This window comes from Dendronalium phyllosphericum CENA369, from assembly GCF_016056275.1.
Lineage (GTDB): Bacteria > Cyanobacteriota > Cyanobacteriia > Cyanobacteriales > Nostocaceae > Dendronalium > Dendronalium phyllosphericum.
This window is the reverse complement of the sequence record NZ_JAECZA010000282.1, coordinates 1-47994: the sequence shown is the minus strand read 5'-3', so window position 1 is coordinate 47994 and position 47994 is coordinate 1. Positions and strand designations below refer to the sequence as shown.

Genomic DNA, 47994 nt, shown 5'->3' with positions numbered 1-47994 from the left:
ATAAAATGCTTGGGAGATAAAGGTTATCAAGGTATTCAAAAACTACATAGCAATAGTCAGATTCCTAAGAAAAAACCTAGAGGAGGTAAGTTAACTTGTGAGGATAAAAAGAGCAATCAAGAATTAGCTAAAATCAGAGTTTTAGGTGAGCATGTAAATCGGAAGCTGAAGGTATTTAAAATTTTGTCCTTCACTTATAGAAATCGTCGAAAAAGATTTAGTTTGAGGTTTAATCTGATTGCTGCTCTCTACAATTACGAGCTTCGTCTTCCCCAAACCGAATTTGCTTAAGCGACTTTTGCAAGAGGTCTCTTATAATGTTCGCACTTGCCGATTTCGCACGCGTTCGGGGCTACCAGTAGGAATTGAAGCTATTAACTTTTGTGTGTATTCTTCTTTGGGTTCGCGGTAGATGCTTTCGGCTGTGCCTTGTTCGACAATTTGACCGCGATTCATAACCAAAATGCGATCGCTCATAAATTTTACGACGCTTAAATCGTGGGAAATAAATATATAGGTAAGTTGAAAATCTTCCTGTAATTCTTTCAGCAAATTCAATACTTGCGCTTGTACTGATACATCCAGTGCTGAAACTGATTCATCGCAGATGATGAATTTGGGATTTAGCGCTAGGGAACGGGCTATACAAACTCGCTGCCGTTGTCCTCCAGAAAACTGATGCGGATAGCGGTTCATGGCATCTGCATTCAACCCCACCCGTTCTAGAAGTTCGGCTGCACGTTCTCGCCGTTGTCGTTTTGTCTTACCAACCGAGTGAATTAACAACGGTTCCATCACTGCTTCCCCAATCTTCATGCGCGGATCGAGGGAACTAAAAGGATTCTGGAAAACTATTTGCATTTCCCGCCGCAGTTTTTGCAACGGTTCTCCTTTGAGGGTTGTAATATCTTGCCCATCAAAGACGATCTGACCACTCATTGGCTCGATTAATCGCAGCAAAGTTCTGCCTAAAGTAGTTTTACCGCAACCAGATTCTCCTACTAACCCCAATGTTTCCCCTGGTTTAACATCAAAGGAAACGCCATTCACTGCCATAGTGTAGCGTTTTGTTCCACCAAATACGCCCCGCACTGGGAAACCAACCTTAAGTTCGCGGATTTGTAACAGAGGGGACTTTTCACTAAGGGTTGCCCATCTTGCAGATATTTCCTCAGTTGTAACTTCCGGTGGTTGTTGGGGTTCTTTCTCCTGAATTATTAGCTGTCCTGTTGCCGTTTCTTCTGCAATCATGTAATCAGAAACAGTAAGTAATTTGTTTGGACGGCGGTTAAGCGTGGGACGACAAGCTACCAAGCCCTTAGTATATGGATGCTGGGGATTGCTAAAGATTTGCTCAGATACACCGTATTCCACAACTTTGCCTTTATACATTACCGCTACTTTGTCAGCGATTTCTGAAATCAGTCCTAAGTCGTGGGTGATGAAAATCAATGCCATGTCACGACTTTGTTGCAATTCCCTCAACAAATCAATAATTGTTGCTTGTACCGTTACATCTAAAGCTGTAGTTGGTTCGTCAGCAATCAATAGCAATGGGTTGCAAGAAATAGCCATAGCAATCATCACCCGTTGCAACTGACCCCCAGAAAGTTGATGAGGATAACGTTCCAGCATGGCATCTTTGTACTGCTTCACCAATTGTGCCAATTTTGACTCGTTTGGTTTAGATGAATTTGGGTCAGTTTGATGCCAAGTTTCGAGATACTGTTGTTTAATCAGCTCGTCGCTAGGTAAGAGTTTAACTTCTTGCAAGCCCGCGATCGCAAGTCTTTGTGCTTCAGCAACTGACACATTCTGATGGCGCATAATCGCTTCAGTCAGCTGAAACCCAATAGTGTAAACCGGATTGAGGGAACTCATCGGTTCTTGAAAAATCATAGCGATATCGCCACCTCGGTATAGTTGCATTTGCTCGGCAGGCAACTTCACCAAATTAATCGGATTAGAATTTGCTTGTGGATGAAACCAGATTTCACCACCGCTAACCCTACCAGGAGTTTGTAATAAACCCATTACAGCTAGTGATGTTACTGATTTACCGCTTCCCGATTCTCCTACTATCCCTAAAGTTTCACCTCGATTTAGTGTAAAGGAAATACCATCCACGGCTTTAACAATGCTGCCATCACCGGAAAATTCAACTTGTAGATTGCGAACCTCTAGGATAGTTTCTCTCATAGGAGTCGAGTCAGAATATTTACTTAAAATTATTTAGATGTTAACAGTAGTTTTAATGCTACCTGGGTAAATATAGCTTTTTTACCCGATCGCAGTGATTTTTATGAATTTTTACACTTGTGTTTTGCTTTTTTTGCATCACAGGCAATAACTACAACTGATAACCTATAACTATAACGGATGTAGACGATGCAGATACGGTTTTGTTCGCAAAAGCCACTTGGCGATTGCTAAGTCAAGTAAAGGAAATAAACTTTTTCTCCTTTCTCTTTACCCAACCAAGTTAACTTAGCGAACTGCTAGTCCACCACCAAAACAGCCGAGCCATCAATTTTGCCACTACGAAGCGCATCGAGAGCCTCATTTGCTTGAATGAGGGGAAAAAGGTTCACCTCTGTGCGGATGCGAACTTGGGAAGCTAGGCTCAGAAACTTTTCTCCATCTTGACGAGTAAGATTGGCAACAGATCGCAATACTCTTTCTTCCCAAAGAATATCGTAGGGAAAAGAGGGAATATCGCTCATATGAATGCCAGCACAAACTACTACACCGCCTTTAGCAACTGCACGCAAAGCAGTAGGTACTAACTTGCCAACAGGAGCAAAAATAATCGCCGCATCCAAGGGTTCTCGAGGTAATTCGTCTGAGCCACCTGCCCAAGTTGCACCTAGTTGACGGGCAAACTCTTGTCCCTTAATATCGCTAGAACGGGTAAAAGCAAAGACTTGACGACCTTGATAACTAGCTAATTGAATTAATATGTGAGCTGCTGAACCAAAGCCATAAAAACCGAGTTTTTCAGCATCACCTGTCATTGTGTAAGCCCGATAGCCAATTAAGCCACCGCATAATAGCGGTGCAGCTTGTAAATCAGGAAAACTGGGATCTAAGGGAAAGCAAAAACGATAATCGGCGACAGTGTACTCTGCAAAGCCGCCATCAAAGTTATATCCTGTAAACTCGGCATAATCGCAAAGATTTTCACGACCAGAGAGACAGTAAGGACAGCGATCGCCGCAAGTATAACCCAACCAAGGAACACCAACTCGTTGACCAATACTAAATTTATCAACGCGATCGCCAATCGCTTCAATCGTACCGACAATTTGATGCCCAAGTACCAACGGTAATTTGGGGTGTGTCAATTCTCCATCAACTATATGCAAATCTGTGCGGCACAGAGCACAAGCACGAACGCGAATCAGTACTTGTTGAGGATTGGGTTTTGGCACTGGTAATTCAGCTAACCGTAGGGGTTGACGTTGTGCCTCCAAAATCATCGCACGCATAAGCAATAGAAAATGATGATAAAGATATTTTTATTCTGCATTGTGAATGCAGATCGTGCCTGTATTTAGCAAAAGATAATTTTTTTATTTAAAAACTTAAATTTCTTGGCTTTTCTAAATTTTAACTCTTGAACCAACATCATACTAGGTGTGATTTAAAAAAATATAAAATAGTATTTTTTTAGCCTCATAACTAGTAAATCACTCGTTTTAGATAATTACTTCTGAAAATAGAGGAAAAAGCTTCCAGTTAGGCTAAATAGGATAATATTTGGCTGTAGCACAATAACCACAAGATAAAAATAGTAACGCTGATACACTGCTGACTACTGTCATCTTTATTTTAATACAACTATTTAGCTGAGTCACGGCACTACATCTACTAGATTTTTAAACAAATCAAATAATAGTCCTATATATTTATTTCCCAAAAATTTTTACATAATTATTCTTCTATCGATAGATAGATATAGAACTTACTCCCAACTATAGAGTATTTTACTTATTAAATAGTTAAATTTAATTTAAAAGCCAGCTCGCTTAGTCAATAAAGTCAAAAATTCAAAATTCAGGAAAACATCAAAATCAAGCGATTTTATCATCTATCTAGAAAATGAGTTGTTTAGAAGAGATTTATATAGTTATAAATCTTCTAATTGAGAGATTAGTGATAGCTAGTTTTCAACGAGCATCAGATTTTTTCTAAAAAATAATATTGGATTCAAATATGACATTTACACACCCTATTTTGCCCGAACCTATAAGCCTTGATGACTGGGTATGTCACATCATAGACATTCATTTTCATCCGACACATGGTTCACCGTTTTGGAGAGAGCGATCGCAGGAATTAAAAATCGATCCACATAAAGATATTCGTGGATATGAGGATTTAGCACTGCTGGGTTTTTTTGAAATTAACGAGTTGAGAAAAACAGACGTGCGTCAGTTTATGCCAGCTAAAGTCGCTAAGGAGCGTAGCAGGTTACGCGTATACGAAACAGGGGGAACCACTGGTTTGCCTGCACGAATCGCTTACCGAGATTACAGTTTATTGATGACAAATTGGATGGACTGGTACTACAACAATATAGTTAAGTTTCCACAAGAAGCTAACTGGTTGTGGATTGGGCCTACCGGGCCGCACGCTGTTGGAGATATGGTTCAGGATTTTGCAAATCATCGCGGCGGAATGTGCTACCGCATCGACCTAGATCCACGTTTTGTGAAGTTACTGTACCAGAAGAATGATACCCAGACTCTAGAATTGTACATGAACCACATTCGACGGCAATCCTATGCAATTCTAGATACGCAAGAGATAGAGGTTTTAGGAACAACACCAGCACTTTTACAAATTTTGGCTCCAGAACTCAATGAGCGCGGTTATCAGTTTGCTGGACTGTTCTACGGTGGAACTCATCTTTCCCAAGACCTTTATCAGCTTTTATGTACAGAGTTCTTTCCTAATGCTGTTAACACTGCGGTTTATGGAAACACACTTATGGGTGTTGCACCATTGCGTCCGGCTCAACCCGACGACCCTAACATTGTTTATTATCCCCTTGAACCATTTTTCAAGATTGAAATTGTAGATTTCGACGAGCCAAATAAGGTGTTGGGCTATCACCAAACAGGACGGGTCTGTATTTCTTTATTAGCGGAAGAACTATTTTTACCACGAGTATTAGAAAGAGATCGAGCTGAACGTTGGGAAGCGCTTCCGGCTTTGGGTTGGGATGGAGTGGCAAATGTACGTCCCTTGCAGAATAATCAAGCTACTGCGATCGAAGGAGTTTATTAGATCATGATGATTCCAGCGATTACTGGCAGACGCAAAGGCTACACCAGCGTAGAGACAAAGAAGTTAGTTGGATTCGAGGGGTCATTAGTGGGAGAGGCTACCATCACTCCACCATTGTTAATCAATACAGCAGCACGCCGTCAGGTAGAAGCTCTCAAGTCATGCTCAATACGTCAGTTGCTCGATATATTTCATCGAGCGGGTAAGCTATTTTGCGAAGGACAACCAGATGGTTTAGCGCCAGAAGACTATGTAAGGTCAGCATCATTGACATCTGGGCTACCGATTTCTATTGTGCGTCGTCGCACCTTGGGTTTTTTCCCCCAAATATTCCAAGATATGGAAAAATTTTTACTGATTCAAAGTCCAGGAGGCTTAGATGTTTTTGATACGCACCTCTACCAAGTTCAAGAAATTTTGGTGGGATTAGTGCCTCGTGGTAACAATGTCGGCTTTATTATGCCTGGGAACCATCCATCAACTAACTATATGTGGCTGTCCGCACTAGCGATGAAAATGCCACTGATCCTACGCCCATCTTATGACGATGTTTTCACGCCCTATCGGTTGCTGATGTCATTGCTTGAAGCTGGTTTGCCTGAAGAGTCCGTCGCATTTGTGCCAGGGACTCATGAATTAGTCGATACTATTGCTCAGGCTGCATCTTTGTCAGTTATCTTTGGCGGACAGCAATTACAAGAGCGTTATGCTAAGGATTGCAATATTAAAGTCTATGGGCCGGGGCGCTCAAAAGTTGTTGTTCCAGCAAATGCTGATTTCGATCGCTCTGTAGATACTATTTGTCGTTTAATTATGGATGATGGTGGGCGAGGCTGTATCAACTGTAGTGCGGTGATTGTTGAAGGTAACGCCGAGAAGTTGGCTGCTGCTGTGTCTGAAAAATTGAAGCAAGTGCCAGTACTTTATCCATTGGAAGAGGGAGCTAAGTTAGGGGCATTAGCAAGCATTGCCTCAGCAGAGCCGTATAGTGCGTTAATTGATGCTCGTTTGCATGATGGAGCTAAAGAGTGGACTGACGGAAAAACCAATAGAGTAGCACAGATCGATCGCGTTGCAATTATGCTACCAACTGTGGTGGAAGTACCTGACTTTCAACATCCACTATTTGGTGTTGAACTGCCGTTTCCATTTGCAGTCTTTACTTCGGTAGGTTCCCGCCAAGAAGCGATTCAGGCGGCTCGTAATTCACTTGCAGTTGTTGTGTCTGGAGAAGACAAAGAATTGGCCCAAGAACTATTGCTTGAGCCTGACATCGACAAAGTTTTCATGGGCGGTGCGCTGAGTACGGAATTCGATCCTAGAGAGCCACATGAAGGATTTTTGTTAGATTTTCTCTTCCAAAAAAAGGCGTTCCAAGCGGGGAAAGCGGCATCATACCAAACTACAATCTAGAAAACCGAGCGAATTCAGAGAGTATCTGTTTTTGGATAAGCTCAAGTCAATGCTCAAAAATAATCACCGTTTAATTCCCTTAAATCGTTCTTTTGCTGTCTGAAACGCCTCTTGCATGACAGACTGAATTTTTTGGGGATCTGGTTTCTTCCCTCCCATCAAGTCACCAAAGTAAACGCAGGCTCCTTCACCCAATGCCCAAGTGTAGGCAGCTGCCCATGAAGCTGCAATTACACTGCCGAAACCTGGTAGGAACTTTATTAACTCTCGTGCAACCGCCTGTGCCAAAAAACCACCAGCGATCGCACTTACAATACCCCCAGCTTGGGATGGAGTCAATGTCTGTCCATACAACTTACCCAACAGACTCACCATCGAGACTTGCAAGGCAGTCAGCACAGGCATTGTGGCAAATGGCAATGGCACAGCCGCTAAGGTAGCAGACATAATCGCAAATGGCAAAATGTAACGGCGACCAACATCTCGGTAGAGGTTGCCAATTTGCTTGCCAACTTCTTCTCGTTCCAATAATTGATAAATTGCTTGGGCTTCTGCTTCTGGAAGTAACTCGGCAAGGGTATCTCGCAGTGCTTCTAAACCATAAAATACAGGAGTGTAGCCGTCTTCTTCTAAAGTAAAGTCGATCAGAGCCGTGCGATCGCAAATTCCTGCAAAAGCTTCTATAATGCCAGCCGACGCACGATTGACTTGCTCATAATCTGGTGGATAGTCAGGATGATCGGCTATATCGGCAGGATAAACTTCATGCAAGCAGGTAATTGCTAGTAGACACGGAATATCTGGATATTTTTGACGCAAATTTTGAGCAATTTGTCGCAAGCTGTCAGTTGCAAAATCGTTAATTTTAACAGTTAGAATTAGGATTCGAGCGCGATCGCTTTTGTGTTGTAAATCGCCAACTAACTCTTGAATAATTGCTGAAGTATCCTGATTGACATCTCCCAGTCCTACGGTATCTGTAAAAACCAGCAATGGTAGTTCATCAGAAGGATACGCATAGCGCTGAGTATGTTGCGTATGGGGACGAAATCCTTGACCAACGATTTCGGCAGTTACTCCTGTCAATCCGCGAACAATGGAACTTTTGCCAGCTTGAGGCTTACCAATCAGTAAAGCTTCTGTAGTTGGCAGTTCTGCTTGAACCGCCTTTAGAATATCTGCAACTTCAGCATCGCTGACATTAAACCAATGAATAACCGTCTGTGCAACTTGCTCAACGGGTAGGCGTTGCATTAAAGTTGCTGTTGCCTTATTCCAGACACCAGCAATACGGTTTGTCCAGGAGACATCAGCCGACTTAGCGATCGCACTATCACTTGGTTCACTGACAGTTGGTTCACTGAACTGCTCAGATTCAGCTGATGGCAAGCTAGCATCATGTTGTTCAGTCATGGGCATCACAATGGTAAATAGCTTTTAAGACGCTTACCTGGGCTTACCATGTGGGATTTTTAGACCCAGAAAACCCTATTAGTAATTTTAGCTTTGTCAGTGATGTCTAATGACAAGCTAATTTGCGTCTACTTAGTTGCCTCCAGACAAGTTCCTAAATTCACGCCAAAAATTTATTTGTGGAGTTCCCTAAACCCTTCCTTGTTTGGGATGAAATTGCCCAGTGTGTAATATTACTTTCCCATAGTCTGGAATCCAGGCTAGCCATTTATCCGCTGAAATCGGACACAATAACAGTGCTTCGTCAAAACTAAAAGAGCTGGGTAGTTCCAGAAGTTCTACCCACGTCGAGATTAAAAAATCCTGCACTGACTCTTTGGCATAACACTTGCTCAACCAATCAAGATTCTGCTTTCTTGCCGATATAGCAAAATCTGGTTTATCAGAATCTAGTTTCATAGCTTTTTATTAGCCTTAACCAATGGGTTAATCTAAAATTATTTCTGTAACCAAGACTACAAAATAACAGTACTTTTGAAAAGCAACTGTTTTATAACTTTACGTCAGCTAGTGGAAGCAGGCAGAAGGGCAAAGGAGGTGGGGAGCTGAGGGGGATGAGGGAGACAAGGAAGACAAGGAAGTAAGGGTGAATAACTTGCGACTTCTGCCTTCTGCCTTCTGCCTTCTGACAACTGACAACTGACTCAGCACTCACTCTAAGTGTTTGCATATATTGCAAGCCAGACCAGAAGTGGCGCAGCTGGCTGTAGACTGGCAAATAGATAGCATTTTCAATGAGAACATGTCATTTACTTCCATCCCCTCACTGCGAGAGCAACAACATCCTTTAGTTCGTCAGTTAGCTGATTGTATTGAGACAACTTGGCATAAGCACCTGGATCTGTCGCCTTACCATTTGCCGACTGAGTTGGGGTATGTGGAAGGTAGACTAGAAGGCGAGAAACTAACAATTGAAAATCGCTGCTATCAAACACCCCAGTTTCGGAAAATGCACTTGGAACTGGCAAGGATCGGAAATATGCTGGATATTTTGCACTGCGTGATGTTTCCTCGTCCAGAATACGATCTGCCGATGTTTGGTTGTGATTTAGTTGGGGGTAGAGGTCAAATTAGCGCTGCGATCGCCGATTTATCTCCTGTCAATTTAGACCGTATCTTACCAGAATCTTATAAAGCTGAACTGATGGCGCTAGGAAAGCTGAACTTTTCTCAACCCCGCGAATTACCTGAATGGGGGCATATTTTCTCAGATTTTTGCATTTTTGTGCGTCCCATTTCCCCCCAAGAAGAAAAGATGTTTCTCACTCGCGTGCAGGATTTTTTAGAAATTCACTGTACGCAAGCGATCGCCTCTAGTCCTGTTTCACACGAACAGACGCTACAAATTCTCGCAGGACAACGCAACTACTGCACCAAACAGCAGCAAAACGATAAAACTCGCCGAGTGCTAGAAAAAGCCTTTGGTCAAGACTGGGCAGAAAACTACATGACCACAGTATTATTCGACCTGCCAGATTAAAGAAGTTAGTGCTGAGTGCTGAGTGCTGAGTGCTGAGTTATGAGTACAGACGCGATTAATCGCGTCTGTAAGTGATATTTTTCTCCCCTAGCTTCCCCTGCTCCCCTGCCCCCTCTGCCCTCTTATCCCCATCTGTAGGCTCCGCTACGTTTTCCCGTAACTGATAAATGTAGAATTCATTCAGCGAGAGTTTAATGGAGTAAGACAAAAACACAAGGTTTTGGGAGCAAGTATCTTACTAGATATAAGCAACTAATGCTAACAATTTAACCATAAACTTAAGGAAAATTTAATGTTAGAAATGCTCGATTTGATAGATATTTTTTAGTGAGTTGTTGATTGATGGAAAACTCACGTCCACAGCTAGATTGCGTTCAAATATGGCAACAGCTAATTTTCATATTCTTTTCGCTTTTGTAATTAACTGTAGCCTCCATTCATACATCTGTGGAAATAGGTCTGTCGTAGCAATATCAACTTCATCCTAAAAAACTTGCCGATGATACTCTAAGTCAAGTTGCGAAAGTTTAGGTATGTATATTTGGATGCAGCTTGAAACTTAAAATAATAAGCAACAAATTTCTGGCATCAACCAATATAACTATCAAAAACTTAATTAGAGTTAGTGTTACATTTTTTGACTAACTCTCATTATAGTTATATCACCAAAAATGTAGCGTGAGCTTTGCGCTTGCTCTGTTTACTATGTCTCTTGCAAAAGTATTTTTTGTAAGTAGTGAAAGGAAAAAGATTTGCAAGAATTTTATTGAATAGCCAGCGACCAATCGGCGCTATTTTAGAAAGCTGTAGCATCGAGCATTGATTGGACATTGGATTTAAAGTGGAATCCTACCACTTTAAACCAATGTTATTTGTCCTCAGCTGGCTGTTTACTAAAACCCTTTTTGACTAATTTGACTAGGCCTAATTCACTTTTTTACTACCATCAGCACAATTTAGATAAACAGGCAACATACTATGTCAAGGGTGACTGAGACAAAGTCAAGACAGCAGCCACTTGAGCAGGAACAATCTAAGGTTTGGTGGGGTATTGCTGTAGCCTTACCAATAGCGATCGCCGCTGGGCTACTAACTACAGCCAAAGTCGAGCAACTCAAAAAACTAAATCCCGCTGTACCCGTGAAACCAGTTGCTAACACCACTAGTGCTGTGGGGCGTTTGGAACCACAGGGAGAAGTGATTAAACTTTCTGCCCCAACTACAGGCGCACAAGCAGCATCACGAGTTCAGCAAATCTTTGTCAGAGAAGGAGAAAAGGTTAGGAAAGGTCAAATAATTGCGATTTTAGACAACCACGACACTCAAATAGCGGCATTAGAAGAAGCAAAAGCAAAACTGCAAGAATCTCGTGCTAATTTTTCCCAGGTAAAAGTTGGCTCACCAAGAGACATTCAAGCCCAAACAGCAGTGATTGCTCGCCTGCAAGCTCAGTTGCGCGGTGAAAGAGATGCTCAACAAGCAACGGTGACTCGGATTGCATCTGAGTTAAGTGCGGAAAAAGTTGCTCAACAAGCAACAGTCGATCGCCTAGAAGCTGAATTCAGCGGTCAAAAAGATACTTTAAGAGCAACGATCGCGCGCGTACAAGCCCAACAACGCAATGCTCAAGTCGATGCTGGACGCTACGATTACTTATACCGTGAAGGTGCAATTTCTCAGCAAGAACGGGACAATAGACGCTTAAATGCAGTCACTACTAGTCAGCAGGTTACAGAAAGCCAAGCAACTTTGAAGCAGACATTGGCCACTTTGCGCCAGCAAGTTGCCGAGGCTAGAGCTAACCAAGTGAAAACTTTAACAACTTTGCAACAGCAGTTGATTGAAGCTAAAGTTACCCGCGATAAAACTATAGCAACTTTGCAAAGACAAATAGACGAAGAAACAGCCAAACTCAATAGGCTAGTAGATATCCGTCCTACTGATGTGCAAATCGCCCAAGCTCAAGTTACTAATGCGATCGCTAATGTCAGACAAGCCGAAGCACAACTGAAATTAACCTACGTCCAAGCACCAAGCGCTGGAGAAATTTTAACTATTCATACCAAATCAGGAGAAGCTATCAGTCCCAATGGCATAGCTGAAATCGGACAAACCGATCAAATGATGGTTATTGCCGAAGTTCCTGAAGATAGTATTGGTAAAGTGCGTATTGGTCAAAATGCTACAGTCACTAGCGATAATGGAGCTTTTAATGGCGAATTAAAAGGTGTCGTTACTGAAATTGGTAGAAAAATTGGCAAAAAAGATGTGTTGAATACAGATCCAGCAGCAGATGTAGATGCCAGAGTAGTAGAAGTAAAAATTGCCTTATCAGCAGAAGATAGCCCAAAAGTTTCAGGCTTAACCAACGCCAAAGTTCTTGTTGAAATTAATAACTAAAGAAAGGCTCAAAATTCATCTTTATCACTTCCCACTTCATCAATGAGTCGTAAAATACCTTTATCTTGGCTACAACTCACGCGAGAAAGAACTCGTCTTGCTGTGGCTCTGGCAGGAATTGCCTTTGCTGATATTTTGATGTTTATGCAACTTGGCTTCCGAGATGCTCTGTATTATAGTAACGTTCGCTTACATACTAGTTTGGAAGGCGATATTGTTTTAATTAATAGTCAATCTAATGCTGTGCTGTCGATGAAAAGTTTTTCTCAACGGCGGTTATATAAAGCTTTAGAATTATCGACAGTGCAATCGGTACATCCTATTTATTTGGATTATACAAGTTGGAAAAATCCGATAACAGGTCGTACTCGTAACTTGCTTGTATTTGGAATTAATCCAGAAGTTAACATATTTAATTTGCCGGGAGTTCAGGAAAATTTAAATAAAATAAAACTACCTGATGTAGTTTTATTTGACCGCTCTTCTCGGCAGGAATATGGCCCTATAGCTGCTGAGTTTGAGCAGGGTAAAACTGTGACAGCAGAAGTGCGAAGGCGGAAAGTCAAAGTAGCAGGACTATTTACTTTAGGTGCGTCTTTTGGTGCAGATGGTAATTTAATTACTAGTGATGTCAACTTTCTGCGCTTATTCAATAACCGTCAGCAAGGATTGATTGATATTGGTCTAATCAGATTAAAACCAGGAGCAGATGCAACCGTTGTTGCTCAAGAATTACGAAATTATTTACCTACAGATATCCATGTTTTAACTAAACAAGAATTTATCGACTTTGAGCGTAATTATTGGGCTAGTAGTACAGCTATTGGATTTATTTTTACTCTAGGGACAATTATGGGTTTCATTGTCGGAACTGTAATTGTTTATCAAATCCTTTATACAGAAGTTTCCGATCACTTATCTGAGTATGCAACTTTAAAAGCAATAGGATATACACAAAAATATTTATTAATTATCATTCTTCAAGAAGCATTATTACTAGCTTGTTTGGGTTATATGCCTGGATGGGTTTTTACAATGTTGATGTACCAAAAAGCCAGAGATGCTACACTTTTACCTGTTTTCATGAGTTTTGATCGTGCTATTTTAGTGCTAATTTTAACTATTGTCATGTGCTTTTTTTCTGGTACAATCGCTGTCCGGAAATTACGCTCTGCCGATCCAGCAGATATATTTTAAGTAAAAGGGACTGGGGATTAGGGAGCCAAATGTTAGTAATTAACATTTGTTATTCGGAAGTAATTTATGATTAAAACATAAGAAATTATCACTTCTTACAGGCACTAAACTTCCGTCTCGGAACTATTAACTCACAGCGAAAAAATTTATGATGAGACAAGAACCTGTAATCGCCATTAAGAATCTTAATCACTACTATGGCAAAGGCACATTAAAAAAACAAATTTTATTTGACATTAACCTAGAAATTTATCCTGGAGAAATTGTCATTATGACCGGGCCATCTGGGTCAGGTAAAACAACATTACTGAGCTTGATTGGCGGTTTGCGGTCTGTCCAAGAGGGAAGTCTCAAGTTTTTAGGCGTAGAACTATTTGGTGCTAGTCAAAATAAATTAGTACAAATCCGGCGTAATATTGGTTATATTTTTCAGGCTCACAATTTGCTAGGGTTCTTAACCGCTACGCAGAATGTGCAGATGGCAGTAGAATTGAATGATAATATTTCTCAAAGCGAAGCAATTGCCAAGTCAGAAGCTATGCTTGGGGCTGTTGGTTTACAAGAACGAATTAATTACTACCCAGATAACCTTTCTGGCGGACAAAAACAAAGAATAGCGATCGCCCGCGCCCTAGTAAATAGCCCCCCATTGGTTCTAGCAGACGAACCAACAGCAGCTTTGGACAAACAATCAGGACGCGACGTTGTAGAAATCATGCAGAGTCTAGCCAAAGAACAAGGAACTTCTATCCTGCTAGTGACACACGACAACCGCATTCTGGACATAGCCGATCGCATTGTAGAAATGGAAGATGGTCTTTTAGCACGTGATTCCCAAAGTGTAGTCACCAGTTACGATACGACCTCTTGAGTGCTGAATGCTAAGTGCTAAGTTCTGAGTGCTGAGTGCTGAGTAAGAAGTTCTCCCTCATCTCCTTCATCTCCCTCATCCCCCTTAATCAATAGCTGCACCCTCAAACCGCAATTATTTCTTAGCACCAGACTGCTTCTGCTGTGGCGCAGCATTAGGTTGGCGACTAGTACGAAAAGTTACATTCACGCCTTCATTAGATTGCTCTAGTACCAACAAAGGCGTAGGTTTGGCCTTTTGATCCCAATGCATGGTGGCAATTCGGCCTTGAATCGTCGGTTGCCAAGTATCTTCATCTTCAATTGGACTCAGATAAGTTTCAAGACAATCAATAATTTGGCTAATAGTGGCAGAAGTTGCTTGCGTAGGTAACTTCATCAATCGAATTTGAATGCGAAACAGTACTCGCTTGGCTGAGTTTTGTGGAGTTCCTGTCTCATATTCGACATCAAAAATTTCATCTACTTGCCGTCCGGCGCTATTGGCAATTCCTACCGTTCCTTGTTGGGCTTGACTGGGACGTAGGGCTTGAGAAATTTTATCTTTGACCTTAATTTTAATTTGATTAACGATCGCAAAATGAAAAACTTCTTCTGACATCCGCATTCGCAGATAATCTAAATTAAAGTCCCGTGAGTTAACCAAATCGGGATTAGTTTCCATTTTACGGATTGTTTCCAGTGCCAGTTTAAACTTCTTCTCTAGTTCTCGCGCTCGGAATTGCTCAAACTTGAGTTTTTTCTCAAATTTATTCATTTGTAGTTTGCAAAACACAATTAAAGCAATCACCGCTACCGCTAGTCCTCCAGAGGTTATCAGCAAAAATGGAGGTATTTGAGGCTCGCTTGCTGGTACTTGCTGGGTAACTTTTTTCGGTTTTGACCCCAAAGACTGGGCAAGAAACATCGAATTTAGCATAATTGGCAAACAGAAATACTTAACTTATTATTTTTAAGATGCCCAAATCCTGGATGCCATCTTGCTGTATTATGTGTATTTTTTACAGCTTTCGTTAAACCACATATGTACAGAGACTCAAACGTTACTCCCAGGCATTTTAGCAATCCGCAACAACTATCTCAGGCTTTACCTACTTGCTGGAGCAATATTCGTCTCGTTGCTACAGATATGGATGGTACTTTGACAACGAAAGGAAAATTTTCTGCTGCGTTATTGCAGACTTTGGAAGATTTAACAGCAGTTGGCATTAAAGTACTAATTGTAACCGGACGTTCGGCAGGGTGGGTAAATGGGCTGAGTAGTTTGCTACCAGTTGCAGGTGCTTTAGCAGAAAACGGCGGTTTGTTTTATCCATCTGGAAGCGAACAAGCGATCGCCTTAACGCCTATTGCAGACCTAACAGTTCATCGCCAGCATCTAGCTTTAGTTTTTGAGCAATTGAAAATTAAATTTCCTCATATCCAGGAATCAAGTGATAATCGTTTTCGGATCACCGATTGGACATTTGATGTAGCTTCTTTAAGTCCAGACGATCTACAAGTTTTGGGTAATCTCTGTCAACAAATGGGTTGGGGATTTACCTACAGCAACGTTCAGTGTCATATTAAACCGCTAGGACAAGATAAAGCTGTTGGATTATTACAAGTATTGCAACAATACTTACCTAACTATTCACCAGAACAAATTGTTACCGTTGGTGATAGTCCCAATGATGAAAGTTTATTTAATCAACTTTATTTTCCTGTTTCTGTAGGTGTAGCAAATGTGCTGCAATATGCCAATCAGTTGCAACATCAGCCTACTTACATTACTGCTGCGACTGAAGGAGAAGGATTTTGTGAATTATCTAGTTATATTTTGAAAAGCTTAGAAAGAAAGAAAGAGTAATAGCTATAACAATTCTCAATAATATCGGACTTACGTATAGGTCACGGAAGAACACTTCAGTTAAAGGTTATTGGCGTAGAAAATTGGTCTTTCAGACGCGATTCATCGCGTCTCTACATGAGGATTTGGGGCTTAACTGAACTGTACTGTTACTTATTGGGCTTGATTTTCTCAACGGTTTCTCTCAGACCTTCTCGTTTGCTGGCGGGACAATACCAAACTTATTTAAACCTGCATCAATGTCTCTCAATAGTTTAAAGTCTTCCTCTGGCAAAAGATAACTATTGCTGAAACCTGCCACAGGCTGTTTTTCCAGAAAGGAAAATGCTTGACGAAACTGTTGCGGTGATGCTTGTATTGGTGAGTCAAAGTGGCAGGGAATAATTTGCTGAAAGTTCCAACTTGCTACTTTATTTGCCCAGTCAAGAGTTTCCCTTGGTGCGCGATTGAGAATAAGAGTTTGTAAAATGGGTGCTACAAATAAACGTCCGTTCCCGCGTAGGGCATCAAACGATCGCTTCCAGTCGGGATGCCATTTGAAGGGAAACAACCCAAAGTAAGCTTTTTTCGAGCGTTCCGGTGCTTTCAAAGCATCGCGAAATACCTGACTCCAAGCAATTACCTCCAGTACGCTTGGTTGAAAATACAAAGCAAACAGTGAGATGCGCTGCCATCCCTGACGGCGATTTTCTCGATTGTCGGCGACGATATCAGAGGCTTTATCTTTGGCATGGAACATCAAGGGGTATGGATCTAACTGCGCGATCGCTGGCGGATCTTCGGGGATGGAAATTACGGAATCTGTGACTAAAAGAGTATGCGATCGCTTGTGAAAAAATGCAACTTCCGCAAACCGCCCAGGGCCAAGTTCTATCGGGCCGAGGATTGCATAGTCAAACTCATCGGCAAACGGTACTTTGCTATTGTCTTCTGGGAGGAAGTGAGTACGTTTGGAAGGTAAGCCCAGCCAGCTAAGTGGCAGGTTCAACGGAAAACTCCACTGTTTGGGAGCAACAAATACCTGTGCATTGGCAAAGAATCTAGCAAAGGGGCCAACAAATACTTTGTGTTCTAGTCCGGAGATAGTGGGTAGAATGATGTACTTGACATCGCCGTGTTCTGCTACTAACTCATTCACCAGCCGGATACACTCGATTGTTGGTGCTACAGGGGCATAGACGAGAAGTCCGCCGCTTTCTAGCTTAGCTACAGTCATGCGAATCGGCACGACAACGTAAAAGATACCTTGCAACTGGTCAAAAGTCCAGATGGTATCCTTAACTACTTCTTTGCGAATTGTCCGCCGCTTCCCGTATGGGTAGAGTGGCACAACGGGCCAAAACTTCCATGAAAAGTCCCTTGGATGAATCTGTTCTATATTTTTCACACCTTCATCATCAGCCACTCTGCAACACCCTCCCGATTCCCGACGCTTAGACTATTTTTATTTGAACTCCAAAAGTTGGAGTTTAGCAAATTGTTGAGCCAATAAAATAACTCTTGTTAAAACTTTAGTTTTAAGGGTAAACGTCATGCGATCGCTGGCGGGGGTGTCAATGCGATTGCTTGGGGTGTCCGAAGAACATTGACTCATCTTTCTCAAATAGATAAGGTAAATGCGATCAACTCGAAAGTTACACTTCGGAACACAAATTGTCGAGTTAAAAGGGCGATCGCTCGACTTCAAAGCTTCATCATTGAGCTTCAGAACTCAAAGCTTGCACCTTGGAACACGAATTGTCGAGCAAAAAAGGCGATCGCTCGACTTCAAAGCCTCATCATTGAGCTTCAGAACTCGAAGCTTGCACCTTGGAACACAAATTGTCGAGTTAAAAGGGCAATCGCACCACCTCTAAACCTCATCAATAGTTTATTTTCACTCATTTAAACGGTCTGCGATCGCATTCACCAATCTCTCAAATTCTGATTCGCTGTGAATATCTTCAGTCTGAGTATTCATGTCTCTCAGTAGGTCGGTAAGTTTGGCGATCGTGTTGCGGATATCAGTGTATTGGTCAATTTCTTCTCGAAATCCCTGCAAATTAGCTGCGGAAACTCCTTTCATAGCTTCATCTAACTCTTTAATTTGCTCTTCCCAATACTTAATATATTTAATTCTTTCAATAGGTTTAAAAATATTGGCATTTGCTAAAATAATCGGAAATATTCGTTTATAAAATTCTTTATCTTCAGCGATTTCAACCAGTTCATACATACAATTTTCTGACTTTAAATACTGGTCGCTGATTACTAAAATTATGCATTTACCACGGCTTAAACGCTGCATGAATTCTTTAAATCTTTCTTTATAGCCAATTGCATTGGTATCGCGAATAATTTTGATGCCTTTAGCTTGAAATACTTGCTCTATCTTTGCTACAAGTGGTTTACTTTGTTGATCCCGCCAAGTGTAAGAGATAAAAACTTCCTTTTGATTGCTATTTCTTAGCCCATATGTCAATGATTCCTCTCTTTTTTGCTCCAGTTCGCTTTGCAACTGTGCAATTTCGAGGTTGAGTTGCCCATCTGTGCTAATGGATAGGAGTTTGATATCATCAATTAACCTGCGGACATCTACCATTTGATAGCTGTTTTCACACTCAATTTGGTAACGATTGGCGTTCAAGCGCTTGTAGAGTGCGTCCAGAGAATAGGCATGAGGTGTTTGACTGTTTTTGCAAAATTGGCAGTTACAGGGAACTAGAGTTTGATATTGCAAACGTTCATAATAGTTGTGGATTTTATCGAGTTCATGGGTGACGACTGCCATTAATTCTTTTTTGCGGTTTCCTGTGACACAAACTTTAATTTCCCGTTGATTGTAGTTTTCAATGACTTCCGCACGAGTTTGATCTTTGTTGAGAACAACACCGCTTTTCCAAACAAGTTTTTGCTGTTCAATCCAAGGGTGTGTTTCGACAATAAAGCGGGTGAGGATGCCTTTAGGCATGAATGTATAGGTATAGCGCAAGATGAGGTTGTGGCGACCGTCCCAAGTATAATCAGCTTTTTCAATAGGCAGCAATTGAGGGGCAATATAGGTGGCAGGACAACCGGGAATTTTGTAGCAAAGCTTGAACCGCATCATTAATTGCAGGAGTTCATCTCGCATGTCAGCATATTCGCCGCTTTTCCAAATATCTTCTAAATCGTCCTTAGTAAAACAACCTAACTTTTTTTTAACATTGTCATTGTCTAAAACTTTGTAGACGGCAGTAGTTCCCCATTCCGGTTTGAGGATGACGTAGTGTTTCAGCGTAGAATCGTCCTGAAAGTGGAGGCAAACACCGAGGTCGTGCAGATAGCTGCTCAAGCGGAGCATGTCTTTACGGTCAGTTAAATTATTAAGTCGGCAAAGGGTACAGTATTCTTCAAGGCTGATGTAATTGCGAGAATAGTTTTCTAAAGCTGCTCTGACTCTTACCCAAAGTTTTGGTAGAGGTGTACCAACGTGGTCAAGTCTGCTAATGTATTGCTGAATAGCGTCTTTAATCTCCGCTAAACCACGATTAGTATCCAAATTGGTTGCCAGAATTTTTTCTAGGTTGTCAAATTCTCCTCGTAATTGACCTCCGTCGACTTCGCACTGACGGTCTTGTTTTTCGTTTTTGATGATAAGAACTGGACTCTTGTCGCTCAAGAGTTCGACAACCTTTAACCACCAGTAAAAATCAGTGTTTTCTTTGCGAGTATCAGCAACTAAAGCATAGAGAGAACGCTTACTGAGGAAAAACTGATGGGTTTGGTGGTAGATTGCCTGACCGCCAAAGTCCCAAATATTGACGCGAAAGTCTTTGCCGTTGGGCTGTGTAAAGTGCCAGTGGATAACTTCAATACCTTTGGTTGATTCTTCATTTGGTTGGAGTTTGTAGGTTTCATCTGCTATTTTTTTGGCTAAAGAAGTTTTACCTGCTCCTCCTTCGCCAACAATTAGTAATTTTGCCTCGTAGAAAAGTTCAGTTTCGGCTAGATCTTGCACCCGGAAATAGAAATCGAGAATTTCATTCACATCGCCAGGATCTTGCGATAAATCCTTCGTTCCCAAAATCTCAGGTGGAATAGGGACTGGGTTTCTGCGAAGATCCAGCTTGTTCAAGTTTGGCAGTTGCCTAATTTCTGGTGGCAAACTGCTTAGTTGATTTCTGCTGAGGTTGAGTGATTGCAGGTTGGTGAGTTGAACTACTGCCGATGGCAGATTGCTCAGTCTATTAACACTGAGGTTGAGTGATTGCAGTTTAGTGAGTTGGACTACTTCCGGCGGCAGACTGCTCAATCTATTAACACTGAGGATGAGCGATTGCAAGTTGGTGAGTTGAACTAGTTCCGGTGGCAGACTGCTCAGTTGATTTCTGCTGAGGTTGAGTGATTGCAGGTTGGTGAGTTGGACTACTTCCGGTGGCAGACTGCTCAGTTGATTTCTGCTGAGGATGAGCGATTGTAGGTTGGTGAGTTGGACTACTTCCGGCGGCAGACTATTCAGTTGATTTCTGCTGAGAGAGAGTGTTTGCAGGTTGGTGAGTTGAACAATTTCCGGCGGCAGACTGCTCAGTTGATTATTGCTGAGGATAAGCGATTGCAGGTTAGTGAGTTGGACTACTTCCAGTGGCAGACTGCTCAGTTGATTACTGCTAAGGGAAAGCGTTTGCAAGTTGGTGAGTTGGACTATTTCCGGCGTTAGCGTTGTTAAGCTGTTGCCTGAAAGGTCTAATGTTATCACGTTGTCTCTGGCAGCTTTTTCAATAATTTGCAGCAGTTCTTCGTTAGTCATTTCGGGTTTTACAGAGGCGATGCCTGATAACGAGTTGCTGCTTGGACGCGCAGCAGAGAAATTCAGCTAATTAATAATGTAGCTTTTATCAAGGATTGCATAAGAACAATCGCCCACTTCCTACATCGGGATATTGAGCGATCGCTATACCTGCGTTCAGTATATTGTGTTGTAGGCGTTGTGTTTTTACGGAATGATTACGCCAAAAATCTTTCTCCCTGTTTTCCTGCTTCTCTAAGCGCTGAGACACTCTATCATTAAAACACCAATTGTCGAGCAGAAAAGGCGATCGCTCTACCTCTAAGCTTCATCATTCAAGTTCTGAACTCGAAGATTGAACATTGGAAGGGAAATTGTCGAGTTAAAAGGGCGAAAGTTTGACCTTTAATCCTCGAAGTTGCACCTTTAACCCTCGAAATTGCACCTTTAATCCTCAAACTTGCGGCTTTAACCCTCATTATTCGAGCTCGGAACTTGAAACTTGCACCTGAAAACTTAAATTGTCGAGTTAAAAGAGCGATCGCTCATACTGTATTCTTTAATTTCATTCAATGCTTGCAAAAGGCGATCAATCTCTTCAACGGTGTTGTAATGCACCATTCCAATTCGTACTAAGCCGCCAGTTGCTTCCACACCTAATTTCTCCGTCAAATTCAGCGCATAGAAATTACCGTGCCAAGCAAAAATACTGCGATCGCCTAACATTTTAGCTGTGGTTGCAGGCGTTTGCCCCGCCAGTCGAAATGCAACTGTTGGTGTCCGCCAAGCAAAACGACTCGCATCGCTGATACCATAAAAGCTCAAGCCAGGAATCTCCAACAATCCAGAAATCAGCTTGTGGCTTAATTCTCTTTCGTATTGCTGGATTGCTGACATTGCTGCTACTAAGGCAGCCCGGCGACTGTGATAGGCAGATGCTAACTCATGGTTAGGCCGATCCGCTGAAGTAAGGAAGCGGGGACAACTGAATGTTTCCAAGCCCTCCTTGTCAGCTTCTGCCAAGGCTGAAACTAACTCGCTGTCAACTGCGGGTGAGACATGACAACCAAGTTTTGCCAAATAGTTAACCGCGGCCACCATACCTGCCAAACCCTCGTGATTCAGCGTTCCCGTTTCCCAGCGCGATGGTACTTCTTCTGGGGCTGGTTTGACTTTGTATGGAGTGAATCGGGCAAGATGTTCCCGCTTGGCATACAAAATACCAACGTGGGGGCCAAAAAATTTGTAGGCAGAACAAGCGAGAAAGTCACAGCCCAGCGCATGTACGTTAATCGGAGCGTGAGGGGTATAGTGAACTGCATCGACAAAAACCAAAGCACCAACGGCATGAGCAAGGCTTACCACCCCTGCCACATCGTTGATTGTCCCTACAGCGTTGGAAGCATAACTCACCGCCACCAACCGCGTCCGCTGATTAATCTGCTGTGCTAAATCGCTCATATCTAAGGTGCAGTCCTTGACGTTGATATCAACAACGCGGACAATTACACCTCGTTCCTCTAACGCATACCACGGGGAAATATTAGCAGAATGGTCTAGTCGGGTAACAATAATTTCATCGCCCGATCGCAGTTCCCGACCAATAGCTCGACTCACAGCGAAAGCGAGCGTAGTCATATTAGCACCGAATACTACTTCATCGCTATTGCACCCTAAAAAATCAGCGATCGCAGCGCGAGCCGAGGTGATGAGCGCATCTGTACGTACACTTGTGGCAAAAGCCCCATGAGCGTTAGCGTTTGACCTTACCAGATAGTCACTCATTGCATCCAATACCGCTCCCGGTACTTGAGTGCCACCCGGCCCGTCAAAGAAAATAGCAGATTGACCGTTGATTTTTTGTGTCAGCGCTGGAAACTGAGCGCGTATCCATTTCAGGTCAAGAGGCTCCATAGCAAACTCCTCTTTTAATCGTATTTTTCTATGTTTTTAGCTGAAATAACACATTATGACTACTAGTTCACCACGCAAATATGGGGAAGGGGAAAAGGAATCAAACAAACTTTTTCCCCCTTTAACCTTTCTCCTTTTCCCAATCCCCAATCCCTTTTTCCACCATAACTCTGATTTATATTAGTTTATCTAAACCTTTTTACCTTCCATTAAACCCGACTTACTAAATTGTTAACTTTCACACTGATAAATTTAGGTTGAGACGTACAGGTATTTAGGTATCCAGAATGGTGCTTTCAGCACAAGAGCATTTGACTGATAGCTCGGCATTCAAGCCAGCTTCTAGTCAGTCTCTCAATTCAGATGCAGTGCCATCAAACGAGGTTAAGCAAAAAGTCCAAACTCTATGGACTGCTCTAGTGTTATTAAGCACTTTTTTTTGTGTGGAATTAAGTGCAGGAATTTGGAGTCATAGCTTATCCCTTTTAGCAGATGCACAGCATATTCTTTCGGATGTAGCTGCTTTGGGTCTGGCACTATTGGCAATCTGGCTATCTAATTCTATGTCCCAGCGGACTGTGTTTGGGCGCTATCGATTAGAAGTTTTAGCAGCTTTGGTTAACGGCATTGGTTTAGCTTTTATTGCTGCTTGGATCGTCAAAGAAGCTTTGGTACGGCTGCAATCTCCAGATACAGAGATTCTTGGTTTACCAATGTTAGCAACTGCATTGATTGGACTGGCAGTTAACAGCCTTAACGCTCTGTGTCTACACAGTTGTAGCCATCATGACCTAAATCTCAGGGGTGCATTTCTGCATCTGTTGGCAGATTTAGTCAGTTCCGTAGGAGCCGTACTGGCTGCGATCGCAGTTATCTGGCTGAATTGGACTTGGGCTGATGGAGTCATCAGCTTGGTAGTGGCAGGGATGATAGCGCTTTTTGCTGCTTATCTGGTGATTCAGAGCGTTAATTGTCTGCGCGGTCAAGTCGCCGATATTAGCAATACTTCTTGCCTGTGTAACTTACAAACAGAGATGTGTAGCGATCGCTCTTCAGCACAAAAGCTATTATTTCCAACTTTACAGGAGCTGATTCGATGATTTCATTACTAAAACAGTACAAACGTTCATTGGTTTGGTTAATATCAGGTTTGGTTTTTGCAGTCTTGTTATCTTTAGCAACACCAGATCGACAAACAGCTACTGCCTTTAACCAAGTTAAAACCACAACGGTCTCTAGACAACCACAACAGATTCCATCTTCCGACTTTGCGGCTACACATCTAGAACCCAACTTTTATCAGTATTAACCGCTAACAATTGCTCGATTAGGTATAAGAGGGGCACTGTAATGATTTCACTTTTGCGAAAGTACAAGCGATTTCTAGCTTTAACGATGGCTGGATTGCTTTGTACCGTTTTACTGGTATTCGGGAATTCTGTTTTTCAGCCGACCTTAGCGGCTGGCAATGGGATTAACGTGATTATCATGATCGGCGATGGTATGGGTTGGAATATGGCGCGGGCCGGGGCACTTGCCAAGGGCGCTCCTTTTTATACCAGCGGTAAAGGCTCTGGTTTGAGCTTTCAAAATCTGACTGGATATGGACTAGTAACCACCTACGGGACAACCATTCAGGGAAATACACCAGAAAATCCCAAAGACCAGCCTCATTTAACAGGTAACTCTGCTCTTGATGGCTCCGATCCTCTCACAGGTGCAAGTCCTGTTCGCCCGAACTTCTCATTTAAGCCTACTCCTTTTAATCCTGGCGATCGCCTAGATGGCAATAGCCTAGCAGATGGTAACTTAACGGGTTATGACCCAAATAAAGGCGGCCCCGTTCCCTGGATTCCTCTCACCCCAGCCAATCCCGGTTCCTACGACAAAGAATACATCAAACATAGTTATCCCGACTCTGCTAACACCGCTACAACTCTTTATACAGGTGTAAAGAGCTATAACAATGCGATGGGAGTAGACATTTACGAGAAAAAGTTGAAAACCGTCCTGGAAATTGCCAAGGAAAAAGGCAAGTCTACAGGTTTAGTAACTTCCGTACCTGTTAGCCACGCTACACCTGGTGCTGCTGCTTCTTTCGTAAATCGTCGTAGTAAGTACGACAGTAAATACGATCCCAGCAAGACCAACCAAGACAGCATTTTGCAACAGACATTACTAAACTTCCAGCCTAATGTTTTGTTGGGTGGCGGTCATCCTAAAGACTTTGACAATAAAGATAGTACAAGTTCAGCAGAAGGTGTCTTTAACTATGTGTATATTACAGAAGACACTTACACGCATTTGAAAAATAACCCTACTTCCAATCGTTACGGCTACACCTTTTTAGAACGCGGCCCGAATGCAACTCAGAAACTATTAAATACTGCTGCTAAAATCGACCCGAATAAGGGAGGCAAGTTATTTGGTCTATACGGTGCTCGCGGACAAGAAGGCAACCTTCCTACTAGCTCTTCTAAGGGAGACTACAGTCTCACAGGTCTAAACAACGCCTCGCTCTATAGCTCGGTTGTGAAAGCAGCAACTCCCTGTCCATCAGGTCAGATAATTCCTGGCACAGCTGCGGATTGTGTTCCTGTAATTGATGCAGCAGGTAATCCGACTTCTGGCCCGACACCTGATACTGTGCGTCCTTTAGCTCCTGGTGAAACCGACGCTAGCTTTATCGCTAGAGAAGTTAACGAAAATCCGACTTTAGCTGATTTGACCAAAGCTGCCTTAACTGTTCTGGGTAAAGACAAAGATGGTTTCTGGCTGATGGTTGAAGGAGGCGACATTGATTGGTCTGCTCATGATGACAACATGGATAACCTGATTGGTACCATGAATGATTTTGATAAAGCAGTCCAACAAGTCATTACCTGGATTAACAATAACGGTGGTTGGAGCAAGAACTTGCTACTCGTTACAGCTGACCACGACCACTATCTAACCTTAAATGATGACTTTGTATCAAAGCTGACTCCCAATCCTGACCCCAGTAAAGCCAGAGGCTTGAAATATAACGCTAAAGATATCACTTTCAACAAGCACAATCCTAAAGATGCCGGTCACTTTTGGGGGGCAGATCCCAAGTACAAGTACCTCTGGGGTAGCCACAGCCGACGGATTGTACCTGTGTACTATCAGGGTGCTTATTCATCAACTCTAACTCGATATCTAGGACAAAATGTGCAATTTACCGATAGTTCTGGTACTTACACTGCACCTGGCGTTCGGGGAGTGGTCGATCAAAGTCATCTTTTTCAGACTATGAAAACAGCCCTTACAGGGTCGCCACTTTCATAAATCACTTCACTGAATACTGGCGTAAAAGCTTCAAGAGACGTGTTTTACCACGTCTCTGCGCCATCAAACTTTTCGGTACTTTTGCACTGTTCTTTAATTAAGGGAAAAAATGACTGACTCCATCTTCAAGAAATTAGCAGTTGCAACAGTGGGAACTGTTCTGGTTTTTTCGGTAGGGGAGACTTTGCCTGCCCAAGCTGCAAACCTCACTTATAGTTTCGCTAACGTTGATAAAACTCTCACAGGCACTTTTTCGTTCGATGAAGCGGCCGCAGCAGACCAACAAGTAACAATTTCAGAGGGTTTAAAGATTATTGCTACTTACAATGGTCAGTCCTACACCGAAGCGAATGATTCTTCAGCGTTAGTGTTGACGAACTTCTCAGGCAAAATTCCCCAAGGACAAGGATTAGGATTGCAATTTGTAGTGCCTGATGCCTTCACAGTTTACAGTGGCAATTTTATCAACCCGAAAGATCCAACTGATGCAGGTGTTCAATCAATTACTTATACTCCTGTTCCAGAACCAAACTCTATACTTGGGTTGTCTGTGCTGGGACTGGGTTTATTCTTAGGTAAAAAAATTGCATCTAAATCATCCAGTACAAAGGCTTGAACTGACCTAATTCTTCAGTGGCGATTTGAAATAGAAGAATTTTCAAGTAAAAATACTCAAAAATCAAGGGAGTGGAGATTTTACCACTCCTTTACTTTGATACTGCAACATTTCTCAGAATGGTCATTGGACCTTGGTTTTTCAGAAGCTGCATTTCTGGCTCGTTCCGCACCAACAAAGCACCCGCGAATCCTAATGAATTTACAGAGATAGACTGAAAATGCTCCTGCGATCGCGGTACGATTAACATCCATTCTCGTGTAGCTAAAAGATTGTAAGCTCCAGATTGTTTATTGTCTGCAACTGCATCTAAACCTACAGCAGACAACAAAGCACGATAACACTTGAGCAACGCTTCTGCTGCTATTAACGGAGACTGTACCCAATCGGGATCTAGTCTTGCAAAAGCTTGCACAAAAGGAAATCCAGGTATAGTTGCAATAGAATCGTGAAATTGTGCTAGTGCTAGCAGCGGTTCAATAGGTATTTGCGAACCCGAAGGCACAAGTGGTAAAGGTACGAGTTGCAAGTGTTTGTGTGGCTGACTAGCACCTGCAATTTTGCCACCATTATAGAACGCTAAACCATCAAAGTCAGCTAGACATGCCCATAAGGCTGCAAAATCTGACAGCGTGAGTAAGCTTTCCTGTTCCTCAAAAGCACGAGTGATAATCAGCAAGTGATAGTCAACAACGTTGAATTTATTTAAGATACACACATGAGTATCAGAAATATCCGCAACAAATAAATCTTCTTCATAGGGAAGGAAGGGATTGAAATCCTTACCAGAGTTAGCAGTTTGTTTGTCTTGTTTTTCTTTGGCTGCTTTTTTGCGGTTCAGGTTAGACAAAATTCGCACCAGAAATAGCAGACCATCCTGTTCTACAAATTCAAAATCTGTTGGTATTGGCAGCAACGCCCCACATTGCAAAGCGCGTTCAGTCGTTTCTTTGACACTTGTCCATAAAGCGCCAGGATTAAGCAATATTTTCCCTTGTGCTATTTGTTTTTTTTCAGACATGGTGAAATATTGTAGCAGTATCGCCACCCACTTATATAACGTTCGTTTAAAGACCACTTGTTAAGACCCTAGGCAGAGTCAGCAAGGCTTGGGTTCGGGGAAAGGGAATTTTCAAATAGCACCTAGATGTTGATAATGAACTATATGCCAAGAGGATAGCCAAGGCTCATTCTTACTTGGATATATGCACGTTCAAATCACAGATTTGAATAAAACTTACAATTAAACACACACTGATCCTATTTCATTTGCTTGAATAGCTATATTGATAGGATTAAGATTCATCATTGTTGACTATGGCAAGTAAGTTCATTGACGTTAGAGAATACACAGTCAGGGCCCACAAACGACAAATTCACACTCGTGTTTTCAACTTTGTCTGTAAAGAATGCAATCAGACTACAAAACGCGAGACTTATGGCCCTCGTCCGCTATATTGCGAGCAATGTCGTCCTCCGCAAGCACCGAAAAAGTCCCAGCAGCCATCCCAAAAAGCCAAACCTCGACCAATGACTTACAAAAGTGATATCGATTTAGGTTGATTTAAAGCGTTATGAATAGTCAATTGCAATTAGAACCTCCTCCTCAAGCCTTAATCTCTCCACTGGTGGAATTACGAGATTACTATGCTCGCCTCGTAGAAGAGTATGAAAACTTATACGCACAGGCGCGATCGCACCTTAACCATGTAGAAGCTTTGTTGTCTCACTGGTCTTTTAGCTTGAATGTTAACGGTAAACTTTCTACATTGGAAACGATTCAAAGGGAATCTCCTCATCAAAGCTTACTGGTATCTTTGCCAGATCGCATTTCTCACACTGACAATAACTCAGTATCAATTTCTAAATTGTCAGATGACAATTTAGAAATTGATAATTCTGCTGGTATGGCTGAAGATACCAAGAAGTCCTCAACGTCAACCAGAGAAACACTTACAGAAGTTAAAGAATACTCTATCAAGGTAGCTGATATTCCGATGCTACCCGAACATCAACCTCTAACTCGGATGGAAGCTATTAAAAAGCTACTGGAAGAACATCTTGGTACTGTATGTCATATAGATTTCATTGTGCGATCGCTTTATGGAGATTTAGACCCGTCTGTGTTCAAAGTAGTTAAAGGTAGAGTCCAATCTTCGCTAACACAGGGTAGAGAAAGGAACGCTTGGTCAGCTATTCCTGACGAACCTGGTTGTTATACTCTGGATTTAAGTTTAGTAACCTCTAATCGTACTAATGGTTACTCTCAAGCTGCTAAAAACAAAAAGAAGAAACCTGTAATACTCCCGCAGACAAGAATAGTCCCAATGCTCAAAGTATATGAAGGACAATTTTTGATAGATGCACTCACCTCTTTGTTACAGCAAAATCCTGGCAAAGTTTTTACTGTTGCTGAAATCATTGCTGGAATTTATGGAGACCTAGATTCTGAGCAAGTCAGAGAAATCAAAAGCAAGGTGCTGAATGAGTTATCGCGGGGTTATCGCACAGGTCGATTCTCTAAAGTACCTGAAAAAGTCGGTCTTTATACTTGGGACTCGACTTTCATCTTAGAGACTAGTTCAAACTAAAACATATCTTTTAACAGGCCGATTGTTATTATCTTCGAGAATGCTTTTGGCATCAAGGAAGCTATTTTCAGTGCATATACATCTAATTTGTTTGGCACAATCCGAAACTCTAATTTAGTTATGTAAAACAAAAAAGATTGTTTTTAAGCTAGGCAAATGAAGAGAAAACGAAAAACGCGGTCTTGGAGAGACACTGCTTTGCTAGGGTTCTTCCGATTGCAACAAGTGTCGTCTTTACCTAATTGGAGCGATTTTTCCAGACTAGGTGTCCTTGTTTCCAGCACCCAAATTTATGATAATGTTGGCGCAATCAGGAGTGTTAACCAACAAATGTCGTAGAGGCACAATATTATTAATATTGTGCAGTAATCAGAATATTAATATTGCTGTGTCTCTCTCAGTTACATCCCAATTTAATAAATAATGACTCACTTCAATGATTCATTTGAAAACCAATTTAGAATTGCGATAGAAGATTAAGAACAGAGAAAGGTAGTATTAACCGCTAAAATTCAGCTTTTTTGGGGTCTGAATTTTCAATTATTTGGATTTTCTATTCCTTGAATATTATATGTTTTTTCAAGTCAAAACTAATTAAACCTTGTTGTTGTAATTTACCTATCAACCGTGTAATTGTAACTCTAGTGGTGCAACAGGCGCTAGCGATATCTTCATGAGTCAAGCGAACACTTAAGCGAATTCCCTCCCCTACAGGTTCGCCGACTTCTCGTTTCAAAAGCTGCAACAGATGGTGCAACCGATCTTCTACTCGTCGCCTACCAGAAATCACTAAAAAAGATTCAGTTTGCTGTAACCGTTGATTCATTTTTGGTAACAAAGTGTAACTAAGCATTGGAGTTACTGCTACTTCTGCTACGTAGATTGATACTAACTCTACATCTGACAAAGCTATGGCTTGGTAAATAGGTAAAGAAGTCATATTAGAGCCAAAAACCATTTGTGCTGTTGCTAATCCAATCAACACTTCTTCACCGCTTTCACAAAAAGTACTTAGCTTGACTAAACCCTGACTAACATACCAAATTACTAGTGGATTCAGAGGAATCGCTTCTCCTTTGGAATATTTTAATACAGGGCGACCTTGACTGAGATCGCTATTTGTCTCGGCTGAGACTAATTCTGTTCGCTGGCATTCATTAATATTACGCAGCAGCCAGTGAAGAGAGCTGACTCTCCCATATTGATTGCGAACCACTGCTACTGTTAAAGCTGCGTCGAAAAATTCGCCACAGTGTTGCTGCAACCGCAAGACTAGTTCTTTAATTCTGTCTGACTGCGATAGCTGATTAAGTTCAGTACGAAAGCACTGTCGTTCTTCAAGACTGATGAAGTTTGTCATGAGTTTGCCAATCAGAAACTGTTGTGAAATGTTGAGCAACTTAGCTGCGGCTGGATTCGCTTCTTTAACGATTCCTTCCGCATTAGTGACTAAATAGCCATCTGGCGCAAACTCAAATAAATTCTGGTAGCGTTGGCGTTCTGCTTCTAGAAGATTTCGTGTTTGTATGAGTTCTTCATTTTGTTGATAAAGTTCTTCTGCGGCTAGCTGCACCATTTTTGAGTTGCTGTAGAGTTCCTTAAAAGCTTGTGGCAGAAGATCGGGTGGAATCCAAGGCAAAACGCTAGCTGTCTGGTACAAATCTGCCAAACGGTGATGCAATGCTTCTGCTCTTTGGATAAACTGTTCTATGTTCACCTTAAAACTCCCACTACTTGCTTGCAGAGTTCGATTGAAAAAAAGTTCAATATGGCGATCGCTAGAGAAATTGCAACGCTCCTGAAGTCACAACCAAAAAGTGAAACTTTTGGGAAGCTACAATTGCTGCTTTAATGAACTCTCAAAATCTACATTTCTGCTGGTATTTCGCTAATTTCTGAACTTCACACAAAGTAGGTAGCCTAGTACTTGGAACACATTTAGACACAATATATTGCAATTATAGTTAAATATTCAACTGTAGGCGTAGTTTTGAGAATTGCATGAATGTAAATTGATTGTTTGAGTTATCATCAATATTTTCCTTGATTCTATGGTTTTTTGCTAAAGACTGCTTATCAATGCAATAGAAAATTCTCTAGTCAGAGCTAAATAAAAACGTAAAAGGCGCTTTTTTTCAGGAGGTTTCTCAAGAAATGTAAAGATTCATTCAATCAGAGATATCTAACGAAAAGCTCTTGATGTTTGCATTCATATTAATGCCAGATTAGTTTAATATTAAAGCAGGTATTAAAATCTGAATCAACTCCTCGATAATAATTTGTAAATATCTGCCTAAAATTGAAATTACACAAAGTTCTTTCAATACCTAATATTATGTCCCTTCTACGTTTGCATACTTTTGTTGTATAGAATCCCAATCAACAGGTTTTCTTAGACCTCAATAGTATCGAATGCTATCGCGTATGGAATTAAAAGCCATGCATAAATCATATAACGTCGATCCTATTTTTCTAGATATTTGCACCTGCAAACTCATCTTTTGATTCCTATCTTTTAGTTTCAAATAGTTTGGATTTTTTGAATGCATTATTGTTGATATGCTAATTGACTAGTCGCCATAATCATTACAATTTTTCTTTAGAATAACTTTCACACTTGCTCCCAGCTTCCACCCCAGGAATCAAGCTACTACTACCGCAGGTATAGGACTTTTATTAAGCTTCCTTGTTGTTGTGAATACATTCTACTTGCTACTACAGCAAACACAAACACAAACAACGTATAAATCAATACGTAGTAAATTAATAATCAGAAATATCTTTGGTTAGAGGAAAGATTAAAGAGTAATTTGCTGTACTTTCAATAAGCATAACAGCTTATCAACGCACAAAGTTTGAGGAGTGATGAATTGAGTGAAATATTATCACTTTTTGTCACTCCCTTTTTTAAGAATTTAGAAGTCAGAATTCAGGAGTCAGAATGCAATCAATGGGGGATTAAGTCACGCACTCATTCAAGATTGCCCTTACGGGTGACGCTCAAAGACTCGCTAACGCCAGTTACTCATGGAGGAAACCACACCACTTGCAAAGGCTGTCAGGAAACCCGTTTAATTTAGTGGCTCCCCTACGTACCCGTTCTTGCTCACCAAATAGTAGATTTGATGGGGGTTTTAAACCCAGTCATTCATCCACTGTCGTATAGATATTTTAATTACTATATTTTACTTTGTTAAACTTTTATATTTTTGAAAAGTGATTTACCTGAATCTACGAATAACTAAATAATTTTATCGAGTTCTGTTAAATTCAAAAATCAGTATTTTTTCTCTTATTTTTTTAGAAATTATTCATGTATATTTATTGACAGTTGCGTTTTACTAGTTGGCAAATAGTCAACAAACATAATATCAGTCTCCATTTACTATCTAAATCTTTTGTTGCATTTCTGGTAAATCTTCTCTTATTTAATTAAGTTTACCTGAACTACATAATGATTTATTTTTTATGAAGATAAACCCAATATCTTTATACAAAAAGTATAACGCAAATTCTCCCAGTCTTTAGTCCTAGCTTTTGATAAATTACGATGAATCAATACAGTTATCATCTGTTCTTGCTGGTATTAACAGTAATCTCTGCGTTGAGTGTTTGCCCATGTCAGGCAAAAACTCCGTTGGAATCAAATAGCGACCAGAATAATATTAATCCCGTATCTCCTGAAGTATTGACCATAACAAATACAACAGATAGAACGAAGTCTTCTCAAGCTAGCAATTCAGCTAGTAATACTAATAGCGAGCAAACAATAGTATCTCAAACTACTAACGATACTTCTTCTACGAGCAGCACCTTGGCTACTACTAACACTAGTTTACGTATTCCCATATCTAGCAGGATTTTTTCAGTGCCTTCGATGCAACAGTGATTTTAAATTTGATTTCAGATAAGAATTAAAAACAGGACTTACGTAAAATTATGAAAAAACGAACCGCAAAGGGCGCAAAGGACACGAAGTTATAAGAGTTTCAGAGAGTTATTGCGTAAGTCCTAAAAAAAATGTAGAAGCCCCTAAATACCAAGTGGTTTCCATCTGTATATTCTGCAAAGTAGGCTAAGATGAAGTTTCATCCGGAAAATTTCATCTTAGCTTTTACCATTATCTCCAATACAGACTTGCTCGTAACGTTTACCGGCGATATTCCAAGTAAATTCCGTTTCTACAAGTTGTCTGCCGTTGCGAGATAATTCCAAACGCAGTTGTGGATTATCAAATAGTCTACTAATAGCGGTAATATACTCTGCTGGCTCATTTGCTCGTAATGCTTTTAATGATGTACCAGCACTATCTACAGTTAGCCCTTCTAAACCGCGATCGCTTGCTACTATTGGTATACCAGCTGCCATTGCTTCTAAAGTTTTATTTTTAATGCCAAACCCCGTCCGCATCGGCACTACACAGACGGTTGCTTTGTGTAAGTACTCTACCATTGAAGGCACTTTCCCAGTAACGTTAATCCCTGGTTGGTTTTGCAGTGCTAAAACTTCTGGTGCAGGACGAGAACCGACAATATCGAAAGTTGTATCAGGATAAATTTTTTGAATTTCTGGTAAGATTTTTTTACTAAAAAAACAGACAGCATCAATATTTGCTAAATTATCCATCGCACCGATAAAGACTAAACGATGTCCTGCTGGGTCGGCGGTACGGTTGGGAAATGAAACTAAATCTACACCGTTAGGAATAACTGTAATTTTACTGTTAGAGTTAAATGCTTGTAGTTGAATTTTATCCTCTTCTGTAGTCACTACAATTTCCGAAAATTTAGAGCAATAGCTTTGCTCGTAACGACGTAAAAGCGGCAAATTAATTTTGTCTCGCAATGTATTTTCAGAAACGCCAGTTGCTAGCTGATTGCGACAAGTACCGTAGACAGAACTATGAATATTAACGACTGTTTTTAGCTGTTTTCGGAAATGCGATCGCACATAAATTTCATTGACACTATGTTCGCAGGTAATTACATCACATTTTCTCGCCTGCACAAAGCTATCAACCCATTCCTGTATCTCAACTGAGTAGCGATTGAGTACGCTTGGCGGTGTACCTTGTTGCACAAATGTACTAAATCGCTGTATTTTATTCAGTATTCCTGCGGTAGCCCCAACATCTGGAGGACGTTCAAAAATGGCTAGATGCTCCACGCAATCCCGCAATCCTAATATTTCTGCTTCTGTAACATCGCGATCGCGTTGAGTCACTAGAGTAATAGCATGATGTTGGCTGAGATACTTGAGTAAGTTAAACGTTCTGACTTGAGTTCCTCCCCGCGTTGGGGGATAGGGAAAGGTGGAAGATAGCATTAAAATGTTCATATAACTGAGATCGGGAATAACACTAAGTAAAGTGATGATATATATAAAATGACTTTAATTAAGCCTTAATGTCATCACTAATATCCCTTATATGCTTTTTTCTAAGCAGATTAAAACCTAATTACCATCTAAGTAAAATTGTAAATTTATTTTGTGAGATGACATCTTGCCATACCTTATGCCATCATTGGGCTGTCTACATAATTCTTAAAAAAAGTTTTCAAACACAAACACAAAGGATTTGTGAGAATGGAATTTTTCGGTGTTTACACCCTTGCCAATGATGTTGTCTACGATCAATTGGTCGCATTACTCAACAGCATTGAGGTGAATGTTAGCCCAGATATTCCTATTTGTATTATTCCCTATGATGAGCAGTTAACTCGTGTTAAAAAAGAAGTAAATTCTCGTAAGAATGTAACGCTTTTTGATGATTGGGAGGTAATTCAGCGCTGGGAGGAATTTGCTCATCAAGTTTGGGCTGCTCATCCTAGGGAAATGCAGAATAAACCGCGTCCTAGTTGGTACAAAAGTCATTTACAAAGAAAGTTTGTGACTTTTGAAGGTATTTTTGAGCAGTTTGTATTTTATGACTGTGACAGTTTAGCCATGAAGCCAGTCACTGATGTTATAGAAAAACTAGAAACTTACGATTTTGTTTTTGATGATTGGGAACATATTAAACCTAAGGCTGTAGCTGCATTAGATATTTCAGTTATAGAAAAATCCGGGCTATATACAGAAGTAGATATCCGGTCTAAACTACATTGTTCTAGTTTTTTCGCTTCTAAAATCCGATTATTTACTGCTAAACAAATTGCAGAAATGAAGCAGTTATTAATTAATCAAAGGGAAGTGGAATGGATTAACGGATATGGTTGGTGGGATGATGCTTTTTTGTTTAATTATATGACTTTGCGATGCGATCGCCCATTATTTAACTTTACACTCAGTCCCGAATATCAAGATAGAACTGGTAACTGTGCCAATGCCGATACATTCATTAATCTTAATAATATTCTTTACGATCGAGGAGGATTAAAGCCAATCCACCGCATTCACTACATGAGCTATTCTTCTAGAGATTTTGCACATCTCTGTCAAGGAGAAGATGTCAATATTCGTTATCAAGAAGAATTTTTACACTATCGCTTTCTCAAACAGCCAGAACTCAAACCTAAACAACTCAAACCACCAAGTCTCTGCTCAATAACTAATAAAAATATTCAGAAGTTTTTAGGTAAAATTACAGTTTATATATAAGCTGAAAACAAGTCTATTTTAATTGAAATTATCAAGATTTTTCCGAATATGCCAAAAGTTAGTGTTTGCATTCCAACATACAACCGCTCTAATTTGCTACCTTACGCAGTTAAGAGCGTGCTAGCTCAAACTTACACAGATTTTGAACTAATAATTTGTGATGATGGTTCTACTGATAATACTGCTCTAATAGTAAATCAATGGGATGACCCACGGGTTCGCTATATTAGACATCCCGTTAATGGTGGGCGCAGTCGCAATATGCGTTCGGGTTTTGAGGCGGCTTGTGGAATATACTTCATCAAATTTGATGATGATGATGCTTTGACTCCAGAATTTTTAGAAAAAACTGTAGCTGTATTAGAAGCAGATCCAAATGTAGATTTTGTTTGTACTAATCATTGGATTATTAATCAAAACAACGAAAAAGTTGAATCAGCAACAAAGGAAAATTCTACTAAATGGGGAAAAGATAAACTCCAGCAAGGAGTGATTCCTGACTTGATAAGACAAACTTTTGAATATCAAAGCTTACAAGTAGGTTCAACACTATTTCGTCGGGCTTGTTTGGCAGAAGTTGATTATATGCGTCCGCAAGCCGATGGATGTGAGGATTTTGACTTACTAGTAAGATTAGCGATCGCTGGTAAGCAAGGATATTTTCTGCCAGAATTTTTGATGGAATATCGTTTTCATGGCGGTCAGACAAGTTTAAAGCAAAACTTGCATTTTCTGTCTGCCAAGGTTTTCTGTATTAGTGGTTATAAATTTCCTGACGAACAACTAGAAAAATTGCGCTCGCATAAACTAGCCATTACGCAGCAAGCTTTGGGTTTAAGGCTGATTGAAAAGGGAGATACCCTAGAAGGACGGCAACTTTTGCAAGAATCTAGTCGGGTATTAGGAAGCGATCGCAAAATTATGCTTGGTCTGATGCTATCTTACCTACCAGCAAGTTTGCGGCAATTTGCCTTGCAAAGTTTTCGTCAAGTGCGTCCCAAGGATTATACAGAGAAAGTGCGAGAAGTTGCTGTTTAAAAAATAAGCGAAACTACAAAGAGTTAATTGCAAACGATTGAGCTTTAGCTGACGAAATTCAATAATTTATCACTTTAAAAAGCACTCATGACACAAGAAGCTCCGCAAATTTATATCCTAATTCTCAACTGGAATGGTAAGGAAGATACAATTGAGTGTCTAGAATCAGTTCAAAAAATTGATTATCCTAATTATAAAATCTTGCTATTAGATAATGGTTCCATAGATGATTCCGTCGCAATTATTAGAGAAAGGTTTTCTCAAGTCATCATCATCGAAAATGGCGCTAATCTTGGTTTTGCTGCTGGTAATAATACTGGGATTGAATATGCCATATCCCAAAGAGCCGATTATATATTCTTATTGAATAATGATACTATAGTCGATTCACAAATTCTTTGGGCGTTTATTCATGCCAATGAAAAATGTCCTGATGTTGGAATATTTGGCTCAAAAATATATTACTATAAAGAACCTGAAAAAATTTGGTTTGCTGGAGTGCAGTGGATACCCAGTCAAGCAAGATTTATACATACAGAATGTGGGAATATAGATAACGAGGATAGTAGAGAAATTCAGTTTGCTGAATATATCTGTGGTTGTGCATTAATGGTAAAAGCTGAAGTAGTCAAAAAAATCGGAATGCTTGAACCAAATTACTTTTTGATGTGGGAAGAAGTTGACTGGTGTTATCGGGCTAGACGAGCAGGATACAAATGTCTTATAGTACCAGATTCAAAAGTATGGCACAAAATTTCTTCTAGTTTTAGCGGTGGAGATAAAGCTCCTCATTATCAATATTTTTGGTGGCGAAATCGATTGTTATGGGTTGAGCGTAATTTCTCTTTCTTGGAAGCACTAAGTATTTATAAAGCAATTTTGAGAGATATTTTGCGCCAGCTTCGCAAGTATTTTAATTCACGCTCAGGTAGCCCAGAGCGATTGAAATCTCAGGCGGCTTTACAGGGAGTTAAAGATTACTTCTTTCGTCAATTTGGTAATTGTCCTGCATGGGTTCGTTCTCCAGTTAAGCAGTAATTATCAGATAGGACTTACGCACTGATACGATAAATCAAAGGTTTAAACCCGCGCAGGCGGGTTTTGTCTGTTTAGCCGCGACTTCCAGTCGCTTAGTGCTTATGTATTTTTCTGAAATTCATCGAACTTGGAACGTACTGCCTGTATATCCTGCCACATCAACCATTTAGGCCCACCTTTTTCTTTAGAAGGGTTACGCAGCAAATAAGAGGGATGAAATATCGGCATACACAAACGCCCTTCCCACTCTATCCACTGACCGCGAATTTTAGTAATTGCGCGTTTATCGCCAGTTAGACCTTTAAGCGCAGTCGCACCCGTTAACAGAATGATTTTTGGGTCAACTAAGCGAATTTGTTCTAATAAGTAAGGTTTGCAAGCCGCCATTTCATCACTAGTAGGAACGCGGTTATTAGGTGGACGGCATTTGTTAATATTAGCAATGTATACATCTGTTTCTGTACTCAAGTTCACAGATGCCAAAATTTTCTCTAGCAGCTGCCCAGATTTACCTACAAATGGCAAACCTGTTTCGTCTTCGTTTTGGCCTGGTGCTTCCCCAACAATCATAATTAGTGCTTTGAGATTCCCCCGACCGACAACTGCATGAGTACGGGTGTCTCCCAATTCGCAGCGATGGCATTTATTACAATGCTGCGCCAACTCGGTGATGTTGGCGTAAGTTCCAGAAGGTATGGGAATTTTAGCGTCTGTAGGAATCAGCTCTTTTTGGTTAGGGTTAGAGTCATCGAAGAGACTGAGTTGGATTTCACTGCTCATGAAAATTGTAATGTTGGAATCAGCACCAGCTATTAAAGGCTATATCTCTTGGTTGCTGAATACTGAATATGGATATGAGTTTTATTCTATCAGTGAATTTGAGCGACAATTTAATTATTGTTAAAGCAATTTTATTAAAACTATTGTGTATTTACTCTTATTTTCCTCAAGTATTTCTAACTATTTGTAGATGTTCCCTGCTGATATTGCATTGCTCTAGCGTAATCGCCCAAAGCGTAGCAAGCTACTTTCAGACTAGCAAGAGCTTGTTCTTCAATGCGGCGGTCTTTAATTGTTCTGGCTAACAGTAAACGTTCTTCATAGTATTGAATCGCTTTGGTATAATCACCTAAAGCTTCACAAGCAACGCCTAAACTGCCGAGAGATTGTTCTTCGCTACGCTTGTCTTTCAGTTCTCTAGCTAGTTGCAGACGTTCCTCATAATAAATAATGGCTTTGGCATAATCGCCGATCGCATAACAAGCATTGCCCAAATTCTTCAGCACTTGCGAAGCACTGCGAGGATTATTGAGGGTGCGTGCTACTTTGACACACTCTTCGTAATAAGCGATCGCTTTTGGGTAATTGTCCAAAGCATACCAAGCATTGCCTAGATTCTTAAGTACTTGTTCTATACCCCACTTATCTTGCAGTTCTTGGACAATTTGTAAGCTTTGCTCTTGATAAGCAATTGCCCGCACAAAGTTACCAGAAGCTTTATACACCAATCCCAGATTATTCAATGCAGCCACTTGACTGCGTTTGTCTTGCAACTTTTGCGTTATTATAAAGCACTCTTCTAGATACTCTATTGCTTTGTTATGGTCGTTCAGGTGGCGGTAAGCATTACCCAGGTGAGAGAGTGCTTGCATCTGCACAAGTAAATCTGGAGTAGTCTTTTCCAAGGCTAGACATTGCTGAGAGTAATAAATCACACTCTTGTAATCCCCAGAGGCGTAAGCAACTAGTGCTAAAAAAGAAAGTGCTTGCTCTTGTTGTTGTACATCCCCAATCGCTCGGAACATTTCTAGGGATTGTTGTAACGACTTCAACGCAGCAATTAATTCCCCAGCTTGTTGCTGTTGAATTCCCAGTCGCAGTAGCTTGGATGCTTCCGATAATTGGTCATCACTTTCGTGTGGAAGCTGCTCATCTTCTGGCAAACCTTGGTCAAATTCATGGGTAATTGTGTTGCGCCTGATTTGCTTGAGGTAATTTGTAGGTAGTTGTACGGGAAATGTATTTTTAATTCTGTGGTTCGATTCACTGTTTGACATCGACCAATTCCTGCTGCGTCTGCTGATAATTGATAGATTTAGTGTTCCCAAAACTAAAGTCTATCTTTCATCAAGAATTATTCCCCTGCTAGTGTTGATTCATGAGTTTGATAGCTGGACTGAAGTAAATACTAGACTTCTTGCAGAAGTCAGGAAAAAGGTTTGTTATTTTCCCTCGCCCCTTATCCCCAGAGGGGGCCCCACCTTCCCCAATAAAGATGAGTCCCTTTGACCACAAGAGTGTAAAAAGAACTTTTGCTCATAGGTCTACTGCTTTCGATCGAGAAGCGATCGCCCTCCGGCCGCCAGCTTCCCCGGCTTCAAAAGCGACGGGATGTTTTTTATTTGTCATATCATGACCGGTAAATCACTTACAATTAAAAATTCACCGCGTCACTCTTATCGTAACTATTTAGGTGGACATGATATCAGTCCCCTGTGCCAATTACGAGTGCGAAATGTGGAATAAAAAAATGCAAAATTCAAAACAATAAATTTGAATTTTGCATTTTTAATTTTTAATTACCCGCAGATACTACTATCCACTTCCTGAATGTACCGTCTTCACCCATTTCAAACGTTTTGGTCTGACGGACATCCGGGCGGTAGTACTGCTCATGACTATTAACCAGTGGAACATATATAAAGTGCCACGTAGCGTCTGAAGCATTACTAGAAAAGTTGTTGCAAGATTGAATTTTTGCTCTTGACGTATGCGCTTGAGTCCGGCAAACATACCGACAACCGACATAGTTAAAGACAAACTGGTTACTGGACTTAAAATTGGTAGACGATGCCGCACTATCGACATTAATAAATCTGGGATTGCTGCTGTCGGGATGATATACATAATCAACATAAACATTAGTAAATCCCAAGTTTTCCGCCTACCCATGCGGTTTTTGATAATCAGATTCCAGTAATCTAAATAGCGCTGATAGCCGCCTTCTGCCCAACGGTTGCGCTGATGCCAAAGAGCGATCGCATTTGTTACGCCTTCTTCCTGCACGGCTGGGTGGAATGTACACTCAATATCCCAGTTATCGAGATGTAACCGGAAAGTCATATCCAAATCATCGGTGATGGTTTCTTCATTCCACCCCCCGCAACTCTCCAAGGCTGTACGTCGGACAAATTGACCGTTACCTCGCAGTTCGCCAATTCCCGCGATCGCAATACGCTGTTTCTGTAACCACGTATCCAGCGCCATTTCTGCCATCTGTCCCTTAGTCCAGAAATTTTCTTTGGCGTTAGCGATCGCTTTTCGTACTTGTACTGCTCCGACATTTTCTCGTTGAAATAAAGGTACTACTTGTAGCAGTAAATCTGATGGCACTTGGGCATCAGCATCAAAAACTGCTATCACTTCCCCCTTGGTAAGTGGTAAAACCTCATTCAACGCTCCTGACTTTCCACCAGTAGCTTGGGCGGAACGCCTGAAAACCTTCAATTGGTTGTATTCCTGCGCTAGTTCTGCTAACAACTGCGGTGTTTTATCGGTACTGTTATCGTCAATTATCCATACTTCGTATTGCCCATTTGGATATTCTAAACTACAAAGACTCTTGACTAATCTACTAATTACTGCATCCTCATTTTTGGCTGCCACTAATACAGATACAGAGGGTAAATCTCCCTGTACTTCTTTGGAATAGTGGCGGGGTCTGGCAAATATAACCTCTAAGGCATGAAGTCCTAGTACAACAGTGAGTCCGAGTACAAATATAAAACCCCAAGAAGCTAAATGCAGCGCGATCGTGCCACTCCAAACCATAGTTAACACTAGAGCGGCTTTGCGTCTACGTCCTTGAAACCGGGATGGTAGAGAAATATCCTGTGTCTCTACAACTGACTCCTCATCTGCCGATAGGTCGGACAATAAGGAGTTAAGTGGGTCAAGCTCGTCGTAATAATCGTTTTCCGGCCAGGAATTCGCTGGCATAGTTTATTTGATTTAAAAACCAGTATTTTTATACATCATCAAGAAGCTGAGAATCGGGTAACACTGAACCGAGCTGCTTTCACACACTTTTATCAACCCCAGAAATTGCTGGTGTTCCACTCCTTAAGAATTTTGGATTGGTCAAAGTAGTAGCAAGCTAGCAATAGCTAAGTGTTGGGATAAATTACAATCACAACGCGAATCGCCTGATAACAGAGATTTTCGATGTTATTGTCCCAGCTTCAATAAAAGCCAATGCAGCCTTATTGTAACCGACATTTTAATATTTCTTAGCAGTAACTTCAGTAATTGGTCATTTGTCGTAGAGACGCGACACCAGTCGCTACAACGGGGGGAACCCCCGCAACGCGCTGGCTCATTAATCGCGTCTGTACAATAGTTAGTTGTTATTCCCCCTGCTCCCCTGTTCCCCTGCTCCCCCGCTTACCCTGTGCTTTGGACATATTTTCTGGGAATACTATTGACATCCACTAATATCCCCAGTTGTCAACTAACTTGAGGAATATTCAAAGATGTCTATTGAGCAACTACAGCCTGCTACTCAACAACAAGCAAACGTTTACCTACCTTACATTCAAGGTGCGAAGCGCAATTTCTTGCCTTTTGCCATCAGTCTCTATCAAAAAGGCGTTTTGGAGGGACACCGCAAAATAGAAGCAAGTGAAAATATTCCCTTTGTCGCCTCTTGGAATGTTGCTACCTTACCTTCAGACTTAACGCGTTGCCGAATGCAGTTTGATGGCAATGCTGACCTCAGCTATGAAGTGATGATGGCAAGTTTTGAATTTATAAGTTTTTTAATTGAACTTATGGAAAACTATAAACGGTATCGCGTGACAGATTTTTCCCAATCTTTCTACCGCAAGCTGCTGCGTATAGACGAATAAGCAGTTAATTAGAAGTGTAAGGGTAAATTCTACCCTTATACGACTTGTGAAACCCTTGTTTGAGGCTTATAGAATATTTAATAGCTCTATAGATAGCTTGAGTCTAAAAATATAAAAACGATATTTTAAATACCAAGTGATAATTAGCAAAATAGTATAAATATTTATGACTTTAGATAATAATGTAACTTGAAAAAGTTCTTTCTTAGGAAAACGCCACCTTTTGAGAGTGCGAGGCTTCTGTCGGAACAAACTAAAATGAGGAAACACCTAGCTGGGTTCTACTTCCTTTTGAAATTAGGAGTGCATGTGTGCCAAAGTCTGCTAAATATTTGCTGATTGGCTCAACCGAGGCTTACAGTGGTAAATCTGCAACTGTCCTGGGTTTGTCTCATCAGCTACAGCAAAAAGGACTGGATATTGGCTATGGCAAACCGCTAGGCACTTCTTTTAGTGCATCTGGCAAAACCGTAGTTGAGGATGATGTCCAGTTTGTTACTCATAGTCTCAACCTTTCGGCAAACCGCGTTGCTCCCACTTTGCTTGCTTTGAATGAAGTCAGCGTGCAAAAACGCCTCAGCGGTGAAGATAAAACTGATTATCGGCAGTCCCTAATACAGCAATATTTGCAAATTTCTCAAGGAGATTTAGTGTTGCTAGAGGGGTCTGGCGATCTAGCAGAAGGTAATCTGTTCGATTTGTCTTTACTGCAAGTAACTGAAGTGTTAGATGCTGCTGTGTTGTTGGTAGCGCGATACAAATCGTTACAGTCTGTTGAGTCGCTATTGTCTGCTAAACAGCGTGTAGGCGATCGCTTGATTGGAGTTGCAATCAATGATATCCCTACTGCCCAAATAGAAACGGTTAACAAACTCATACGTCCGTTTTTGGAACAGCAAGGTATTCCTGTGCTAGCAACGCTGCCAAAAAGTGACTTGCTGCGTAGTGTCAGCGTTGGCGAACTAGTAAAGCAGTTAAACGCCGACGTTCTTTGTCGTGGCGATCGCTTAGATTTGCTGGTAGAAAGTTTGGCAATTGGGGCGATGAATGTGAATGCGGCTGTCAAGTATTTTCGCAAACGCCGGAATATGGCAGTGGTGACAGGAGGCGATCGCGTAGAAATCCAGCAAGCTGCTTTGGAAACTTCTACCCAATGCCTGATCCTCACCGGACAACTGCCACCTCCTCCATTCATTCTCAGTCGCGCTGAAGAACTAGAAATCCCCATTTTGTCTGTTGACTTGGATACCCTAACCACTGTAGAAATTGTTGACCGCACTTTTGGTCAAGTACGCCTTCACGAACCGATTAAAGTTCAGTGCATTCGCCAGTTAATGACAGAGCATTTTGACATTGACCGCCTGTTATCTAAACTAGGCTTAACTCCCGCAGCCGCTTTACCTTAGCCTCATTGACTCCAACGAGCCATAAATGAAGGCGATGTTGCTAGTAAAAGCAAAGATAGTTCGCTGTCACCTCCTAGGCGACAGCGTGCTGTTCCCCACGTTTTTGAGAAACTAATAAATTGAAATTCGTAAAACAGAATAAGTACTGGAAACCACCTGTACCTAGTCTAATTCTGGTGCTTTAATTACGAATTACGAATTACGCATTACGAATTACTGAGGCAATTGCTCTAAAAATTGTAACAATGTCTAACTCAGGTTCGCTTCTTATCTACACTCTGTTTGGTAAAATATCTGGGTTGTTTAATCTGATTATGTCCATCTTTGAGCCAGTCAATAGACCTCATCAACCTCGACACATTAGCGCAAGAACTGGCGACAATCCAGCAAACAGGTTCTAAGCGAATAGCCTTGCTGGGTTCCCGTCATGTGCCAATTACGCATCAGAATCTGATTGAAATGATGACCTATGCTCTAGTTTTATCAGGCAATCGGATCATCACCTCTGGTGCTACAGGTACTAATTCAGCTGCTATCAAGGGAGCAATGCGAGCTGACCCCAATTTGTTGACGGTGATTCTACCCCAAAGCTTAGAACGCCAACCCAATGAATCGCGCCAGCAACTAGAACAGGTAATGCATCTAGTAGAAAATCCCGGCAATGATAGTTTATCCCTCGCTGAAGCTAGTTACCTTTGTAATAAGGAGATTGTCTCTCGCTGTCAACAACTGATTTGCTTTGCATTTCATGACAGTCGCACTCTACTACAAACTTGTGGAGATGCAGAAGAACAAAGAAAAGTGGTAACGCTTTTTTACTTTGACTAGTCAAGAGTCGTATAGTCAAAAATTTACTGACTACAGACTATGAACTAGGATAAGGTAGCGGCGAGTCCTGAGACATCGCTTTTGTTGTGGATCGTTTTCTATACTCTATTTTCTATATTGTGAATATACTGTGCGTTAGCAAAGCTCCTCCAAAGGAGGTTCGCGTTTGGCATTAGCCCCCTTGGTTATGCCACTCTGATTTTCGTAATTGGGGATTAAGAACTGGGGAGTCAGTTGCTTGCGATAAAGCAGTTCCTCATGAAAAACTGCTGTTAGCAAGAGCGCTCTTCGACGCAGGAGCGTCACCTAAAGGGGGGTATTCTCCGCCCTGACAAACTGGCGTGATTAGGAATTAAAAATTGGGACTATTCCCAATAGACTTTTTGCAAAAGTACTTTTGGTAATAAGTAGGGAAAGAACTAAGGTTAAGAACAGGGGTAAAAAGGGAAAGATAAGGAATTTTTCCCTTTGACTCTTGCCCAAAACGAAGCTTTTCTTGCCTCCTTACCTTTTCTCAACTTCTGCAACAAGTCTCATACCTAGTTTTTATCCCTATTCAAAATCCAACCTCTCAAACCCAACATTTTTATGGCCTCTACTTATTCCTTTGACATTGTTAGTGACTTCGACCGACAAGAATTAGTTAATGCCGTCGATCAAGTTGTGCGAGACATCAAAAGTCGTTACGATCTCAAAGACACTCAGACGAATGTCGAATTAGGTGAAAACAGCATTACTGTCAGCACAGATAGCGAGTTTACCTTAGAGTCTGTTCACACCATTCTGCGGGAAAAAGCCGCCAAGCGTAACCTCTCCCAGAAAATTTTTGATTTTGGCAAAGTAGAATCAGCTAGCGGTAATCGCGTGCGCCAAGAAATCACACTCAAAAAAGGCATCAGCCAGGAAATTGCTAAACAAATTTCCAAGTTAATTCGTGACGAATTCAAAAAGATCCAAGCTTCTATTCAAGGTGATGCCGTCAGAGTTACAGCCAAATCTAAAGATGACTTGCAAACTGTCATCCAAAGGCTGAAGCAAGAAGATTACCCTGTTGCTTTGCAGTTTACAAACTATCGTTAAAAAATTTATCGGGTGGGCATTGCCCACCCTACACCTAACTGACTGACAGTCATCAGTCATCAACTTCAAGCGTTTGTTTGTATTTCTTGGAGTTACTTAAGCATGTTTACCAATGCTTTTTTGAAAAGCAGGTCTTTCAGACATTCGCTGAATGTAATTCAGCACGGCTGGATAGGAACTGAGGTCTAGCTTCAGCATTACGGGAATGTAACTCAAAATCGAACCGACTGCTACATCAGCAACACTGAATTCATCTCCTAATAAAAAAGGTTGCTGCTCGAAAATTTCATTCAGAGGAGTTAACAAGCGGGGTGTCTCCTGCTGTCGAGTTGCTTCTACAAAAATTCCTGGGCCGAGGGTGGCATTGGCAAATAGCACCCATTGGGAAAGTTCGCCACGTTCCTCTGGCGACAAGGCGATTTTGCCATATTTATCGGCAAGATATAACAAAATTGCTCCTGATTCCCAAAGTTGGAAATCACCATCCACAATAGCTGGGACTTTACCTACTGGGTTGATTTTCAGGTAATCGGACTGGCGATGTTCCCCCGCCTGCATATCTAGGAGTACAAATTCGTAGGGCACTGCCAGTTCTTCTAGATACCATTGAACGATTGATGCACGACTGCGGGCCCCGCCATAAAGTTTCAGCATAATTATTGAGGATTAAAGTACTTTGTGAGTGTGAGAATGCTGTTTTACGTTGTCTTCTTTAGTAACAACTCTGCTAGCATTTAACACCCTCTTACGCTCAATAGAATACTTCAAATCAGTGTAAGTCGTCCCTAGAGGAATTAGAGATTTTGAAGTTTCACGACGTTTGTAGGTACGAGTAGCTGCAAATACACGTGGCACAAATTCATCCCCAAACTGCGCTGATTCTGGAAAACCTTCTGGTAACAGCGGTGTATCACCATCCAGCACAGATGCCAAAGTTGTCGCACGAGCTAGTTTATAGGAGGTAGGAATACCTTTTAACAGTGCTTCCAAAGCAGCAGAGGGAATTGGTTCTACAACTTCCACTTGATGAACTTCTCCATCTTCTTTGATGAAGCAGGTTGCCAAACCTATAACTATATAATCATCAGGTGCTAAATCTGAGGCATTTGGATATGAAATTACTGTTGACATAAAAAAATCTCAAAATATACAAATCAGAGTTAAGGACTAGAGACAGAGGCACGTTATAAGCGCATGTAGGGAGAGACACCGCGACCTCAAGGAGTTGCTAAAGCATTCCTATGTCACTGTGTCTCTGTGTCCCTTTCTCCATCTTTAACGAACGGCTTGTTGGCATTCTACCAAGTTGTCTTTGTAATTCATAATTCACGCCTAATGTGAATTAGGAAAAAGGCAGGAGAAGTAAGAAGATGAAAGTTACCACACTTTTCAAATCAGACTTCCCCCATGACTAGCATAGACCTTGGAGAGCTAATTACAACCATCTTTGTGATAGTAGATGATTGGTATGAAAAGCAAGTAAAAAATCCAACAGTGTTAAAACCGGGGGTGAAAGCCAGAATGAGTGATAGTGAAATCATGACACTAGCACTAGTAATGGATTATTTGCCTATCCCTTGAGAAACGCAATTTCTTGGTTTTATCAGGGGAAATTACAAGGAATGGTTTCCGAATTTACTTGACCAAAGTCAATTTAATCGGCGGTACTTTATGGATGGGATGTTAGAGAAATTACGCCGCAGTTGGGTAGAGCAATTGGTTGAGGAAGGTGAAAAATATTTCCTTCTCGACACTAAACCATTGCCAGTCTTGGGACTCAAACGCGACAAGCGAAGAAGTGATAATGCTTGTAGTGCTGCCCCTGGTCGGTGTGCTGCCAGAGAGATGCATTATTTTGGCTACAAGCTAGTGATGCTGTCAACTTGGAATGGAATCCCTATTGCTTATGACTTAGTGCCTGCTAACACTGATGAAAGAGTTGCTGC

General features: G+C 41.2%; 43 protein-coding genes and 1 pseudogene. 26 read left to right on the top strand and 18 right to left on the bottom strand.

Annotation, left to right across the window (positions count from 1 at the left end; all coding sequences use genetic code 11):
• The coding region (locus tag I8752_RS31520) for a transposase family protein (RefSeq protein WP_318780860.1) at positions 1-291 on the top strand (291 nt) is incomplete at its 5' end.
• 21 nt (positions 292-312) lie between these two features.
• Here the strand turns inward: I8752_RS31520 and I8752_RS31515 are convergent.
• Positions 313-2199, bottom strand: a complete 1887-nt coding sequence (locus I8752_RS31515; protein ID WP_214436115.1) for an ABC transporter ATP-binding protein — start codon at positions 2197-2199, stop codon at positions 313-315.
• A 299-nt stretch (positions 2200-2498) separates the two neighbouring features.
• The gene (locus I8752_RS31510; protein ID WP_214436114.1) at positions 2499-3488 is read right to left on the bottom strand and encodes a zinc-dependent alcohol dehydrogenase family protein; all 990 of its coding nucleotides are present in this window, start codon (positions 3486-3488) and stop codon (positions 2499-2501) included.
• A gap of 727 nt (positions 3489-4215) precedes the next feature.
• Here I8752_RS31510 and I8752_RS31505 point away from each other — a divergent pair.
• Together I8752_RS31505 and I8752_RS31500 are read left to right on the top strand one after the other, a co-directional pair.
• Positions 4216-5292 (top strand): acyl-CoA synthetase family protein, encoded by a 1077-nt coding sequence (locus I8752_RS31505; RefSeq protein WP_214436113.1) that lies wholly within the window; start codon positions 4216-4218, stop codon positions 5290-5292.
• A 3-nt stretch (positions 5293-5295) separates the two neighbouring features.
• Positions 5296-6705, top strand: coding sequence for an aldehyde dehydrogenase family protein (locus I8752_RS31500; RefSeq protein ID WP_214436112.1), 1410 nt, complete (start codon positions 5296-5298; stop codon positions 6703-6705).
• A 63-nt stretch (positions 6706-6768) separates the two neighbouring features.
• On the opposite strand, the gene I8752_RS31495 is transcribed toward I8752_RS31500, so the two are convergent.
• Both I8752_RS31495 and I8752_RS31490 read right to left on the bottom strand, forming a co-directional pair.
• Positions 6769-8118: a YcjF family protein gene (locus I8752_RS31495; protein ID WP_214436111.1), complete on the bottom strand. Its 1350-nt coding sequence runs from the start codon at positions 8116-8118 to the stop codon at positions 6769-6771.
• A 189-nt stretch (positions 8119-8307) separates the two neighbouring features.
• Positions 8308-8577: a hypothetical protein gene (locus tag I8752_RS31490; RefSeq protein ID WP_214436110.1), complete on the bottom strand. Its 270-nt coding sequence runs from the start codon at positions 8575-8577 to the stop codon at positions 8308-8310.
• 343 nt (positions 8578-8920) lie between these two features.
• Between I8752_RS31490 and I8752_RS31485 the strand changes: the two genes are divergently transcribed.
• The 4 genes from I8752_RS31485 (at position 8921) to I8752_RS31470 (ending at position 14126) form a co-directional block, all read left to right on the top strand.
• On the top strand, positions 8921-9658 hold the full coding sequence (locus I8752_RS31485; protein WP_214436119.1) for a phycocyanobilin:ferredoxin oxidoreductase: 738 nt from the start codon (positions 8921-8923) through the stop codon (positions 9656-9658).
• Positions 9659-10636: 978 nt separating this feature from the next.
• Positions 10637-12058: an HlyD family efflux transporter periplasmic adaptor subunit gene (locus I8752_RS31480; protein WP_214436109.1), complete on the top strand. Its 1422-nt coding sequence runs from the start codon at positions 10637-10639 to the stop codon at positions 12056-12058.
• A gap of 42 nt (positions 12059-12100) precedes the next feature.
• A complete protein-coding gene (gene devC, locus I8752_RS31475) occupies positions 12101-13255 on the top strand; it encodes an ABC transporter permease DevC (protein WP_214436108.1) in 1155 nt (384 codons plus the stop codon).
• A 151-nt stretch (positions 13256-13406) separates the two neighbouring features.
• Entirely contained in the window at positions 13407-14126 is a 720-nt protein-coding gene (locus I8752_RS31470) for a DevA family ABC transporter ATP-binding protein (RefSeq protein ID WP_214436118.1), read from the top strand.
• A 114-nt stretch (positions 14127-14240) separates the two neighbouring features.
• Here the strand turns inward: I8752_RS31470 and I8752_RS31465 are convergent, their stop codons facing one another.
• The gene (locus I8752_RS31465; protein ID WP_214436107.1) at positions 14241-15044 is read right to left on the bottom strand and encodes a hypothetical protein; all 804 of its coding nucleotides are present in this window, start codon (positions 15042-15044) and stop codon (positions 14241-14243) included.
• 105 nt (positions 15045-15149) lie between these two features.
• On the opposite strand from I8752_RS31465, the gene I8752_RS31460 reads away from it, so the two are divergent.
• Positions 15150-15974 carry an HAD family hydrolase gene (locus I8752_RS31460; protein ID WP_214436106.1) on the top strand — a complete coding sequence of 275 codons (825 nt, stop codon included), beginning with the start codon at positions 15150-15152 and terminating at the stop codon, positions 15972-15974.
• A gap of 184 nt (positions 15975-16158) precedes the next feature.
• Here the strand turns inward: I8752_RS31460 and I8752_RS31455 are convergent, their stop codons facing one another.
• Together I8752_RS31455 and I8752_RS31450 are read right to left on the bottom strand one after the other, a co-directional pair.
• A complete protein-coding gene (locus I8752_RS31455) occupies positions 16159-17379 on the bottom strand; it encodes a DUF4336 domain-containing protein (RefSeq protein WP_214436105.1) in 1221 nt (406 codons plus the stop codon).
• Positions 17380-17418: 39 nt separating this feature from the next.
• Complete coding sequence (locus I8752_RS31450; protein ID WP_214436104.1) at positions 17419-17568, bottom strand: hypothetical protein; 150 nt, start codon at positions 17566-17568, stop codon at positions 17419-17421.
• Between the two features lie 22 nt (positions 17569-17590).
• Between I8752_RS31450 and I8752_RS31445 the strand changes: the two genes are divergently transcribed.
• Positions 17591-17830 (top strand): hypothetical protein, encoded by a 240-nt coding sequence (locus I8752_RS31445; protein WP_214436103.1) that lies wholly within the window; start codon positions 17591-17593, stop codon positions 17828-17830.
• A 20-nt stretch (positions 17831-17850) separates the two neighbouring features.
• Here the strand turns inward: I8752_RS31445 and I8752_RS31440 are convergent, their stop codons facing one another.
• The 3 genes from I8752_RS31440 to I8752_RS31430 all read right to left on the bottom strand — a co-directional run bounded on the left by I8752_RS31440 (position 17851) and on the right by I8752_RS31430 (position 22635).
• Positions 17851-20742 (bottom strand): COR domain-containing protein, encoded by a 2892-nt coding sequence (locus I8752_RS31440; RefSeq protein WP_214436102.1) that lies wholly within the window; start codon positions 20740-20742, stop codon positions 17851-17853.
• Between the two features lie 88 nt (positions 20743-20830).
• On the bottom strand, positions 20831-20992 hold the full coding sequence (locus I8752_RS31435) for a hypothetical protein (protein WP_214436101.1): 162 nt from the start codon (positions 20990-20992) through the stop codon (positions 20831-20833).
• A gap of 245 nt (positions 20993-21237) precedes the next feature.
• A complete protein-coding gene (locus I8752_RS31430; protein ID WP_214436100.1) occupies positions 21238-22635 on the bottom strand; it encodes a cysteine desulfurase-like protein in 1398 nt (465 codons plus the stop codon).
• A 287-nt stretch (positions 22636-22922) separates the two neighbouring features.
• On the opposite strand from I8752_RS31430, the gene I8752_RS31425 reads away from it, so the two are divergent.
• From I8752_RS31425 to I8752_RS31410, 4 genes are all read left to right on the top strand, one after another.
• On the top strand, positions 22923-23735 hold the full coding sequence (locus I8752_RS31425) for a cation diffusion facilitator family transporter (protein WP_214436099.1): 813 nt from the start codon (positions 22923-22925) through the stop codon (positions 23733-23735).
• Positions 23732-23944, top strand: coding sequence for a hypothetical protein (locus I8752_RS31420; protein ID WP_214436098.1), 213 nt, complete (start codon positions 23732-23734; stop codon positions 23942-23944). The genes I8752_RS31425 and I8752_RS31420 overlap by 4 nt, the downstream gene beginning before the upstream one ends.
• Before the next feature lie 41 nt (positions 23945-23985).
• Positions 23986-25944 (top strand): alkaline phosphatase, encoded by a 1959-nt coding sequence (locus I8752_RS31415; RefSeq protein WP_214436097.1) that lies wholly within the window; start codon positions 23986-23988, stop codon positions 25942-25944.
• Between the two features lie 109 nt (positions 25945-26053).
• On the top strand, positions 26054-26560 hold the full coding sequence (locus tag I8752_RS31410; protein ID WP_214436096.1) for a PEP-CTERM sorting domain-containing protein: 507 nt from the start codon (positions 26054-26056) through the stop codon (positions 26558-26560).
• Positions 26561-26651: 91 nt separating this feature from the next.
• Here I8752_RS31410 and I8752_RS31405 read toward each other — a convergent pair whose 3' ends face one another.
• Positions 26652-27563 carry an ATP adenylyltransferase family protein gene (locus I8752_RS31405; RefSeq protein WP_214436117.1) on the bottom strand — a complete coding sequence of 304 codons (912 nt, stop codon included), beginning with the start codon at positions 27561-27563 and terminating at the stop codon, positions 26652-26654.
• A 314-nt stretch (positions 27564-27877) separates the two neighbouring features.
• On the opposite strand from I8752_RS31405, the gene I8752_RS31400 reads away from it, so the two are divergent.
• Positions 27878-28123, top strand: a complete 246-nt coding sequence (locus I8752_RS31400; RefSeq protein ID WP_214436095.1) for a hypothetical protein — start codon at positions 27878-27880, stop codon at positions 28121-28123.
• A gap of 11 nt (positions 28124-28134) precedes the next feature.
• Entirely contained in the window at positions 28135-29151 is a 1017-nt protein-coding gene (locus tag I8752_RS31395; RefSeq protein ID WP_214436094.1) for a hypothetical protein, read from the top strand.
• 553 nt (positions 29152-29704) lie between these two features.
• Here I8752_RS31395 and I8752_RS31390 read toward each other — a convergent pair.
• Positions 29705-30868: a helix-turn-helix domain-containing protein gene (locus tag I8752_RS31390; protein WP_214436093.1), complete on the bottom strand. Its 1164-nt coding sequence runs from the start codon at positions 30866-30868 to the stop codon at positions 29705-29707.
• 1153 nt (positions 30869-32021) lie between these two features.
• Between I8752_RS31390 and I8752_RS31385 the strand changes: the two genes are divergently transcribed.
• Positions 32022-32231, top strand: coding sequence for a hypothetical protein (locus I8752_RS31385; protein WP_214436092.1), 210 nt, complete (start codon positions 32022-32024; stop codon positions 32229-32231).
• Positions 32232-32701: 470 nt separating this feature from the next.
• The gene (locus I8752_RS31380) at positions 32702-33040 is read left to right on the top strand and encodes a hypothetical protein (protein WP_214436091.1); all 339 of its coding nucleotides are present in this window, start codon (positions 32702-32704) and stop codon (positions 33038-33040) included.
• 218 nt (positions 33041-33258) lie between these two features.
• Here I8752_RS31380 and I8752_RS31375 read toward each other — a convergent pair whose 3' ends face one another.
• Positions 33259-34488, bottom strand: a complete 1230-nt coding sequence (locus I8752_RS31375) for a glycosyltransferase family 4 protein (protein ID WP_214436090.1) — start codon at positions 34486-34488, stop codon at positions 33259-33261.
• Between the two features lie 249 nt (positions 34489-34737).
• Between I8752_RS31375 and I8752_RS31370 the strand changes: the two genes are divergently transcribed.
• The 3 genes from I8752_RS31370 to I8752_RS31360 all read left to right on the top strand — a co-directional run bounded on the left by I8752_RS31370 (position 34738) and on the right by I8752_RS31360 (position 37827).
• Positions 34738-35751 (top strand): Npun_R2821/Npun_R2822 family protein, encoded by a 1014-nt coding sequence (locus tag I8752_RS31370; protein WP_214436089.1) that lies wholly within the window; start codon positions 34738-34740, stop codon positions 35749-35751.
• A gap of 48 nt (positions 35752-35799) precedes the next feature.
• On the top strand, positions 35800-36789 hold the full coding sequence (locus I8752_RS31365) for a glycosyltransferase family 2 protein (RefSeq protein ID WP_214436088.1): 990 nt from the start codon (positions 35800-35802) through the stop codon (positions 36787-36789).
• A gap of 87 nt (positions 36790-36876) precedes the next feature.
• Entirely contained in the window at positions 36877-37827 is a 951-nt protein-coding gene (locus I8752_RS31360) for a glycosyltransferase family 2 protein (protein ID WP_214436087.1), read from the top strand.
• A gap of 99 nt (positions 37828-37926) precedes the next feature.
• Here I8752_RS31360 and I8752_RS31355 read toward each other — a convergent pair whose 3' ends face one another.
• The 3 genes from I8752_RS31355 to I8752_RS31345 form a co-directional block, all read right to left on the bottom strand.
• The gene (locus tag I8752_RS31355; protein WP_214436086.1) at positions 37927-38607 is read right to left on the bottom strand and encodes a uracil-DNA glycosylase; all 681 of its coding nucleotides are present in this window, start codon (positions 38605-38607) and stop codon (positions 37927-37929) included.
• Positions 38608-38783: 176 nt separating this feature from the next.
• A complete protein-coding gene (locus I8752_RS31350; RefSeq protein ID WP_214436085.1) occupies positions 38784-39884 on the bottom strand; it encodes a tetratricopeptide repeat protein in 1101 nt (366 codons plus the stop codon).
• Between the two features lie 538 nt (positions 39885-40422).
• Entirely contained in the window at positions 40423-41826 is a 1404-nt protein-coding gene (locus tag I8752_RS31345; RefSeq protein ID WP_214436084.1) for a glycosyltransferase, read from the bottom strand.
• A 533-nt stretch (positions 41827-42359) separates the two neighbouring features.
• Here I8752_RS31345 and ebsA point away from each other — a divergent pair.
• From ebsA to I8752_RS31325, 4 genes are all read left to right on the top strand, one after another.
• On the top strand, positions 42360-42734 hold the full coding sequence (gene ebsA / locus I8752_RS31340) for a type IV pilus biogenesis protein EbsA (RefSeq protein WP_214436083.1): 375 nt from the start codon (positions 42360-42362) through the stop codon (positions 42732-42734).
• A gap of 311 nt (positions 42735-43045) precedes the next feature.
• Positions 43046-44140 carry a phosphotransacetylase family protein gene (locus I8752_RS31335; protein ID WP_214436082.1) on the top strand — a complete coding sequence of 365 codons (1095 nt, stop codon included), beginning with the start codon at positions 43046-43048 and terminating at the stop codon, positions 44138-44140.
• Positions 44141-44464: 324 nt separating this feature from the next.
• On the top strand, positions 44465-44968 hold the full coding sequence (locus I8752_RS31330; RefSeq protein ID WP_214436081.1) for a DNA recombination-mediator protein A: 504 nt from the start codon (positions 44465-44467) through the stop codon (positions 44966-44968).
• A 588-nt stretch (positions 44969-45556) separates the two neighbouring features.
• Positions 45557-46048, top strand: a complete 492-nt coding sequence (locus I8752_RS31325) for a YajQ family cyclic di-GMP-binding protein (RefSeq protein WP_214436080.1) — start codon at positions 45557-45559, stop codon at positions 46046-46048.
• 96 nt (positions 46049-46144) lie between these two features.
• On the opposite strand, the gene I8752_RS31320 is transcribed toward I8752_RS31325, so the two are convergent.
• Positions 46145-46702, bottom strand: coding sequence for a glutathione S-transferase family protein (locus tag I8752_RS31320; protein ID WP_214436079.1), 558 nt, complete (start codon positions 46700-46702; stop codon positions 46145-46147).
• A gap of 12 nt (positions 46703-46714) precedes the next feature.
• Positions 46715-47179 (bottom strand): hypothetical protein, encoded by a 465-nt coding sequence (locus I8752_RS31315; protein WP_214436078.1) that lies wholly within the window; start codon positions 47177-47179, stop codon positions 46715-46717.
• Between the two features lie 276 nt (positions 47180-47455).
• Here I8752_RS31315 and I8752_RS31310 point away from each other — a divergent pair, with 276 nt between their 5' ends.
• Positions 47456-47629, top strand: a complete 174-nt coding sequence (locus tag I8752_RS31310) for a hypothetical protein (protein WP_214436077.1) — start codon at positions 47456-47458, stop codon at positions 47627-47629.
• A 90-nt stretch (positions 47630-47719) separates the two neighbouring features.
• Positions 47720-47994: pseudogene (locus I8752_RS31305) on the top strand (IS982 family transposase); the annotation flags it as partial.

Excerpts from the sequence above, each read along its gene's own strand:
- I8752_RS31420 (WP_214436098.1), top strand. The coding sequence starts at position 23,732 with ATGATTTCATTACTAAAACAGTACAAACGTTCATTGGTTTGGTTAATA.
- I8752_RS31485 (WP_214436119.1), top strand. The coding sequence starts at position 8,921 with ATGTCATTTACTTCCATCCCCTCACTGCGAGAGCAACAACATCCTTTA.
- I8752_RS31460 (WP_214436106.1), top strand. The coding sequence starts at position 15,150 with ATGTACAGAGACTCAAACGTTACTCCCAGGCATTTTAGCAATCCGCAA.
- I8752_RS31450 (WP_214436104.1), bottom strand. The coding sequence starts at position 17,568 with ATGAGTCAATGTTCTTCGGACACCCCAAGCAATCGCATTGACACCCCC.
- I8752_RS31430 (WP_214436100.1), bottom strand. The coding sequence starts at position 22,635 with ATGGAGCCTCTTGACCTGAAATGGATACGCGCTCAGTTTCCAGCGCTG.
- devC (WP_214436108.1), top strand. The coding sequence starts at position 12,101 with ATGAGTCGTAAAATACCTTTATCTTGGCTACAACTCACGCGAGAAAGA.
- I8752_RS31375 (WP_214436090.1), bottom strand. The coding sequence starts at position 34,488 with ATGAACATTTTAATGCTATCTTCCACCTTTCCCTATCCCCCAACGCGG.
- I8752_RS31320 (WP_214436079.1), bottom strand. The coding sequence starts at position 46,702 with ATGCTGAAACTTTATGGCGGGGCCCGCAGTCGTGCATCAATCGTTCAA.
- I8752_RS31490 (WP_214436110.1), bottom strand. The coding sequence starts at position 8,577 with ATGAAACTAGATTCTGATAAACCAGATTTTGCTATATCGGCAAGAAAG.
- I8752_RS31500 (WP_214436112.1), top strand. The coding sequence starts at position 5,296 with ATGATGATTCCAGCGATTACTGGCAGACGCAAAGGCTACACCAGCGTA.
- I8752_RS31410 (WP_214436096.1), top strand. The coding sequence starts at position 26,054 with ATGACTGACTCCATCTTCAAGAAATTAGCAGTTGCAACAGTGGGAACT.
- I8752_RS31345 (WP_214436084.1), bottom strand. The coding sequence starts at position 41,826 with ATGCCAGCGAATTCCTGGCCGGAAAACGATTATTACGACGAGCTTGAC.
- I8752_RS31370 (WP_214436089.1), top strand. The coding sequence starts at position 34,738 with ATGGAATTTTTCGGTGTTTACACCCTTGCCAATGATGTTGTCTACGAT.
- I8752_RS31315 (WP_214436078.1), bottom strand. The coding sequence starts at position 47,179 with ATGTCAACAGTAATTTCATATCCAAATGCCTCAGATTTAGCACCTGAT.
- I8752_RS31480 (WP_214436109.1), top strand. The coding sequence starts at position 10,637 with ATGTCAAGGGTGACTGAGACAAAGTCAAGACAGCAGCCACTTGAGCAG.
- I8752_RS31380 (WP_214436091.1), top strand. The coding sequence starts at position 32,702 with ATGAATCAATACAGTTATCATCTGTTCTTGCTGGTATTAACAGTAATC.
- I8752_RS31495 (WP_214436111.1), bottom strand. The coding sequence starts at position 8,118 with ATGACTGAACAACATGATGCTAGCTTGCCATCAGCTGAATCTGAGCAG.
- I8752_RS31360 (WP_214436087.1), top strand. The coding sequence starts at position 36,877 with ATGACACAAGAAGCTCCGCAAATTTATATCCTAATTCTCAACTGGAAT.
- I8752_RS31415 (WP_214436097.1), top strand. The coding sequence starts at position 23,986 with ATGATTTCACTTTTGCGAAAGTACAAGCGATTTCTAGCTTTAACGATG.
- I8752_RS31400 (WP_214436095.1), top strand. The coding sequence starts at position 27,878 with ATGGCAAGTAAGTTCATTGACGTTAGAGAATACACAGTCAGGGCCCAC.
- I8752_RS31425 (WP_214436099.1), top strand. The coding sequence starts at position 22,923 with ATGGTGCTTTCAGCACAAGAGCATTTGACTGATAGCTCGGCATTCAAG.
- I8752_RS31355 (WP_214436086.1), bottom strand. The coding sequence starts at position 38,607 with ATGAGCAGTGAAATCCAACTCAGTCTCTTCGATGACTCTAACCCTAAC.
- I8752_RS31470 (WP_214436118.1), top strand. The coding sequence starts at position 13,407 with ATGAGACAAGAACCTGTAATCGCCATTAAGAATCTTAATCACTACTAT.
- I8752_RS31505 (WP_214436113.1), top strand. The coding sequence starts at position 4,216 with ATGACATTTACACACCCTATTTTGCCCGAACCTATAAGCCTTGATGAC.
- I8752_RS31440 (WP_214436102.1), bottom strand. The coding sequence starts at position 20,742 with ATGACTAACGAAGAACTGCTGCAAATTATTGAAAAAGCTGCCAGAGAC.
- I8752_RS31365 (WP_214436088.1), top strand. The coding sequence starts at position 35,800 with ATGCCAAAAGTTAGTGTTTGCATTCCAACATACAACCGCTCTAATTTG.
- ebsA (WP_214436083.1), top strand. The coding sequence starts at position 42,360 with ATGTCTATTGAGCAACTACAGCCTGCTACTCAACAACAAGCAAACGTT.
- I8752_RS31325 (WP_214436080.1), top strand. The coding sequence starts at position 45,557 with ATGGCCTCTACTTATTCCTTTGACATTGTTAGTGACTTCGACCGACAA.
- I8752_RS31310 (WP_214436077.1), top strand. The coding sequence starts at position 47,456 with ATGACTAGCATAGACCTTGGAGAGCTAATTACAACCATCTTTGTGATA.
- I8752_RS31465 (WP_214436107.1), bottom strand. The coding sequence starts at position 15,044 with ATGCTAAATTCGATGTTTCTTGCCCAGTCTTTGGGGTCAAAACCGAAA.
- I8752_RS31510 (WP_214436114.1), bottom strand. The coding sequence starts at position 3,488 with ATGCGTGCGATGATTTTGGAGGCACAACGTCAACCCCTACGGTTAGCT.
- I8752_RS31395 (WP_214436094.1), top strand. The coding sequence starts at position 28,135 with ATGAATAGTCAATTGCAATTAGAACCTCCTCCTCAAGCCTTAATCTCT.
- I8752_RS31515 (WP_214436115.1), bottom strand. The coding sequence starts at position 2,199 with ATGAGAGAAACTATCCTAGAGGTTCGCAATCTACAAGTTGAATTTTCC.
- I8752_RS31445 (WP_214436103.1), top strand. The coding sequence starts at position 17,591 with ATGCGATCAACTCGAAAGTTACACTTCGGAACACAAATTGTCGAGTTA.
- I8752_RS31350 (WP_214436085.1), bottom strand. The coding sequence starts at position 39,884 with ATGTCAAACAGTGAATCGAACCACAGAATTAAAAATACATTTCCCGTA.